The sequence below is a fragment of the Lachnospiraceae bacterium GAM79 genome, assembly GCA_020735665.1.
GTDB lineage: Bacteria > Bacillota > Clostridia > Lachnospirales > Lachnospiraceae > Coprococcus.
Window position 1 is genome coordinate 1,400,172 of record CP085928.1, and the last position, 57,671, is coordinate 1,457,842.

Genomic DNA, 57,671 nt, shown 5'->3' on the forward strand with positions numbered 1-57,671 from the left:
GGCTTTCCAGCGTTCCTTCAAGATCAGATCCGTTCCCATATTATATTCGATACGTTCCTGATTATTTTCATTGATCGTTCTTGCCATATTCGAATTGAACATACCCATAGCGATCGTCATTACAAGAAATACAGAGATAAAGCCCTGTTTCTTAACCGTTCTTGTAATCTGAAGGAAAGACGCATATACTGCCGGAGACCACTTCTTCTTACCTACGAAATAGATGAACTTAATCAGATATTTAATCAGACGAAGCACCAGAAGACCTACCGCGAAAATAAACAGTGAGGAATTCAGGAAGATCAATGGATCCGGCTTCTTACCGGCTAAAATATTAAGTGCAATATCACTTTTCTGTTTATTGTAGTTGTACAGCAGATATACCGATACCGCTACCAGGATCACATCGAGAAATGCTTTCTCCCAGAACGGTTTGGTACTGATCTTGCCCATTTTGCTCTTTTGTTCTACGATCGAGTTCTTTGCATATTTCAAAACCGGAAGTGTCACAAACAGAACTGCCACCAAAGCTGCAACGAAACTGTATAACAACATTCCCCATGTCAGTTTATAGAAATGAGTATCACCAAACGTAAATTTCAGGAAGGATGTTGCACTTGCACATAACTTACATAACAGATAACCGATCGGAATACCTATTACAATTGCGATTCCTGAAAGAATTGCCGATTGTCCGAAATATATTCCAAGGATCTGTCTGGTACTTGTACCTCTGCTCTTCAACATGGCGATCTCGCCATCTTCCATTTCAAGTATCTGACTGGATACCATATAGATAAATGCCAGCAATAATACAATGATCGGAAGCTCCAGTACCCATATGATGATCATTATAGAAGTTGCATCATCCTGATACTCTGCGAGGATACTGCTGAAATTCTGTGTAAAATTACCATCTGCCTTCGAAAAAGCACTCAGGTAATAACGAATATCCGCTGCATTTGAATGATCGATATATGCATAATCAAGCATATCCGAATTCGTATAATATACAGTAAGTATATTATATTTCCGGATCATCTCATCAAAGGATGCCTTATCGGTAAACATCATTTTGTCAAAATCTGCCGGAGTCTCTTTCCAGTAAATATCACTTTCATCCGATGGTTCAAAAATACCAACGATCGTACATTTCAAAGTATTACCATCCGAATCGGTAAGCTTGTCAATAGATACTACCTCACCAACGACCAGATTATATGTGTCCATATCCTGCTGTGTCATCAAAACCGGATAAGTTCCTTCTTCTACCTTTCCGTTTTCCAGATCATCTCCAAATGCTACATTGATATGTTCCTCCATATCAGGCATATAGTTAATACTGAAAAATCTTCTGGAACCGAGGCTGGTCGTTGCATATGTCCCTTCAATAAACATACGGATCTGTCTGCTTAAAACCGGTACATCGATATAACTGAGCCATTTTTTCTCATAAGCACTTACTCTTGCTTCTACTGCATCTGAGTCCGGATATTCCTTTGTATCACAGGATCCTCCTCTTCCGATCACCGCCGAATATACATTGTTATCTTCTATCGCAGCGTCAAATTTCGATGATAATGTCATATCCATAGCACCGTTTTTGAACATCGGATTACAGGATGCTACTGCAACCAGAAGTACAATACCAAGAAGAAGACATGCATTGAGCCATTTCTTGTTTAATAACTTATGTCCTAAAAATTTAAACATTCCTCTTCTCCTTTCTACTCCTCTGAATCATCCTTCGATTTCTTCGATGTATTCTTACCTTCGTCCTCTATCGCACTCTTGATAATAACATCGCCTTCCGAAAGTCCTGTCAGTATACATACTTCCGTCTGTGTCTCATCTCCGAGAGTAACATATTGTTTTACGATTTCATCGCCTTCAAGTTTCCATACATATTTGTATTGTTTTCCGGATGTCTTATTCTGCTCTTCATAGACCAGGTTTCGCGGAATCGTTACAATACTGTCGAGTGACAGCTGAGCATAATTTACAAAATAGCCTTTTGGTGAGTCATAGAATTTTTCATCATCCACCTTGATATAGTATCTTGTTTCATCTGATGAAGCACTGCTTGTTACATATACTTCACCATCAATTGTTGTTACATATGCTTTCTGTGAATCCGCTGTTGCTCCGATACATCTTCCTGTATACTTATCGCTGTCATCCTTCTGGTTAACCAAAGTTATTTCCTGATTGATCAAAAGCTTTGCATTTGCATCGCCTGATCCGCCATCGGAATCATCGCCGCCGCTGTTATTTCTTCTGCTGTTTCCGCTGTTATCCTTTAACGACAGAGACATCATTTTAGACTCATTACTTCCTATACTGACAACCTTGTCGCCCTCCTGCAGCTGGTAACCGGTACTTACATATACATTCTGAACAACACCATCACTATCTGCATATACACTGATATTGCCTTTTCCGTCATTATTCTCATTCAGCTTATCCCGTTTTGCAATCAACGGATTTACAGTTGCATTATAGTTGATCTTTGCAAGCTGTTCATTATATTTCGCTACTTCTATCTGACATGACAACTGTTCAACCATATAAAGGGTATTTTCACCATCTGCATCACCCGGGGTTGCTGCCTGCTGCTTTTTCTTACCTGATTTATATTCGTTGATCTGTTTTCTGAGATCTGAAATCTGTTCCTCATATCCTGATATATTAGAATCATATTCCGTCTTTGCATCCGTAATCTGACCATTCAGCTCTAAAAGCTCTGCGCTTCCTCCACCACTGTCAACTGTAAATAACAGATCACCTTTCTTGACCTCCTGTCCTTCTGCCAGATCAAATTTGGTAAAATAACCCTCTACCGGTGATGAATATGTTACCTGATTAGTGTCCACCATCTTATAGGATCTGCTGGTTCCTGTTTTTTTGAAATTATTTAATTTGATATCATACGTTGTGTAATCGCTTGGTATGGCCGAATCAGAATCGTAATAAACAAGCTCTCCCTCTGATAAGCCGCTTACTACTTCTGTATAATTATCATCTGATGCACCGATCTTAATATCACGTCTCTCTTTATCACTGCTTTCTGTCTTCACATATACGAAATTCTTATCTCCATCCTGATACAGGGAATCGTTTCCGACAACAAGAACCTGAGATGCATCCGAAGTACTGAAATAAAGAGGTGTAACAGTTCCGGTTTTCAGGATTTTCTTATTATCCGCACCTTTTAGTTTGAATCTGACGTATGGAAGCTTGGATGCACTCTGTGCTGCTGCAATCTCCTGGTTGGTATAACTGTATTCTTCCAGATCATATCGTTTACCGTCGATCATCGTATACATTGTATTATAAACTGCCGCATACCCGTCTTTTGTGATCTGTTCTCCGGTAATCTCAATATATGGATCATTATAATCTGAAATAATTACAACATTTTCACCGCCTGCAGCAGTTCCGCTGTTTTCATCTGATCCTGACAGATTCTTTGCATATGTAACATAACCGCTCTGGTTTGCCACTAATTTACTGTCAGTTGCAAGTGATTCTTTTTCCTTGATCTGCTGATTAAGTTTTTTTACCTGATATTTATACAGCAGATTATCATAGCGGTTATTTTCTGCATTTACAGCCTTTGCACTCTGATATTCTTTGGCTCCTGCCGTATCACCTGCCTCTTCACAGGCTTTTATCTTATAATCATTTTCTTTCTGTGTCTGCTCATATATCTTTTCATTAATAGTGTGTGTCTGCTCCTGTGTAGATAATGAAGCCTTTAAATCATCAATTCCTGATGTGGTCTCATCATCATCTGCTTCAGCAAGTACAGTTCCTTTTTCTACATAATCTCCGACATTCACATAGATCTTAGAAATTGTTACAGAGGACTTATAGAAATAGCAATAATCCGTTGGAACTACAGAACCATTCTTTATGATTTTCTTACCAACATCCCCTTTTGATACCGGACGATATGCTTCATTGGTTGATACCGGATCCAACAATTCAGGTGCTTTCTCCGGTTTCTTGCCACAGGAAGTCACACACAACATCAGTGCCATAGATAGCGCTACCAGTCGGGCTCCGTAAGATTTTCTTTTATAATTCATATTTATCTTTCTCAATTTATCGTCACCTGCTCTCCTGCTGTTAATCCTGATTTAATAATCGTAGATCCATCTACGGTCTCACCAACTGTTACATCTACTGCCAAACGATAACCATCATCATTAATTGTGTATACATAATACTGGCCTTCTGACTTTTCACATACTGCCTTTTCAGGAACATATACTACATTTTTAATTACCGGTTTATGAATAGTCATCGTCAGTTTATTATCTTCGGATATACCTGCCATATTGTCTACCGGCTCAAAAAGGATCGTCTGCATATCTTTTCCGGTTGCATCGTCTGTATATTTCTTAACATCAATAACTTTCATATTGTATTTTGCGACCTCATAATCTGCCTCGTATTCATCTCCAACCTTAAATTCATACGTATCATCTGTAGTTACTGTATAATTTGAGGATCCTGATGCCACCGTTATCAAATTGGACGCGGAATTTGCATATCCATATCCCAGACTGTCGTCAACATAGGTCACTGTTCCGTCTTTTTCAGCAATCAGACAGTAATCCTTCATCTTCTCATTCTGCTCTTTAATATATGTATCTGCAATTGTCAGGTCTTCTTTCAGGCTTTCAATATCATCTGAATAATCTTCCGATCCATCAATCTGCATCAATTTCTGATAATGCTCGATCAAAAGCTGTTTTTCTTCCTTTTCTTGTGTATATTCATCAATCGTCTTTTGAATCTCATCTGCCTTAAACTGTACCATGATATCACCGGCTTTTACACGATCACCTTTTGCCACATTTACTTTTTCAACTTTATAATCATCCTGTTGAACTTTATATGACTTTGTTTCATATTTATCCGGGGAAAGATCTAACTCCAGAACAGGAGCAATGTCACCCGACTGAACTGTAGCTGTATCATATCCTACCTTGGTATATTCATCAATATGGATCGATGGCTTACTGCTTTCCGTCTTCCTGCTGCTACATCCACTGAGAAGGGCTGCAACCATGCCGGCACATAATATATATGTCATACCCTTTTTTATATGTTTTCGCATTGTTTCCTCCTTATTACACATCATTATTATGTATCTGTTTATTTTAATTTAAGAAAAAACCATTGTAATTTTACTCTGTCTTCCTGCTTTATTCAAGCAATGTATCAGCATATTAAACAATCTTAAGGTTTTCTAGATAATATTGTCATTACTTAATATTACAGTCTTCTGCTTTGGTATTATAAAAAAGAAATGTATCATATTTGCATCTTATAATTTTCTTTTTGCACATGTTTATCGAAAGTAGTATAGCATATAAATATGTCCATTTTGTGGCGAAAAATTCTGTCATACTGCGTGTGTTTTATTTTTTTTTAAAAAAGTGAAAAAACTTGTTGACATTTATATAGCACAGTGGTATTATCTTACTTGCGTCGGCGGTAAGCCGTACGGAATAAGACATGCGGGAGTGCTGGAATTGGCAGACAGGCTAGACTAAGGATCTAGTGCTGGAAACGGCGTGTGGGTTCAAGTCCCATCTCCCGCATCTTTATTTTTTTAGAAAACCTTTGAGGTTTTCTTTTTTTATGTCCACAAAAGCCTGATGCCGGAAGTTTTGCTTCTAATGTCAAGATTTTGTCTGTAGATATATCTTTATGTAGCAGACCTTTTCTTACATCGGTCCTTAACGATCCACCATCAGGGGGGAGTTTAGTACCGTTATGTAAGAAACAGAGCGAAAGCGTTCCTGCGGAATAAAGGATATATCTACAGACAAAATCCCTGACGCGGATACAGCTTCCGACATCAGGGATTTTTTCCATCTCAAATTTTTATCATATTGGTAAGTTTCTTTTCTACGTCTTCTAACAGATGTGCCTTAAATGCACTGTAGTACTCATGTGTAAACTGTGTATAAAGGAATTTGTTCCACAGGTTACTGCAATATGTACTGTCAAAATCGTAGTAAGAGTCTGTGTACATCATTCCGTTGCTGTATCTGGTCACATCCAGATATGGCTCTTTTCCTGCATAATTCAATCTCATTACCAGATTCTTCTGTTCGCTGCAGCATGCGAATGTCTCTAAAAACATCTTCATCTGCTCTCTTGTTACTCGTTCTACAAACATAATATGTCACCCTCCATGTCCCATAAATTAGCTCAATATATAGTTCTATTATAGTATGAACAGGACAACTATGTAAAGGCAATTATGTCGATGTCCGCCTATTATTTATGATCTTTAAAATAACGGATCACTTGTCAGGGCAAACTTTCCGATAACGCAAAAACAGACCATAACCATCTTCTTCCGAAAATCATCATGATCTGTTTTTATCTGCTTATATTAAATTAAGCAAGCTTTTCCTTTGCAACAGCAACAAGCTTCGCAAATCCTTCAGGATCACTGATAGCCATCTCTGAAAGCATCTTTCTGTTGATGTCTACACCTGCAAGCTTTAAGCCGTGCATTAATTTGCTGTATGAAATATCATTCATTCTTGCAGCAGCATTGATACGAGCGATCCATAACTGTCTGAATTCTCTCTTTCTCTGCTTTCTGCCAGCATATGAACTTGTTAAAGCTCTCATAACTGACTGCTTTGCTACTCTATACTGCTTTGATCTGGCTCCTCTGTAACCTTTAGCCAGCTTAAGTGTTCTGTTATGTTTTTTCTTAGCGCCAACGCCGCCTTTTACTCTTGCCATTCTCTAGTTCCTCCTGATTTATTAGATATAAGGTAAAATCTTCTTCATTACCTTTTCATTTGTTGAATCTGTCATTGTTAATTTTCTAAGATTTCTCTTTCTCTTAGTTGTCTTCTTTGTTAAGATATGGCTCTTGTAAGCCTTGCTTCTCTTAAGACCGCCGTTAGCTGTTTTCTTGAAACGCTTAGCTGCTGCTCTTTTTGTCTTTAATTTAGCCATGTGTGTATTTCCTCCTTAATATATGTCATATTGTAAATTAACGTTTTTCAGTTAAAAACATTATCATACTTCTTCCTTCAAACTTGGCAGGCTTATCGATGACCGCGATGTCTGAAAGCTTCTCGGCAAATTCATCAAGAATGCCCTTTGTCTGTTCTACATGGGCAAGCTCTCTACCTCTGAAACGAAGTGTAACCTTTACTTTATCGCCATGTGTCAGGAACTTTCTTGCCTGATTTACTTTTGTATTCAAGTCGTTAGTATCAATGTTTGGAGATAAACGAACTTCCTTGATCTCCATTGTCTTCTGTTTCTTTCTGGCTTCTTTCTCCTTACGAGCAAGCTCATAACGGTACTTACCATAATCAATAATCTTGCATACAGGTGGTTTTGCCTGTGGAGCGATCTTAACCAGATCAAGCTCTGCTTCCTTTGCAAGCTTCAGTGCATCTCTGGAGGACATAATTCCGATCACCTGACCATCCTCGCCGATCACGCGCACTTCTCTGTCTCTAATCTGTTCGTTAATCATTAATTCGCTAATGACTTTTTACCTCCATTGCATAAAAAATAGTGGACAGCGCAAACCATCCACTATTATATATAAGTACATATTATAATCTACTTAGATATGAACCCGAGTCACTGTTCTTCGTGCTAAGGTGAGAGTGGATACTCTGCTTTCTTGTCTGTCTCTGCTAAACAGCTTCTACAGGTTAGCATATATATGTGCAAATGTCAAGAATTTTTTTACTGTATCCAGCAACTTTTTAATGCTCGCTCTCTTCCGCTTCGATCGGGATAAATACCCGGTCATGGGAGATTGCGGCATCTGCATCCTCCGGCTTTGCAGAACGCTTACGGGCTTCTTCTGCGAAATACATCTGGGAATCCAGCTTTACCTTGCCGCGAAGATCCTGCTTCTCGTAACTGCCATCCGGCTGCATGATGTGAGCCTTTAAAGTATCGGCAAGCTGGATCTTTAAGATGTCCTTGATCCGTTTCTTCAGATCAGGATCTTCTACCGGGAAGGTGATCTCGACACGCTTGTCAAGGTTTCTCGGCATCCAGTCCGCACTACCCATATAGATATCTTCAAATCCATCATTATAGAAATAGAAGATTCTGGAATGTTCCAGGAAATTACCAACGATCGAACGAACCGATATGTTCTCGCTGAGTCCCGGCACACCTGCTTTGATACAGCAGATACCGCGGACGATCAGATCGATCTTAACACCGGCAGCCGATGCATCATATAAGGCTTCCATCACCTTCGGATCACAAAGAGAATTCATCTTAGCAATGATCCGTGCCTTCTTACCCTGTCTGGCATTTTCCGCTTCACGGTTAATAAGCATCAGAAATTTATCCTTTAACCAGATAGGTGCAACTGCCAGTTTGTTCCATTTTCTTGGCTCTGAATATCCGGACAGCATATTAAATACTGCCGTTGCATCTTCGCCGATCGGGTCTGAACAGGTCAGGAGTCCCATATCTGTATATAACTTTGCTGTCTGATCGTTATAATTACCGGTACCAAGATGTACATAACGCTTGATACCATCTTCTTCTCTTCTGACAACCAGTGCGATCTTGGAATGAGTCTTAAGTCCGACCAGGCCATAGATAACATGGCAACCGGCTTTCTCAAGCTTTTTCGCCCATGCAATATTGTTTTCCTCATCGAATCTTGCCTTTAACTCAACCAGAACAGTTACCTGCTTGCCATTCTCCGCAGCCTGCTCTAACGCTGCTATGATCGGTGAATTGCCGCTGACACGATATAAGGTCTGCTTGATCGCAAGTACATTTGGATCGACTGCTGCCTGACGGATAAATTCAATAACCGGCGTGAACTCATAATATGGATGGAACAACAGACGGTCATGCTTCTTGATCTTATCAAATATATTGCTGTAGTCACCATTTGAAAATGCCGGCTGTGGAACATATTTCTCATATTTCAGATGATCAAAGCCCGGCAGGCCATTTACTTTCATAAGGAAGGTAAGGTCAAGCGGTCCGTTTATCTTATATACAACACGATCAACCACATCCAGATGCTTCTTTAATTCTTTTAACAGCTTCTTATCCATCGTATCTTCTACTTCCAGACGGATAACCTCACCCCACTGGCGCTGCTTTAACTGCTTCTCGATCTCCTTTAACAGATCGGCTGTCTCTTCCTCATCAATTGAGAAATCCGCATTACGCATAATACGATATGGATGTGCACATACGATATCATAGCTTAAGAACAGCTTATCCAGATTCTTCTCGATCACTTCTTCAAGCAAGATGATCTCTGTCATGCCCTGTCGCTCAGATGGCAGAATGATCACTCTTGGAAGTACAGATGGAACCTGAACGGTCGCAATATCTGTAACGTCTTTCTTCTTATCATAGATCAGCGCACCGATATTTAAAGATTTATTTCTTACAAGAGGAAACGGTCTGGAAGAATCCACTGCCATCGGTGTTAATACCGGATAGATATCCCGCTCGAATAATTTATCTACATATCTGGACTGTTCCGGTGTCAGATCTTCATAATGTCTGATGATCTTCAGTCCATTTGCCTCTAATAACGGAACCAGAGAACGATTATAGGTCTGATACTGATTCTTCATGAATTCCTTCGTTGCAGGAATCAGCTCATCAAGCTGTTCTTCCGGTGTCATTCCGGCGATATCCTTCTTCGTATATCCCGCATTCTTCATATCCTTTAAGGATGCGATACGCACCATAAAAAACTCATCCAGATTGGATGCTGTGATGCTTAGGAACTTGATCCGTTCAAATATCGGAATATTCTTATCCTTCGCTTCACTCAGGCATCTTTTATCAAATTCCAACCAGGACAGTTCCCTGTTGTAAAATAAATTCTTATCGCTCATTTATATGCCCCTCCTTTGTTTCAATACTACTTTTACACCATAGACCTTTTCAAATAAGATATTATTCGTTTTAAACATACCTGCTTCAAGTGTAATATCCTCCAGCGTATCTGTATAGATCACCAGTGTATTATCATGTAATGAAATCCTGAGATTCGTAATCTTCTGTTTATAGCTCTTATCAAGCACATCTGCCAGTCGAAGGATAGCGGTAAGCTTAGCCACCTTCATATAATCTGCCGATCCGATCCGCCCGGATGCCCTTAATTCCGACGGAAGGTAAAATCCATTATAATAAACCGCATTTGCGATCTCCTCTCTCTCTTTATGAGAAAGTCCAAGGATTTCCGTCGCCATCACGATATGATAAGAGATCAGGGATACATCCTTCATATTTACAAATTTACCACAGTTATGCAGGATCGCCGCGATCTGTAACTGCAACCGTTCCCGTTTACCAAGTCCGTGTAATTTTCGTATGCTGTCAAATATTGCAAGTGCATTATCCGATACATTCTGGACATGCGCACGATTTACTTTATATTTCTTTGCAATCGTATTCACAGATGCAAGAATATCCTGATCAAAATTCTTGTCCATCAGGAAGGTTCCCTGCTTATCCATATAGTCGGCAATAATACCATCACAGAAGATCACGTTCGGAGTCAGGATCTCCTCTGCCCTGGAATTATCCAGAAATGACTGATAAATAATCGCCATCGGAAGCATCAGGGTGGCACGCTCATATGGAATACCATATCGTTCCGCCAGATCTTCCGGTTTTATGTCAACTACCCGTTTATAGAGAATGCGGAATTGTTCTCTCGATATACTGTTCGCAATCGAAAGCTCCGGACCAACTTTTTTCAGGTTGTTGATACCATCACCGATTGCAATAATACTCTTAATATCTTTATCATTTAAAAACAGATTTCTGAATTCTATGATCGCATTTGATGCGTACTCTTCCATCAGTGTTTCAAGATCTACCGTATCGGAACCGAACCGGGTCAGATAATCACGGATTCGGACTGCACCGATCGGAAGATTCTGTGTCTGTACCAGATTTCTTCTGTCAAAGATCGAAATCTGTAAGCTTCCGGCTCCGATATCAAGCAATGCGTTATTCTTATGAGTTGCCACATCCACATCCATCCCGGTTGCCACGAATGCTTTATAATTCATAAAACGTTGTTCTGAATTACTGAGTATCTGCACATCAAAATCCGTACACATCTTAATTCTCTCAATGATCATAGAAGCATTCTCCGCTTCTCTGACCGCACTGGATGCATATGCCCTGTAATCAGATACATCGTATTCCTTCATCTTTCTCCGGAATTTAATCAACGTGTCACACAGCTTATTCAAATTATTTTCTTCGATATATCCTTTGTTATAGGTATCACTTCCAAGCTCAATGATCGTTTTTACGGTATCAAGCTCCCTCGCACCCTTTCTTGGTGTGATCTCGCAGATCTTCATTGATATCTCATTAGAACCTACATTGATCGCGGCAAATGTCTTTCCTGCCATACTTTCATACACCTCACTTCTTTTTTACACCCCTAATATGTACCGATCAGACGAAAATCCATCGCATCTTCACAGATTCCCTGTAATGCATGTCTTGTTCTTGAATCTAATAGACTGCCTTCCATTGTAACAAAAAAGGCATATTCCCATTTTCTACCGGTAAGCGGTCTTGATTCGATGCTTGTCATATTAATTCCGTTCAGATTTATATGGCTCAATATATTGTAAAGTGTACCACTTTCATCCGGCAAGGAAAAGCGGATACTTATATTTTCAGCCTTTTCCACAAAGATTTTCTGTTTTGACAGGATTATAAAACGTGTCGTATTGTTGTCATTGTTCACAATGTCCTTTGCAAGGATCTGAAGTCCATAAAGCTCTGCTGCAAGCTCACTTGCAATCGCTGCCTGTGTCTTATCTCCTTCTTCAATAACCTTGACCGCCGCTACTGCCGTATTTGCAACACTGCACTGCTTCCACGGCTTCCGGCTCAGATAATTCGCGCACTGAAGCAAACCCTGTGTGTGTGAATATACGGTTTTGATCCGGGAAAGGTCACTGCCCGGCACACCCATTAATGCATGTGCTACATGAACCTCTTCTTCGCCGACGATGGTCACATCATTATTTCCCACCATGTCATAGATTCCATTTACAAATCCGGCTGAAGAATTCTCGATCGGAAGTACACCATAGTCTGCCTTGCCGTTCTTCACCATCTCGATCACATCTCCGAAATCCGGCACATTGATATTCTGGATCTCTTTTCCGAAGAACCTGAACATTGCCTGTTGGCTGTATGCTCCCGGAACCCCCTGATAACAGACAACAGTGTCCTTATCTACTTCTAATTTCTTCACACAGGTAAAATCCTTCATTCCATCACAAACAACCTGAGAGCTGTCATTCGTCAGTTTCTTATTCTCATTTGCCATACCTGCCAGGATCTTATCTCTTGTCTTTACAAGAGAAGCAATCTGTGCTTCTACTGTCCGTAAATCTTCCATATTATATTTATCCATTGTTTTATCTGCTCCAAATACAGGACATTCCGCCTGCAGTCTTTCTATAATATTGATATTGTCTTCAAAATTATGCAATACCATTAAATGCACATGCTCATTCATTTTTCCCGGTTTATTCTTCGTTCCGTTCCAGCTCGTCAAGCAGCTCCCGGATTGTCCTGCCATTGACCGGATGTCTCTTATAGCCTGCTATATTGGACAACGGCTCTAATACAAATTCCCGCTTGCACATCTCTATATGTGGGATATGGAGATTCTCCTCATCACAGACAAGATCATCATACAAAAGAATATCGATATCCAGTGTTCGTGGTCCCCAGTGGATAAGGCGTTCTCTTCCGGCATCCTTCTCAATCGCATTGATCAGATGTAACAGTTCATCCGGTGAATGAAGTGTCTCCACCTCGATACAGCCATTTAAGAAATTATCCTGTTCCACGCCACCATATGGCTCTGTCTCGATGAAATCGGAAACCTTTGTCACCTTGGTATATTCATCTTTATTTAATTCATCAATCGCAAAATCGAGATAGGATTCCCGGTCGCCCATATTCGAACCAAGTCCCAGATAAGCAATGTGTCTCTTTCTTCGTATCTTTACTGACACTGTCTGAAGAGGCATCAATACCGGTGCCCATGGTTTCTCAACCTCTACTTCAACCTCTGACATCGTCGGATATGACAGAAGGATATTCGCCGCTACTTCTTCTGCGACTGCTTCGATCAGCTTATACGTATGCTCTTTCATCGTCTTTTCAACCAGATTACAGATAGCTCCATAATCAATAGACAGCTTCAGATCATCCCGGATCCCTGCCGCCCTTGTCGATGTATACATATCAATATTAATTACAAATTTCTGTCCAAGCACATTTTCTTCTTTAAAAACCCCGTGATTGGCAAATATTTCCAGTCCTTTTATGCTGATTCTATCCATCCGACGCCTCCTGTCTGTTCTCCCTTTTACCAGATCAAACTTCATCTTTTTTATTTATGATTCATTGAAATTTTTCTTCTGTTCATTGAATCATTAAGTACTGCTTCATTTTCTCTTATTGACTGTATTAACTATGCATGATCGCCCATGCCATCTGAAGTGCGCGCGCATTTCCTTTTACATTATGCACACGGAAGAACCGGCACCCCTTCATAAGCCCCATGACCGATGTCGCGATCGTTCCTTCTTCCCGCTCTGTAACCGGAAGATCAAGAGTCAGACCGATCATGGATTTTCTGGATGTGCCAAGAAGAACCGGCAGCTCCCATTTGTGCAAAAGCTCCAGATGATTCATCAAAGCAAGATTCTGTTCTAAGTTCTTTGCAAATCCGATTCCCGGATCTACCATGATCTTCTCCTTCTTCACACCTGCATTCAGTGCCATCTGAACAGATTCGTCCAGATCTTTAACAACGTCGTTTAAATAATCGGTATAATCCATTACCCTTCTGTTATGCATCAGACAACATGCCACATCATGTGAAGCAACGATATCTGCCATCCTTCCATCCCATTTGAAGCCCCAGATATCATTGATCAGATCTGCACCTGCCCGGATTCCGGCTTCCGCCACGCCAGCCTTATAGGTATCCAGTGAAATTACGGTATCAAATCGTTCCCGGATCGCCTCGATCACAGGAACAACACGACCAATCTCCTCATCATCTGAAATTAATGTATAACCGGGTCTGGTCGATTCTCCGCCTACATCTATAATATCTGCGCCATCCTTTATCATCTGCTCTGTGGCATACAATGCATCATCGAACTTATTATGTGTTCCTCCATCGGAGAAAGAATCCGGTGTCACATTCAAGATTCCCATTACGTATGGTTTTTCATTCAGTTTAAATTCTTTGTTCCCTATAATCATCAGTAGACCACTCCTTTGTTCTTTTCGTCTTCCTTCCAGTAACACTCGTCATAAACCTCACAGTCAAAACAACGTCTGGAAAGCTTGTCTGCCCTATATATCACATAGGAAAGCCCCTCTGCTTCCTTCCCTGTCGTATTATGTTTGCTGATTGCTTCTAGGATCAGCTCTGTTTCCTCACCGGAAAATCCGGTTGCCAGCAAAATACTCCGGCTGTTGCGGACACTTGCCAGATGATGTTCTTCGCTGGTCTGATAGCTGACCGCCCGTCCGATATCATGTAATAATGCTGCCGCATAGATAAGCTCCGGTTCCAGTCCCAGCTTCTCCTCCAGATTCATCAGCATTCCGATCCTTGCTACATCCAGACAATGATCAATCCCATGACAGCAGAATCTCCGCTCTTTCTCCGATCTCCTGATCTGCTCCATCCAGTCTTTATATTCTTCATTCGCTAATATTGCGTTGACTCTGTCCATCGTCATTTCTTCTCTGTAGTCCTCTCCTGGTTTATCGTACTACTTATCCGCGGTATCAGCGGTCCAATAAAAGATAATGAACCAAATACCACGATCACCGGCTCTGTCAATTCTTGTGCCAGTGTTTCCGCCTGTCTCTGCGCAGCAAACACATCCTCTGCCGTATCCACCGGCTTTCCGTATGAACGATAGCATTCTGCCAGAATCTCCTTATCAAGCGCCCGTGGATTATCCGGCGTTACCGTTATGATAAAACTTGCAAATGGTGCCATGATATCCACCATTTTCTCATACTCTTTATCTGCAAGAACACCACAGATATAGATCAACGGCCGCCCTGTAAAATATGCCCGGATATTCTCTCTGAGACTTCTCCATCCGCCTTCATTATGTGCTCCATCAATATAAGTCAAAGGCACATCCTTAATCTTCTGGAATCTGCCCTCCCACAACGTCTTTTTTAATCCGTTCTTTATACTCACATTTTTTAAATCAAACTGTTTTTTTATACAATTACAGACCTCAATTGCGGTTATACTGTTATAGATCTGATAGATTCCGGGAATCCCCAGCTCATACTCCTGTCCTTTATAACAAAACCTGCTTCCATGCAGATCTTCTGCTATGACCTGCAGTTGGTCGGTATCTGCCATGATCGGTTCTATCTGCATTTTATCACATTTTTTTAGCCATATCTGTCTCATCTCATCCTGCATCGGATATGCCACACACGGAACCTGTTCCCGAAGGATCCCCATCTTCTGTTCCAGAATCTCCTGCAATGTATCACCAAGAAACTGCATATGATCTCTGCTGATGCTTGCAAGCACGGTACAAAGCGGCTGTTTCACCACATTTGTCGCATCGTTCTTTCCTCCCATTCCGGTTTCCAGTAACACGATATCGACCTTTTTCTGCACAAAATACAGAAATGCTACCGCAGTCTCAAGCTCAAATGCGGTCGGAATCGGAAGCCCGGCTTCCTCCATATCCTCGCAAACCGGGATCACAGTCTCCATGATCCGTGCAAATTCCGATTCCTTCATATAATGTCCATTTATCTGAAATCGTTCCAGATATGTAAAGATCGTTGGGGATATATAGCGTCCGGCAACATACCCTGCATCCTCCAGAATATGCCCGACAAATGCGAATATAGAACCTTTTCCGTTTGTTCCGGCTATATGAACGACAGGAACCCGATCCTGTGGATTCCCCAGTCTTAAAAGTAGTTCTTTCACTGTCTCCGTTCCGTAGACACTGCCTCTTTTTCCCGCTTCTTTCATATATAGATATGCTTCTTCGTATGTCATTCTTTAGCCTCTTTACTTGATTATGTATAGATAAAATATAATGAACTATTTCTAATGTGTTCTATGTTGGATATGCGGTGTATCATCATCAATCGGAAGGATCTCATATCCATGTTCCTCTAATTGTTCAATCAGTGACGGCAGAGATTCCACTGTTTCATGACAGCAATCCAGATCATGCATCAATATGATCGTGTCATCATAATTTAATGCATCCTTCAATATATTCTTTACAAGCTGATCCGGTGTCTGTCCGGCAATCACCGCATCATTATTCAATGCATTCCAGTCAAAATACGTCAATCCTGCCGAGTCCAGATAGTCGATCAGGTCATTCACCGGTACCTGCGTAACACGGTTTGAACTTCCACCCGGGAACCTGTAATACCGGCAGTCCACTCCTGTAACATCATACAATAATTTTCTTAATTCCTCAACATCATTCACGAAATTGTCATAGCTTGCATAGATCGTACTATATTCATGGGAATATGAATGGATCGCCAGCGTATGCCCTTCCTCCACGATCCGTTTGTACATGGGATAGTATCGTTCATTTCTTCCTATTACAAAGAACGTAGCTTTAACGTTATGCTCTTTTAAAATATCAAGGATCTCTCCGGTCTGATCGGATGGGCCGTCGTCAAAGGTCAGATATGCCCGTTTTCGCGTCACTGCCTTTGATGACATGGCAGCCACGCTGTCTGAATCCGGAAATTTATCTTTCTGATCGATAATGAATTTTCCTGTAAACAATAAAAATACGATCAGTGCAGCAACCAGAATTATATTTTGCCAATAAGCTGCAAAAAATCGGTCACACTCTTTTAACGCTTCATTGGCTTTTATGTGGGATAAAACTGTTTTTATTATTTTCCTCATTTTTATAAGATCTTCCGTTTTTTATACATCTATACTCCTAATCTGATATTTTTATTCGAATAAAAAACAGGAAATGTCAGATACTATTTTTATCAAATGGAAAAGGAGAATAAAAAATGAAAAAATCATTTCTTTTATGCGCATGTCTGGTTGTCATGGCATTTACCCTGACTGCATGCGGCGAGAAAAATAACCCTGAAACAACCGGTACAACAACCGGGAGCAGTACAGAGGACAGCAGTTCCACAGAAAATGGAAATAATTCAAACGGTACAGGTTCTGTAGGTAAGGATCTCGGTAACATGATCGATGATGCCGGAGATATTGTAGATGATGCAGCAAAGGATGTATCCGATGCTCTGACCGGAAGCTATGATACTTATGACCATGCTTATAAGTATTTTATGGATCAGATTCCCGGTGACTCTAAAAACTATGAAGTCCGTAATAACGACAAGGATCTTACTGATTATAACTCCGGCAGCATGGGCTACCACTTTGAGCTTCATGACACCAGAAAATCTGACAACTCTAAGGTTGGTGACTTCTATGTAGATTCTACCTCCGGCAAGGTCTACAAGGCAGTCTCCGGCTCCGGCGTGTCCGAATTTGACTTCTCAACCTTGAAGTAGACCACCTTTAAAAAACGGAAGACAGGGTTACCTATTATTATGCAAGACGCTTTCGCTCTACCTTCAACGCAGTGGTACGTAAGGCTGCAAAGTACGCAGCCTAAGTACCAGCGCTCAGGCAGGCTTGCTTCATAACAGTAACCCTGTCTTCCATTTTTTTTACGGTATCAAAATTCAACAATCCTATTTTTTAAATATCTGTTGTTTTTATTTATATTTTTTTCGAGAATACAATGGTGGACTTGCTTTATCAGGACGATAAAAAGTAAGACGAACGAACCGGTCGATGGTTATACTATTATGTAGCAAGCCTATCCGAATGTCGGTCCTTGATGAGCTGTATAAACAGCGAATCTAGTACCGCTACATGAGGATAGAGTGCAAACGTCTTGCGTAATAATAGGTATAACCATCGACCAGTTCGTCCGTTTTAAGATTTATCGTCCTCTTTTTTGACAATTTCATGGGTGATGGGATTTACGACTACGCCCATCTCCTCTGCCATTTTGAGGTAGACATCCATCTCATGGTCTTTTCTCTGCTGTTCGCGTTTGCGGATAGCTTTTGACCGGATGATCTCCACGATACCGAATACGATCATACAGCATCCAAAGAAGATCATCACAGGGCTTAAGGTACCTATACACCCCTTTACCAGACAGATCGTTCCGATTCCGATCATGATGATTCCCATTACCAGATTAAACATTTAACTTTCCTTTCCTGTATAAAATGCATCTTTTCCTGCTTTTTCCATCATTTTGTCATACTGATCGTACATTCTCTGCACGCTGTTTTCGAGTAAATAATAATGCCGGATATATGGGATCAGTAAGACAAACAGTGCTGCCGCTAACAGTAAGATCTGTATTTTTTCCGTCACCACAAAGGTCACACAGCAGCCTACCGTAAGGATCGCAAATAAGATTGTTACAAGAAGATGGATCAAACGCTCATGCATGAAAAATTTGATCTGCACCAGATGTCTCCGCATCTCCTCATCAAAATCAACATCATCCCTTGCAAGCAGTTTATCTACATATACCAGATATTCTTTGATTCGTTTTGCCATATTCGATCACCTAACCCATGTTTGCCTTATTCAGGAAATGATTCCATCCGGCAATTACCTTATCATAATAAAAGCTTACTATATAAGAATCTTCGTCAACATCAACGATCATCTGATAACACTTCTTATCTGCTTCCGGCTTACCACCATAGAAGATATAGTTCTCTTTGAACTTTCCAAATATCTTTTCATACTCATCTTCCGCAAGTTTCTGATCCGGAACTTCTTCTACCAGATTATCATTTGCATCATAATACTTATGACCTTCTAACAACACCGCTTCGATGACCGGATTCTTAAACCGGATCTCCATCTGATCGGCATATTTGTCTGTATAGTATTCGTTCTGAGAATTGTTATCCTTTACAACTGCACCTTCTACATAGAGTTCCAGCCATCTTGCCCGAAGCCCTTTAAGGGAAGCTGCTTCGCCATCTGTTTCCACTTCTCCAGCTCCGACAAGCTTCATTTCTTTGATCTGTGCATCCCGTAACTGAATGGTTTCTATCTCATTTGTACTCTTAAATTTCATATTTTATACACCGTCCTGAACAATTTATAACTCCTATAACTATAAACTGTTTTTCATGGCTTGTAAATGGAATTTAAGACAGAAAAATAAGAGGAACCCGTCTTACAGGCTCCTCCTGTTTATCTAATTCAGCGCATCATAGCCGCTTTCCTTCGTACGGATCTTCATGGCGGTGCGGATCTCATAACTGAAGATCTTGCCGTCTCCGACTTCTCCGGTGTATGCTGCCTTCTGGATCGCATCGATCGTCTTCTTCTCCCATTCTTCCGAAGAAACTACGATCTCAAATTTAATCTTCGGCTGCATAACGACATCAACCTCTGTACCACGTACCAGCTTCTTATATCCTCGCTGTGCACCGCATCCCATTACCTGAGATACCGTAATACCATTTACATCGATCGCATTCAGTGCTTCCTTTACATCTTCAAATACTTCTTCTCGCACGATTGCTTCTATCTTGATCATCATATTATCATACTCCTTTCCGCAACTTCTATGAATCCAGTCCGTTAAATGTCGGATATGCACTTTCTCCCTGTTCTGCGATATCCAGACCGATCTTTTCTTCCTTATCTGATACACGAAGCGGTGTGATCAGTCTTACAAGTCCAAGACAGATAAACGTTCCGACCACTGCAACTGCTATTGTCACAACGATACCGATCAACTGTGCAACAAAAAGGTGATAGTCTCCGAAGAACAGTCCATCCCATCTGGCAACGCTGTTGATCGAACTCTTACCAAATAATCCGGTCGCGATACCACCCCAGACACCACCGATACCATGACATCCAAAAGCATCGAGTGCATCATCTATTTTCAATTTCTTCTTCAATAAAGTAATCATACCACAACAGATCGGACTTACAAGTGCACCGATGATAAATGCAGACCAGACCGGAACAAAGCCTGCTCCCGGTGTGATCGCAACCAGCCCGACAACAAGACCGGTCGAAGCACCAACCAAGGTTGGCTTTTCATCTTTTATCACATCGATCAGCATCCATGACATCATGGCACTCGCACTTGCGATCGCTGAGGTTAAGAATGCATGAGCTGCAAGGCCATTTGCTCCGAGGGCACTTCCTGCATTGAAGCCGAACCATCCGAACCAGAGGATAAATGCGCCAAGAGCAACGAATGGAATGTTATGAACACGATAAGCAGTATTCTCATAACCTTTTCGTCTGCCAAGGATAATCGCAAATATCAATGCACTTACACCGGAGCTGATATGTACGACATTTCCGCCTGCAAAATCGACGGAACCGATCTCTGCAAGGAAACCGCCCTGTCCCCATACCATATGTGCCATCGGGTAGTAAACCAGAATCGACCAGAACATGATAAAGAAGAATAAAGCCTTAAACTTTACACGTCCGACTAATGATCCTGTGATCAGTGCCGGCGTGATCATTGCAAACATCATCTGAAATGCAATATATACAAAATGCGGAATATTGTCTGCATATGGTCCGGCCTCATTCATGGATATGCTATTTAATGCAAACCATCTGAGATCACCAATGATTCCTCCGTGATTTCCCCCAAAAGAAAGAGAGTAACCAAATAATATCCACATTACAACTGAAAGTCCCATAATAAAAGTACATGCCATCATCGTATTAACGACATTTTTCCTTCGCACCATTCCACCATAAAAGAAAGCAAGTCCCGGTGTCATAAAAAATACCAACGCTGTACAGATCAGCATAAAACCAGTATCACCAGTATTCATAACTATTTCCTCCATTTTTTCTGAAATTCTTTTTGAAATCTCCGGCAGGTGCGCATCCCCCGACAGGTTTCGCTTCACTCTTTTACAAAATTCCATGGTACTTTTTTTGTAAAACAGAAAAGACGCCAATCGAACGTATCTCGTTCAACTGACGTCTTTGTCTGAAGACATATTAACAGACCTGATTTATTTTTTCAAGTATTTTTTACAAACTCTTTACCATTCTTTAGCCAGGACATCATTTTACCTGTTTTTCTAAAGCAGATCGTATTTGTTTGACTTTTTTCTCATATTACGCTATGATTTTTTAGTTATGTATTCTATTACGAAATTTAACGATTTTGTCCATGTTATGCATACGCAATAAAAAATTGGAGGATATTTAAATGTTTATGACAACTAACTTTTTCATCATGCTTGCAATCGTTGTCTACCTGGCGATCATGCTTGTGATCGGCTTTGTTTACAGCAAGCGTAACAACAGTACAGAAGATTTCTATCTTGGCGGCCGTAAGATGGGACCTCTCGTAACAGCCATGAGTGCTGAAGCAAGTGATATGTCAAGCTGGCTCCTGATGGGACTTCCGGGCGTTGCATATCTGTCCGGTATCTGTGATGCCGCATGGACTGCCATCGGTCTTGCCGTTGGTACATGGTTGAACTGGTTCTTCGTGTCCAGAAAACTCAGACGTTATTCAAATAATATCGGTGCGATCACTGTGCCTGATTTCTTTGCAAAACGATTCCATGATAAGAATAATGTTATCACAGCACTTTCCGCTCTTGTTATCATTATCTTCTTCATCCCTTACACAGCATCCGGTTTTGCTGCCTGTGGTAAGCTGTTCAACAGCTTATTCGGTATCAATTATCAGGTTGCCATGATGTTGTCCGCCCTGTTGATTGTTGGTTACACTATCACCGGTGGGTTCAATGCCGTATGTGTTACAGACCTTGTTCAGAGTATCGTTATGACCGGTGCACTTGCGATCGTTCTGATCTATGGAATCACAAGCGCAGGTGGTTGGACAGCCGTTATGGACAACGCAGCCGCCCTTCCGGGTTATCTGTCTCTGACATCTACCTTTGATGTTGTCTCCGGTTCTGAAGTCAAATATAACTTTTTGACAATTTTCTCAACCGCAGCATGGGGACTCGGTTACTTTGGTATGCCTCATATCCTTGTCCGTTTCATGGCAATCGAGGATGAGAAAAAACTGGTACTTTCCCGCCGTATTGCCTCTGTATGGGTCGTGATCGCTATGACCGCAGGTGTTCTGATCGGTATTGTCGGTCTTGGTATGACCAAAGCAGGCGCACTTGAAACTCTGACCGGTTCAAACAGTGAAACTATTATCGTTCGTATCGCAGGTATCATCAGCCAGCATAATGCATTAACTGCTCTTATCGCAGGTATCATCCTTGCCGGTATCCTTGCCGCTACGATGTCTACCGCAGACAGTCAGATGCTTGCTGCTGCATCCGGTGTTTCACAGAATATAGTACATGATTTCTTAAAGATCAAGATTTCCGAGAAGACAAATCTTCTGATCGCACGTTTAACAATCGTTGGTATTGCGATCGTAAGTATCTTCCTTGCAAGAAATCCTAACTCCAGTGTATTCAAGATCGTTTCCTTCGCATGGGCAGGCTTCGGCGGTGCATTTGGTGCTGTTGTGCTTTGTTCTTTATTCTGGAAACGTTGTAATCTTGCAGGTGCGATCGCCGGTATCATATCCGGTGGTGCTACCGTATTTATCTGGAAGTATCTGATTCGTCCACTTGGAGGAATTCTTGATATCTACGAACTGCTTCCTGCATTTATCGTATCCCTGATCTTCATCATTGTGGTCAGCCTGCTTACAAAGGCTCCTGATGAAGAAATCGTCCGGGAGTTTGAAGCAGCCAGCCAAAAGGCGTAGGCAAATCTCCCCCCTTACGAAAAAGGAAGCCGCTATACATATTATTGCGCAAGTCGTTTGCACTCTATTTCAACGCAACGGTGCTAAGCTCCTCGCCTATAAGGTGACTCACTAAGTACCGGCGTTGAAAAAGGCTTGCTTCATAATAGTATAGCGGTTTCCTTTTTCTTATGTATATTTTGAAATAACTTACATTTTCAAAATTACGGCTCTGTTATAGTTCACTATTATGAAGCAAGCCTGCCCGAATGTCGGTACTTAGTGAACTGCTGTAAGCAGTGAGCTTAGAACCGCTACATGAGGGTAGAGCGAGAGCGTCTTGCGCAATAATATGTGAACTATAACAGAGCCGTAATTGGATAAAGAAAATAAAGTTGATTTTATCTGCTTTTGTTATATAATCAGTGGAAATAACTATTTTCGACAGGATGATTTTTATATGACTGATTATATTACAACTTATACCGGGGATCATTTTGATCCGACTCTGCCGGAGGCAGAACATCTTCATATCGAGGACATCGCACACGCATTATCACTAATTTGTCGTGGAAACGGTCATGTAAAGACCTTCTTTTCCGTCGGCAGTCATTGTATCAACTGTGCAAAGGAAGCGGCTGCCCGTGGGTATTCCGACCGACTGGTGCTTGCCTGTCTGCTTCACGATGCAAGTGAAGCCTACCTGTCAGATGTTCCAAGACCTTTTAAGAAGCATCTTCCTGCATATAAAGATCTGGAACAGAATCTGTTAAATGTGATCTATACAAAATATCTAGGTTCTCCTCTGACAGAGGAAGAAGAACGCAGGATCAAATGCATCGACGACGACATGCTCTATTTCGATCTTCTCACTTTGCTAAATGAGCCATCGAACAGACCGGAGCCTGAGCTTCACATCAACCTTTCTTATGAGGTTCGTCCGTTTGAGAATGTCGAACAGGAATATCTTCAGTTGTTTCATATACTGTATAAATAGTATTTATTTTTCCTCTTTCGGCAAAATGATATTTAAAAGGATTGCTACCATTGCTGCCGGTACAATTCCCGATCCGCCAAACACCAACTGTACCACCTCCGGTGTATGTACCAGAATTCCGGGATTAGCTCCCATTCCATATCCAACGCCCAGTGCTACTGATACAATGGAAAGATTTCTGGCATTCAACGGATTCTTCGTGATCAACTGAATACCACTGATTACAATTGACGAAAACATCATGACTGCTGCGCCACCTAATACAGACTGTGGCATGATTGATACCAACGCAGCAAGCTTTGGACATAAGCCGCAAAGGACAAGGAAAATGGCTCCGGTTGCAAGAGCGAACCGGTTTACAACCTTTGTCATGGCTACCAATCCAACGTTCTGACTGAATGATGTATTTGGCAGGACACCAAATATCGCTGCAAATGAAGAACCCAGTCCGTCACACATAACACCGCCTGCAAGTTCTTTATCTGTTGCTTCTCTGTCCAATCCGCCTTCCATAACACCTGAAATATCTCCAACCGTCTCAACTGCAGTTACAATGAACATAATAAGAACCGGAAGAATCGCACGCAGATCGAAAACAGGTTTTACAGGCAAAAGCTTCGGAACCGCAAACCAGGAGGCTTCCGCAACTTTATCCCAGTTCAACACCCATGCCTTTGTATATTCTACACCATCTGCCGTCACTCCGGTTTTCGGCAAAACAAAGCCCATGATCATTGCTGCAATGTATCCGAAAATAATGCCAAATAAAATAGATGAAGAACTCAAAAAGCCTTTTGTCGCATGTTTGAAAAACAAGATCGCAATAAGTACAAACAACGCAAGTAACAGATTCTCAATGGAGCCAAAATCTTCTGCTTTATTTCCTCCACCAAAAGAATTGATACCTACCGAAATCAGACTTAATCCGATCGACATTACCACGGTACCGGTTACGACCGATGGAAAGAACTTACGAAGGGGCTTTAAGAAAAAGCCAAGCACTGTTTCAAAAAGACCACCTATAATAGATGCTCCCATGATCGCGCCATATGCCAGTATACCACCACCCATGGTTGCTGCTACACTGTTAAAGACACCTATAAATCCGGAAGATGTTCCCATTATGATCGGTACCCGGCCCCCTACCGGACCAATTCCGAACAACTGTACCAATGTCACAATTCCTGCGATCAGCATCGCATTCTGAAGCAAAGAAAGCTGTAGATCTGCGAACTCACCGCCTGCCAGGCCACATGCTCCTGTGATGATCAGAAGTGGAGTCAGGTTTCCTACAAACATTGCCAAAACATGCTGTAATCCTAACGGAATCGCCTGCGAAAGCGGCATCTTTCCATCCATCTGAAATGCTGTCTCAGACAGCTTAAATATTTTTTTCATTTGTGAATTCTCCTCATCTTTATTCTTTTTCATCCAACATGGACATCAGTATCTTTTCCGGAGTGATCGGAAGTTCTCTGTGCCATACGCCTGTTGCACGATAGATTGCATGTGCAATTGCAGGTGCAGGTGTATTGATCACTATCTCTCCTATAGACTTGGCTCCAAATGGGCCTGTCGGTTCATAACTGTGTTCAAATTCTACCTGAAGATGTCCCATATCAAGGCGGGTTGGAATCTTATACTGCATGAAACTGGATTCAATCGGACATCCTCTTTCATTGTAGGTGACATTCTCAAACAGTGTATGCCCGATTCCCTGTACGATGCCGCCTTCTGCCTGAATACGCGCCAACGCCGGATTGATAGGAATTCCACAGTCAACAACAGCTACATAATCCAGGATCTTTACCTCTCCTGTATATCGGTCTAACTCAATCTCAACCATACCGACCATATAAGGTGGAGGCGATACAGGTGAAGAATGGGAAACCGTTGCTACTGCTGCGATATCATTTGCAATCTGGTCTTTTACACTAATCTCGGCAAGTGACACACTTTGATCTGTATTGACCCGACATGCCCTTCCATTTTCAAAGATCATTTCCTCCGGACTGCAGGAAAGCATACCGGCTGCTATCGCACAAAGCTTTTTTTTCAGTTTCTCACAGGCAAGTTCTACGGCCTTACCCGTAACATATGTTGTAGATGATGCGTACGAACCGGAATCATATGGTGATGCATCCGTATCTGCCCCAAATACAGCTACATCATCCACGGAACAATCCATACATTCTGCCACCATCTGAGCTAGGATCGTGTCACATCCGGTTCCCATATCTGCCGCACCGATGATCAGATTAAATGTTCCGTCATCGGCCAGCTTTACCGTTGCCGATCCGACATCCAGATTGGAGATACAGGAGCCTTGCATCGCCATAGCTACTCCGGCTGTTCTTACCTTCCCATCTACTGTCTCACGAACAGGATATTTCTCGTCCCAATGAAATAATTCTTTGCATTTTGCCATACATTTATCAAGTGCACAGGCATTTGCTGTCTCTCCATAATATGCCGGCATCTTCATTCCTTCACGGATCATGTTGTTTTCACGGATTACAGTCGGATCAATTCCAAGTCTTTCTGCAAGTTCATTTACAGCACTTTCCAGTGCAAATATACCCTGTGTCGCACCATATCCCCTGTAAGCACCGGCTGCCATCGTATTGGTATATACTACATCATAATTAAACCGATATGCTTCAAGTCCACCTGTATAAAGGGGAATCGATTTATGTCCGCTCAGACCAACTGTTGTAGGTCCGTGTTCTCCATATGCTCCTGTATTTGAAAGTGTATACAGATCCAGTCCGCGGATATGTCCGTCCCGGTCTGCTCCCAGGCGTACACGAACTTCCATCTCATGCCGCGGAGAACCGGCAATCTGACTCTCTTCTCTTGTGAATATAAGTTTGGCGGGTTGTCCGGTCTTCAGTGTGACAAACGCCGGATATACTTCACTGACTGCTGTCTGTTTTGCTCCAAAACCCCCACCGATTCTTGGTTTCTCAACACGTATCCTGCTCTTTGGAATGCCCAGTGCTCTGGAAAGGATACGACGCACATGAAATACAATCTGTGTAGATGAGATCACATGAAGCCTTCCATATCGGTCAAAACAGGTATAGGTGCGGAAGGTTTCCATCATTGCCTGGTTAAACGCCCGCATATGATATGTGTGTTCGAACACCTCATCACAATCCGCTATTACAGCATCCACATCACCATCTCCGTTTTTTTCACTTGCAACCAGATTCCGTCCGGGATCTCCTCCAACTTCCATAGGTGGAAACCAGTCCTCCTCCGGGTGTACAAGGACAGCACTATCCTTTGCCTGATGAAAATCAAGAACCGGTTCGAGGATATCATATTTCACTTTTATCAGCTTCATTGCTTTTAAAGCAGCTTTCTCATCCGTAGCCGCAATAATAGCAACAACATCCCCTACAAAACGTACATGCCGGTCTATGATCAGCCGATCATAGGGAGATGGTTCTGGATATGTCTGTCCTGCAATCGCAAACCTCTGCTTTGGAACATCCTTCCATGTATAAACATCTACAACCCCCGGAACTTTTTTTGCTATTGCTACGTTGATATCTTCTACAATAGCATTGGCATATGGGCTTCTTAAAAGCTTTACCGTCAAAGCATCTGATGATGTAATATCATCAACATAAACCGGTTTTCCCAAAAGGAGCTGCATTGCATCTTTTTTACGAACCGAATGATTGACTGAATTATACTTCTTTTCTTCCATGAATGCCCTCCTTTGATCTCTTATGTTCCAGATAATTTCGAATTCCCCGCAACTGGCCTTCATATCCGGAACATCTGCAAAGATTTCCTGCCAGATAAGCACGGATCTCATCATCTGTAGGATCCGGATTCTCTCGCAATAATGCAATCGTGTTCATGACAAATCCGGGATTGCAAAATCCGCACTGATCAGCTCCCTGATCTGCAATAAATCCGACAAATTCAGAAGCTTCCTCCTGAAGTCCCTCTAATGTCTGTACCTCATGACCATCTGCCCTTGCCGCAGGCACGGAGCAGGAAAGCACAGGAATGCCGTCCAAAAAGACTGTACATAATCCGCAATTTGCAGTTTCACAGCCTCGCTTTACACTGTAGCAGCCATGCTTTCTCAAAAAATCGATCAGAAGCAGATCCGGTTCAATAGAATCCACCAGTTTTTTTCCATTTACAATTACTGTTATCTCCATTTCTGCTCCTCTCTCAATTTATTTAATAATCGCTGACTTAATACACGAACCAATCTGGAACGATACTTTGCTCCGGCTCGATGATTACTTCCTGTCGGAATATGTTTCTCTGCCCACATAGCAAAGTTCTCTATAGAGTCTTCTGTCAGTCCCTCTGACAGAAGTCCTTCTTCATCCAGAAGAAGCATCGCTCGTCCCGGTCTTGCTCCCACTGATAAACGATATTCCCCACCTACAACAGAAGCCGCACATGCGATCACCGGAAAATCAGTACTTTGATTTCTTACAGATGCATAAGAGAAGCATCCGGACGTCTTCTTTATGATCAGGCGAACCAGAATATCCTGATCCGGCTTCTGCCCCGCAAATTCTCTAAGTGGTATTCTCCCACCCTGATATAATTCCACATATGTATCCATGGCAAGAAATACCGTCAGCACATCAGAGAAACCAAAACGTCCCCAGATACTTCCACCTATCGTTGCCAAATTACGAAACTGTACACCGACAATATCTTTTACAGCGTCTCTGACAGAATTTTGTGTATAATTATTTAAGCCTCTATGCAATTCAAGCTGTCGTAGAGATACCATCGAACCGATAATGATCTCATTCTCTGTCTCCTCGATCTGATCCAGTTTCAAATCACACAGATCAATTGCTGTCAATATCGTCCGGTTCTGCATCTTTGTCCATAACATTCCACCGATTATACAGCTACCTTTTTTTTGATTTAACTGATAAGCCTCTTCCAGACTTTTAACACGTATATAATTCTGAATTGTTACCATAAAAAGCTCCTTTAAATGTTGCATTAGCCGCACTATATCAAGATATATTATAGTAAAAATACTTGTTTTTGAAAAGATGCTTTGCTACAATACCGTTGTATTATTTAAAATATAACGAAAAGGAGTTATTATGAAAAAAACATTAAAAAAATGCTTATCCTTATTTTTAATCTGTTCCCTGCTTTTATCTCTGGCAGGCTGTAATACTTCATCAAAGCCTGCAGGCACGGGGACAACCGCTTCATCAGAAGCGACCTCAGAATTATCATCAGAAACTTCTTCAGATGATGTGTCTACAGAAGCTGACGAAAAAGAAACCTCTTATCCGGTCACAGTTACGGATCAGGCAGACCGCACCGTTACCATTGAAAAAGAGCCAGCTAAGATTGTAAGCGGATACTACATTCCTTCCAGTCTTCTGATCGCACTTGGATTATCGGGCAAGGTGGTAGGTATTGAGGCAAAGGCAGACAAAAGACCGATCTACAAACTGGCTGCCCCGGAGCTTCAGGAACTTCCAAACGTCGGAACAGCAAAGGAATTCGATCTGGAAACCTGTGCTTCTCTTTCACCGGATCTTGTGATTTTGCCGTTAAAGCTAAAGGATGCCGCAAAGAGTCTGACAGAGCTTGGTATTCCTGTGCTACTGGTAAATCCAGAAAGTCCGGATCAGTTATCCGAAATGATCAGTCTTATTGCCACAGCTACAAATACCCAGGATAAAGCAGACCAACTGCTTGACTTCATTAATCAGGAAAAAGAAATGCTTACTACTTCTCTTGCAACCGCAGACGACACTCCGAATATTTACCTTGCAGGTAATTCTTCTCTCCTGTCAACTGCCGGTCCAGCTATGTACCAATCAGGTATTATCGAACTTGCAGGCGGTAAAAATGTAGCATCTGATATCTCTGATACCTATTGGGCCGAGATTAGCTATGAACAGCTTCTCTCCTGGGATCCTGATTATATTATTCTTGCTTCCGATGCAGAATATACAGTAGATGATGTATTAAGCGATCCGAACCTGAAAGACTGCACAGCAGTAAAAAATAACCACGTTTATGCTATTCCGGGGGATATCGAAGCACTGGACAGTCCTGTACCTGCTAGTATCCTGGCTTCCATCTGGCTTGCCGGAATCCTGCATCCTGATCAGGTTTCAACTGATACTTATACGAAAGAGATGAATTCTTTCTATGAAACATTCTATGGAATCAAAAAATAAAGCAAATTTATATCTTATTGCCGGAAGCGTAGGTCTGATTCTTCTGACAGCAGCTTCCCTGTTTATCGGAAAATACAGGATCACCCTAACCGGTCTGATAGCCGGAGACTCCATGCAATGGCGAGTATTTCTTACGCTCCGTGCCAGCCGCGCTGTTATCGGTGCTATCGGAGGATTTGTCCTTGGCATGGCAGGTTTTGTCTATCAGACCGTTTTTCGGAATCCTCTGGCCTCCCCTGATATCATTGGCGTATCTTCGGGAGCCAGTGCCGGTGCAGCATTTGGAATTCTGTTCTTATCCGGTTCTATGGCGATCACAGTCTCTGCTTTTGCAGGGGCTGTTTGTTCTGTTATCCTTGCACTGGTATTATCTTTCTTAACCGCAGACCGAAATGGTCACAGCATTGTACTTGCCGGAATTGCTGTTCACAGTCTCGCACAGACGGCACTGGTTTGTCTGAAATTAATCGCAGATCCGGAAAAACAACTGGCATCGATTGAATATTGGATCATGGGAAGCCTAAATGGAATCAGCATCTACTCCATAAAAGGAAATATTATCCTGTGTCTTTTCTGTTCAGTCATTCTATTCTTATTATATCGACAGATCATTCTTCTCTCTTTAGATGATAATGAGGGAAAAATGCTCGGTGTAAATGTACAGCAGATTCGTCTGATTGTTTTGTTGATTGCGACACTGGCTGTTTCCGGTGTGATCAGTATGACCGGACTGATCAGCTTCGTATCTCTTCTGGCACCACACGGAGCACGTTTATTACTAAAAAATAACCGGCTATCCACCATGCTGTTAAGCGGACTGATCGGTGGATGTCTGCTAACCATGGGAGATATATTTGCTCGTAGTATAGCATCCACAGAACTGCCTGTAAGTATCTTTACAAGTCTTTTAGGAGTCCCATTCTTAATCTATCTATGTATAAGGAGAAGTGATCGGATATGAAATTACTGACTGTAAACAATCTGTCTGCCGGATATAATGGAACAAACATTATCAAAAATATCAGTTTTTCCGTCGACTCCGGTCAGATTATTGGTATACTTGGGGCAAACGGTTGCGGAAAAACCACCTTGATCAAGTCCCTGGCAAATCTGCTTCCCCATACGGGGAACTGTCAGCTTGATACAATTACCGTAGAATCAATTTCCCCAAAGGAACTGGCAAGGCTTTGTGGATATATACCACAAAATAACAGTATCTCTTTAGATCTCACGCTTTTTGATGTAGTTATGATGGGGTTCAACCCTGAACTTAAACTGTTGCAGACTCCAACCCGGCAAATGAAGGAAACAGCTATACAGGCACTTATCGATGTTGGTCTTGGCAACCGGATGTATGATAATTTTCAAAGTCTGAGTGCCGGTCAGAAACAGTTATGTATATTAGCACGTACATTTGCAGGCAAACGAAAACTTCTTCTTTTGGATGAACCGGAAAGTGCCTTAGATTTTCGGCTACGTTATCAGGCAATGGAGCTTTTACAGGATTATATCCAACAAAATCATGCTTCTGCCCTGATCACACTACATGATTCAGCTCTGGCGCTAAATTATTGTGATTCACTTCTGATCCTGTCAGACGGCAGATTGATCGGTACGATCATTCCATCCGAAACATCAATTTCCGAGATGGAACAGCTTCTTTCCAAAATATATGGTACAATCAGTCTGTCAAAGCTTAACGATCGTCTTGGAAATAGCAGGCTTGTTATGATGAAGGAGGCTGAAACATCTTGAAAGCAATAACAAAAATTTATTTTGTAAATGATAATAACGAAAAATTTTTTGGGGCCGGGCCATGCCAACTGCTTCATATGATCGAAGAAACCGGCTCTCTCCGTTCTGCATCAATCTCTATGGGACTTGCCTATACAAAGGCACTCCGTATGATCAATAAGGCAGAAAAAGAACTAGGATTTTCTCTGACAAAACGTAGCACCGGTGGCAGATCCGGTGGTGGAAGTACTCTGACTCCAGAGGGAAAGGAATGGCTGAAAAAATATGAAACCTACCGGAATGCCTGTAACGAGGCCAACAGCAAACTCTATATGGAGATCTTTTCAGACTAGCGGAAAAAAACATCTGGTTCTGACAGGAGCATCCGGAAGTGGAAAAACAACACTTCTGGCATCTCTCTTTTCCTCCCCGATGCCCGGTGTTACCTCCTGGGTAGTACCGGAAAAAGGAGTCTACCTGAAAAACAACTGTTCAAAAGAAATAATCCAGATTGGACGTTATCATTCGGATCCAACCCATAAGAGAAATCAGATGCTTGCTATTCCCGAATGCTTTGATGAAAAAGGAACCGCATTCTTACATTCCTGTCTGCATACAACTTCCGAATGGATCACGATTGATGAAATCGGTTTTCTGGAAAGTAATTCCTGCAAATACCAGCAAGCTATACGAACCTTAATGAAGCACAAACAGCTTCTCATGGTCGTGCGAAAACAAAAGCTTCCATTCCTGGAGGAACTGCGTAACCATAAGGATGTTTTCCTTGTGGATCTCGATCAACCATATGGAAATGCAGGCTGTATCATCATGGCATCCGGTCAGGGTACCCGCTTTGGTGGAAATAAGCTGCTTGCTGATTTCAATGGACAACCATTGATCGATTTCTCTCTTAACATTATTAAGAATCTGTTTACAACATCTGTCGTGGTAACCATTCACAAGGAAATTCAGAGCCTATGTATAAAACAAAATATTCCGGTACTGCTTCATAACTTTCCGCATCGAAACGATATGATTCGCCTCGGTCTGGAAACCATTGGTGATCATATCGATCGCTGCGTCTTTCTCCCCGCCGACCAGCCTTTGCTTCAAAAAGAATCCATGATCTCGCTGCTTCTTTGTGCGGAAAATGACAGAAACTCAATCTGGCGAACCTGTTATGGAGATATAGTCGGTTCTCCTGTTATCTTCCCGGCTGAATTTTTTGAGGAACTTCAGAATCTTCCTTTAAGAAAAGGCGGCAGTCTGATAATAAATAATCATCCTGATCGTATCCGTACCATTTCTGTTTCAGATATAAACGAACTAAGAGATATTGATACACCTGATGATTTATCCCAATTACTCCATGGGAACCTTTAATCATTCTTGACATTTTATTTTATCGTTCTATAATTCATCATGTCATAAAAAAAGAAATGAGGACGAATAAAAATGAACAAGGATCTGACCGTAGGGAAACCGGAATCTGTGCTGTGGCGTTTCTGTCTGCCACTCTTTGGAAGTGTGATCTTCCAGCAGCTCTATAACATTGCCGACAGTCTGGTTGCCGGAAAATTTATCAATGAAAGTGCTCTTGCCGCTGTTGGCAACAGTTACGAGATCACATTGATCTTTATCGCATTTGCATTTGGATGCAATATGGGATGCTCGGTTATCGTATCCAGATTATTTGGAGCAAAAGAATATCGGAATATGAAGACGGCTGTATCGACCACCTTTATCTTTACGGCTGTTTTACTGGCTGTTATGGTGATCGCCGGTCTGCTCACCAGCCGGGAGCTGCTTGCTCTGATCCACACTCCGGGCGATATCATGGATGCTTCCCTGCTGTATCTGAACATCTATATCTATGGTCTTCCATTTATGTTCTTTTACAACATTGCAACCGGAATCTTCTCCGCTCTCGGTGATTCCAGAACTCCGTTCATCTTCCTTGCAATATCATCCGTTTCCAATATATTTGTCGATATCTTATTTGTAAAATCCTTTCAGATGGGAATCTCAGGTGTTGCCTGGGCGACCTTCCTCTGTCAGGGTGTCAGTGCTATTCTGGCTGTCGCTGTTGTGATACGCCGTCTTACCTGTATCAAGACAGATGGCCGTTTCCGGTTCTTTGATGGCAGCATCTTAAAACAAATCTTGGTCGTTGCTATCCCAAGCACCTTACAGCAGAGCTTTATATCCATCGGAAATATTATCATCCAGAGCGTTATCAACGACTTCGGAACCAGCGTTATCGCCGGATATTCTGCGGCTGTCAAGCTGAACAATCTGGTCATTACCTCTCTTACCACACTGGGAAACGGTATATCAAACTATACCGCCCAGAATATCGGTGCGGGTAAAATTGACCGTATCCGTTCCGGTTTCAAAGCTTCCTTAAAACTGGTCTGGCTGTTATGTATTCCGTTTGCGCTGTTGTACTTCACCTGCGGAAGATGGCTGTTACTGCTCTTTCTTGACAATCCGACTGCAACTGCGATCAAGACAGGTATCGTTTTCCTGTGTATCCTTGCACCATTTTATTTCATCGTTTCCATCAAATTAATGGCAGACGGAATCCTGCGTGGCGCAGGTATCATGAACAAATTCATGATCTCCACCTTTACCGATCTGATTCTTCGAGTAATCTTATCCATCATCTTTTCAAAGATGTTCGGTTCTGTCGGTATCTGGTGCTCCTGGCCGGTCGGCTGGTGCTGCGGAACTGCAGTCTCCGTCCTCTTTTACCGCGGTGAACAGAAACGGGATTTTAAAAATGCATTTGAAGCATAATAATGTTATGACTTCTTCCAAGGGCTTCAATCCGGTCAAGGTCAGCCCTTCTTCGACTGATATCGGCAAACCAGTTTCCACCATAAACATATAAAGCAAAAATCTCCTTCTGCCGGAAATAAATGCCATAAACAGCACATCCATTTCTAACATAAGGAGATTGAAGCTACATCGAGATCCAGCCAAGTGCATTTGCAACCGAACTTGCAAGAATGATCAGGGCGAAGACCGGACATATGTATTTGATCATCACAACAAAGATCTTCTTTCTGCGGAATGCGCCCTCGCCATGACGAATCTCTTCTTCTATCTTATCGATTCCAACAACTCTTGAAACCAGTAAGCAGGTCATAAGTGCTGCGATCGGCATCATAACCGAATTCGTCAGGAAATCAAACAGGTCTAAGAACTGCATACCGATAATCTTTACACAGGCGAGCGGTCCATATCCAAGTGATGACAGACTTCCAAGGATCAGCATGATCACACCTACGAAAACAGTTGCTTTCTTTCTGCTCCAACCGATCTCATCCTCAAATGTGGATACTGCACTCTCAGTCAGTGCGATTGAGCTGGTTACTGCTGCAAATAAAACCAACAGGAAGAACAGAATACCGACTATTGTTCCAAGTCCCATATTCTGAAATACCTTAGGGATCGTTATAAACATCAATGAAGGACCTGCCTGTAAAGTGTCAGGATTACCGCCTGAAAATGCGAATACCGCAGGAATGATCATAAGTCCTGCCATGATCGCAATCGCCGTATCAAACACCTCAACATTCCTTGTAGCATCCTCGATCGCCGTATCCTTTTTCATATAAGAACCAAATGTGATCAGAATACCCATTGCGATCGACAGGGAATAAAACATCTGCCCCATCGCCGCTACCACAGTCATCCATGAGAAATTATCAAAATTCGGAACAAGAAAATACTTCACGCCCTTTAATGCCCCCGGTCTTGTCACTGAATATACAGCAATAAGGATCGATAATACGATCAGTACCGGCATCATGATCTTTGATACACGTTCAATACCATTCTGAACACCTGCAAAGATGATCCCAAGCGTAAACAGACAGAATACGATGAAACAAAGCTCTGTCGAAATGCCATTCGAGATAAAGTCTGTAAAATATCCATCCTTTGCCAGATTCTTTCCATTTCCTTTGACATATTCCACCAGATATTTGATAACCCAGCCACCGATCACCGAATAATACGGTACGATCAGCACCGGTATGATCGCATTGATCCAGCCGCCAAAGGACAACCATTTCTTCTTACCAAATGACCGAAACGCTCCGACCGGACTCTTTCTTGTCATACGACCGATCGCAGACTCAGCAACGATCATCGTATATCCAAATGTAAGTGCCAGCAGAATATAGATCAGAAGAAAGATTCCTCCTCCGTACTTTGCTGCCAGATACGGAAACCGCCATATATTTCCAAGACCGACCGACGCTCCTGCCGCCGACAGCACATATCCTATCTTCCCCGAAAATGAACTTCTGTTGTTATTGTTTTGTATATCCATCGTACTCTAACTTCTGCTCCATGTACCCTGAAGCAAAATATCCCTTCTCTTTTTTCTTTTTACAGTGTACAGCTTCGATTCTAACATGAATGATCAATTAAGTCACTACTTTATCATATTTTCAATAAATACAGCATACCCTTCCGTCGGATCATCCACAAGCACATGTGTGACCGCACCGATCAGCTTGCCATTCTGTACGATTGGGCTTCCGCTCATGCCCTGACAGACGCCGCCGGTAAGTGCGATCAGATCCTCGTCCTCTACCTTAAATTCCATATTTTTATTGGCAGTATCGGTATGAACCGCCAGAATGTTGATCTTGTATTTTTTCAGATTCCCATCCAATCTGGAATAAATATATGCCTCTCCGGTCTGAACTTCACCAGGATCTGCGATATACATGGCTTCTGCAGCTTTGTAATGCTTCGCCACATATTCTTCATCGAGATATCCGCCGATTCCGTTATCATAATTACCTTCTACAATTCCGATCAGATCCTTCTTGTAAAGGATCGTTCCCTGAAGCTGCCCCGGCATCGACACAAAAGATCGGTTGATCTTCGTTATATGTGTAGTATAGATACCCCCACCGGTGCTGCTGATCTTAAGCCCGGTATCATTATCCGATACGCTGTGTCCAAGTGCCATAAACTGATTGCCACATAGGAAGGTCACTGTTCCGATACCCGATATGTCATCCTTCACCCACAGTCCTAACATATAAGCATTCTTATTTGTTTTCACAGGTGTAACCTCTGCTACCTGTGACTTTCCGTCCCGCACAAATGTAAGTCTCACAGTTCCGGTATTATTCCCGGATAAAGCCTGCATCAGTTCCTTTTTTGTTGATATGGCTGTTTCATTTACAGCTGTGATATAATCTCCTGTCTGAAGCAGGCTGTTACAGGGAGAGCAAATCTCTCCCTGTGCAGTTTCCACCTCGCCACAATCTACGACCATAACGCCATCTGTTTTCAGATAGATCCCGACCGGCTCGCCGGACGGTATTACTTTCTGTCCGGACAGATCATCGAATACAAGCTCCGCATCTTCATACTTGATCTCCTGATCTCCGATATCTCCATTCCAGAAATAAGCGATTGCCAACAGTGTAAATGCGATCAGATCCAAGATCAAAAATCCGACCAGCAGCGAACGGTAACGGTTCGACGTCTTTGTTCCTTCTTCCATCCCAATACTCCTTTCTGTAAATGCTGCATAGACCATAAGAAACATGCCTCCGGTTTCTTATGGTTATCGCGACAGTCGCCAAGGTCTTGTGCAAGCACAGACTTTGGCTCGTTGTCCGCGTAAAAAAAGAGCAGCAATTGTTTTATTGCTACTCTTAGTATTGGTTTTTTTGTTCTGTTTTTAATTAGTGTATTTTTGCTTTGTCTGCCAGTTCTTTCATATCCCTGGCATTTTCAACCGCGGCATTTGTGATCTCTGCACCGCCAAGCAGTCTGGCAATCTCAAGCACAGATTCTTCCCGGTCTAACTTGGAGATCTGCGTGATCGTCTTGCCATCCTTTACCACTTTTTCAATTCTGTAATGGCTGTCCGCCATTGCCGCGATCTGTGGCAGATGCGTAATACTGATCACCTGATGCGCTTTTGATATAACCGCAAGCTTTGCTGCCACACTTGATGCTGCTCTGCCGCTGATACCAACATCAATCTCATCAAATATCAGAGTATCAATGTTATCTTCCGATGCCATGCAGGATTTGATCGCAAGCATGATCCTCGAAAGCTCACCGCCGGATGCAACCTCATAAAGCGGACGTTCCTTTTCTCCGACATTTGTCGATACAACAAAGTAACAATCATCGATACCGGAGATGCCCGGATGCGCCAGACGGTCAAAATGCATATCGAACCGGATCTGATTAAAGCTCAGATCCTCCAGCGCCTCTGATACCCGCTTACATAATTCTTTTGCCTGAATCTTTCGTTCTGCACTTAAAGCTTCCGCTGCCTGATCCAGTTCTTTTTTTGCTGTTTCTACTTTCTGCTGCAATTCTTCTGCATATTCCTCATACTGCACAAGCTTTGCTTCATCCTGCTTCAACTGCTCCAGATAGGCAAGCACATCGTCTGTCGTTCTGCCGTATTTTCCTTTTAAATTATTAATGGTATTCAACCGGTCTTCAACCTCATGGAATTCAGACTCATCAAATTCCATACTCTGCATATAATCACTGACCGATACGTTAAAATCATTTAACAACGAATCAATATTGGTAAGCTCACTGAAGATGCTCTCCATCTCCTCGTCCAGACCTTTTACCGCTTTTAAGCTTGCAAGCGCACGTCCAATCTCATTTCCGGCAGATGCGTTCCGATTATACCCTGTGATCGAATAAACCTCAGAAACTGCTTCCACGATATCCTTGGCATTCACCATCTTACGATACTGTTTTTCCAGTTTTTCATCTTCTCCCGGAACCAGCCTGGCACCTTCAATCTCTCCTGCTTCAAACTGGATATATTCCAGCTTCCGTTTCCGCTCGCCCTCATCCATCTGTCCTTCTTCCAGTTCTTTTCGAAGATCTTCAAATGTTTTATAGCAGTCTTCATATTTCTGTTTTAATGATGCAAGCGGTCTTTTTGCAAATTTATCCAGAATATTCAAATGCTCTGCCTTCTTCAACAGGATCTGCTGCTCATGCTGTGCATGCATATCCACAAGAAGTGCCGAAACATCTTTTAACTTTGCTGCTGTTACTGTCCGGTCATTAATAGTATTCATGGTTCTGCCATTTACTATTCGTCTGGTTATGATGATCTCTCCATCCTCTGATGGTGTAACGTCAAGCTCCTGCAGCTGCTCAAACAATGATTCATCATCAATAAAAAATAATAACTGACAGAAGCCTTCTTTTTCCGGATCTCTCAGCATATCTTTTGGGAGCTTGCCTCCCATACCAATCTTTAAAGCTCCCATGATAATAGACTTACCTGCACCGGTCTCACCGGTTAAGATATTCAGTCCATCTGTAAAATTGATATTTGCATCTTCAATCAATGCGATATTTTTTATGTGTACATTTAAAAGCATATGTCCTCCTGTATATTCCATGCACAAAATAACAGAATTTACATCTTTTCAATCTGCGCCTTGATCGACATCGTCAGGCTCTTATCCTTCACAGCAAGGAAGATCGTATCATCTCCCGCGATACAGCCCATCAGCCCATCAATATCCATATGATCCAGCGCTGCCGCTACAGCCATGGCAACACCGGAGATTGTCTTGATCACGATCAGGTTCTCTGCCGCATCTACAGAAATAATTCCTGTGCTCAGAACCTTCTTATAGGAATCCAGTGTCTCATAACGATTGTTCTTCTCTACGGCATATTTCTGTCTGGCTCCCGGTACGGATACCTTTGTCAGATTCATTTCCCGAATATCTCTGGAAACGGTTGCCTGTGTTGCCTGAAATCCCTCTTCCTTCAGTTTCTCCAGAAGATCATCCTGTGTTTCAATATCATATTTTTCAACAAGCTCCAGTATCTTTGCCTGTCTTTGATATTTCATCTCAGTTTCCTCCTAATTTATTTCTAAGTATTTCATAAAAGTTCACATTACTTGCCTTGATCAGCCTGGTTATCTTCTCAGACTTGCGGATATCCACCCGGTCGCCAACGGATAAATCCACATCGTTACCGCCATCAAAGGAACAGATTGCCTCTGTATCCTGCGTCTTACGCTTCTTAGTGATCTCTATCGTGATCCTCTCTTTGCCGGATAATACGATACTCTTTGCAGTCAGCGAATGCGGTGATACCGGCGTGATCACTAATAACTCTGCATCCGGGCTGACGATCGGTCCTCCTGCCGACAGATTATAGCCGGTAGAGCCTGTCGGTGTCGATATCACAACACCATCTGCCTCATATGTATCAAGCACCTGTCCATCAACAGACACATTAAGTCCGATCAGTCTGGAAAATCCTGCCCGGCTGATCACGATATCATTTAAAGCACTCTTGCGATACGTTGTGCCATCCGCTTTTGTCACCGTACCTGTGACCATCATTCGTTCTTCGATCGTAAAATCATCTGTCAGCAGCCGATCCAGTATCTCTTCGATATTAGCAACTTCCCCTTCTGTCAGGAAGCCTACCGTACCCAGATTAATTCCAAATAACGGTATATCAATATCTTCCGTCTCACCTGCCATGCATAACAGTGTTCCATCACCACCGAGAACCAGTACACAGTCAAACTGCTCTTTCTTTAAAGTCTCCCAATCCGAAGGCTCAAGCCGGAATACATCCCGCACCATACAGACTGCTCCATGTGCTTCCAGGTAACTCTGTATTCTGTTTGTAACTGTCGAATCGGTGTCCTTATCGGGATTCACCACGATCATAAAACGATTCATCGGATTTATACTCCTCTTACAGGCTTCTGTGTGACTCTTCCACCATAGCCTTTATATCAAATTCTTTATTTTCCTTTGTCTGATCCTTTGTTATGTACAAAAGATACTCGATATTTCCTTCCGGTCCCTTGATCGGTGAATAGCTTAAGTCAAGTGTTTTAAATCCTATCTGTCGTGCAAAATCAACGATCATTTCAACCACTTCCACATGCACCTTCTGATCTCTGACAACGCCTTTTTTACCGACCTTTTCTCTGCCGGCTTCAAACTGCGGCTTGATCAGACACACGATCTCTCCGTCATCTGTCAACAGCTCTTTTACCGGAGGAAGTACCTTTGTCAAGGAGATAAAGGATACGTCGATCGATGCAAATTCAATCCTGTCTTCGATATCATCCGGTGTCACATAACGGATATTTGTTTTCTCCATACAGACAACCCGCTCATCGTTTCGAAGCTTCCATGCAAGCTGTCCGTGTCCGACATCCACCGAATACACCTTGACCGCACCATTTTGCAGCATACAATCTGTAAATCCACCGGTTGAAGACCCGACATCCATTGCCACTTTTCCCGCAAGACTTACTCCGAAGCAGTCCATTGCCTTTTCAAGCTTTAAACCACCGCGGCTCACATATTTTAATGTATTTCCTCTTACTTCTATCTGTGCTTTCTCATCAAATGTCGATCCGGCCTTGTCTTCCTTTATGTTATCCACATAGACAATGCCCGACATGATGATCGCCTTTGCTTTTTCTCTGGACTCTGCAAGCCCACGATTTACCATCATTACATCCAGTCGTTCTTTCATCTCTACTCCATCATATCCTGAATCCGGTCATATATGGATTCAGCATCTATCTTTAGCATCTTTCTCAGTTCTTCTATGCTTCCGTGACGGACAAAGGTATCTTCAATTGCGATCGGAAGAACCTTCACATCACTTGCCTTTGATTCCAGATATTCCTCAACCAGAGCACCATAACCGCCATGCAGGATACCTTCCTCGATCGTCACGATCAGCTTATGTGACTCTGCCAAATGATCGATCATTGCTTTGTCTAACGGCTTGATAAACCTTGCATTGACAAAGGTCACCTGTCTGCCTTCCTGTAAGAACCGATTATATAATTTCTCGGTTTCTTCCACCATATTTCCAACCGCTACTAACGCGATCTCACTTCCCTCACGAAGGATCTCACTCTTTCCGTATTCGACCGGCTCATTATAATCTTTTAAGCCGTAATATGCCTGTCCTCTGGCGTATTTGATCGCTACCGGTCCGTCATAGGCTACTGCCCATTCCATCGCTCTAGTGAGCTCATAGCGGTTCTTCGGAGCCATAATGACCAGATTCGGAATATGCGATAAAAATGCCGTATCAAAGATTCCCTGATGTGTCTCACCATCTGCCCCGACCAGTCCTGACCGGTCGATTGCAAATATCACATGCAGGTTCTGCATACAGACATCGTGCAGGATCTGATCATAAGCCCGCTGTAAGAAGGAAGAATACACTGCTACCACAGGGATCATACCTTCCACAGCAAGTCCTGCCGCAAATGTGACCGCATGTTCTTCTGCGATTCCCACATCAAAGGTTCGATCCGGGAATTTCTCTGCAAATTTATCGACTCCGGTTCCCTTGCTCATCGCCGCTGTGATTGCAACGACCCGGGTATTTTCCGTTCCGAGCTCTACTAACTTTCTTGCAAATACACCTGTATAGGATAAACCTTTTTCGACATTTTTAACTTTACCTGTTTCAATATCAAAGGAACCGATTCCATGGAAATAGCATGGATGCTTCTCCGCAAATTTATACCCTTTTCCCTTGATCGTTTTTATATGAACCAGAATCGGTTTATTTAACTTAAATGCACGTTTAAAGGTTTCTTCCATCAATCTTATATTGTGTCCATCGATCGGACCGATATAGGTAACACCCATTTCTTCAAAGAACATTCCCGGAACAAACATCTGCTTCAAAGAATCCTTCGACCGCTTCAGTCCTTTAGCAAGCTTCTCGCCTGCTACCGGTATATGCATCAGTGCTTTCTCGATTCCGTTTTTCAGATCATTATATGGCTGACCGACACGAAGCTTACTCAGATAGCTTGACATTCCTCCTACATTGTGGCCGATCGACATCTCATTGTCATTCAGCACGACCAGACATCCGGTCTTGACCTCTGCCATGTTATTTAGCGCTTCATAGACCATACCACCGGTGAAGGAACCGTCACCGACAACGGCTGCAATCTTCTCCTTCGTTCCTTTGATCCCTCTTGCGCATGCCATACCAAGTGCCGCCGACATCGCGGTCGAACTGTGTCCTGTATTAAAAGCATCACAATCACTCTCACTGGTCTTGGGAAATCCGCTTAAACCGCCAAACTTCCGTAATGTTGTCATCTGATCTTTTCGTCCGGTCAGGATCTTATGCACATAGGACTGATGTCCTACATCCCATACCAACTTATCAGCCGGGAAATCCATCGCACGATGAAGTGCGATCGTAAGTTCCACGCACCCAAGGTTTGACGCCAGATGCCCACCCGTCTCGCTGACATTTGCGATCAGAAACTCCCGGATATCCTGTGCCAGCTCCGGCAGATCTTTCTCATCTATTTTCTTTATGTCATTTGGTTCTTGTATTCGATCCAGTATACTCATATCTTTCATCTCTGTTATTTCTTTCTGTTGACCAGTTCCAGAATCAATTCATCCAGAAATTCATTCTTATACGGAAGCTGATCCAGTCTTGTAACCGCACGCCTGGATATCTCCGCGACATCCTTCTTGGACTCCTCAAGTCCGTGGATCGTGACATAGGTTACTTTACCATTTTCTTCATCTGAGCAGACAGGCTTTCCAAGCACTGCACTGTCACCCAGAATGTCCAGAAGATCGTCCTGGATCTGGAATGCCAGTCCGATATCCGATGCGATCATTTCGACCTGCTTCAATTCATCTTCCGTTGCTCCGGCAAGAACTGCACCGATCATCATAGATGCTTCGATCAACGCACCGGTCTTATTCTCATACACAAAATGAAGCTGATCACCACTCATCTGCTTCCCTGTCATCTCTACATCTACAACCTGACCACCGATCATTCCGTTTACACCTGCTTTTTTTGCAAGGATCGTGAATGCCCTGGCAACAGTCTGATTCCCCGGTTCCAGTTCAAATGCCTTACAGGCTGTCTCAAATGCATAATTTAAAAGCGCATCACCAGCAAGGATCGCCATTGCCTCACCAAATACCACATGTGAAGTCTTTCTTCCTCTGCGGTATTCATCATTATCCAATGCCGGCAGATCATCATGGATCAGGGAATAGGTATGTATCATCTCGATCGCTGCCATAAACGGCTCTACAACTTTTCCTGTTCCGCCAAATAAACGGTAGGTTTCCTGCATTAATAACGGACGTAGTCTCTTTCCCCCTGCCTGAAAGGAATAGTTCATTGCCGTAAATATAGTTTTCTGAAACCCTTCTTCTGCCGGTGCATATGTGTATATAATATTCTGTACTTCCTTTGTATGAAGTTCTAATTTATTCTTTTCCACTGTTCTCTCCACTTAATACGATCATTTCTTTTTCAACATCACACAGATCATCCTTACATGCCTGAACAAGCTGTACGCCCTCTGCGTAGGCTGCCAGACTATCCTTTAACGATGTCGCAGGATTCTCTAAGACAGCCGTGATTGCTTCTATTTTCTTCAGGGATTCCTCGATTGAGAAATCCTTCTTTTCCATCTTCTCTGCCATTTCTAATCTTCCTCTTTCACATCCGTTACTCTTGTCTCGATCAGACCATCATGAACACGGATGGTAATGCGGTCATCTTTTTCTATCTCTTTTATCGTCGTTACCGGCGTTCCGGTCTTTTCGATATACCCAAATCCATTTATAAGCTTCGCCGATGGAGACAGACCATGCAGACGTTCTGCAAGAAGCATCACCCGATGTTCGTATCTGTCGTATTTATTCTTCATAGCACGGTTTAAACGATCTGACAGATCATCCAGATAGATCTGCTGCTGTGCAAGCCTCTGCTTCGGATTCAGGATACGAAGATGTCTTTCCGCGGCCTGTAACTTCTCCTGATATGCTGCAAGTCTCCGTTTCATCAGATAATCCATCTGTCTGCCCTGATTTATGACCTGATGAACCGTGGACATCACATCCGGTATTGCCTGCTCACAGGCGGCTGATGGTGTCGGTGCGCGAAGATCTGCCGCATAATCTGCGATCGTATTATCAATCTCATGACCTGTACCGGAAATGATCGGCGTCTTTGCATGGTAGATCGCCCATGCAACGACCTCCTCATTAAACGCCCAGAGGTCTTCGATCGAGCCGCCGCCACGACCGATAATGATCGTATCTACGCCCATGTTATCCAACACTTCGATTCCATGCGCGATATCTTCTGCTGCCCCATCTCCCTGTACCTTTACCGGATACAGGATAAGCTGGACATATGGATTTCTTCTCTTTGCGATGTTTCTGATATCCTGGATCGCCGCACCTGTCTGTGCTGTCACGATGCCTACCCGCTTCGGATATGCCGGTATCGGCTTCTTGATATCGAATTCAAACAGTCCCTGTTCATACAACTTCTGTTTCAACTGTTCATACCGCTCATAGAGATTTCCAATCCCATCCAGCTTGATCTCTTTTACATATAACTGATATCTGCCATCCCGTTCGTAGATATTCACACTTCCGTGGCAGACTACCTGCTGCCCGTTTTCCAGTTTGAAATCAAGACCGGAATATGCATAACTTTTAAACATAACAGCCATGATCGAACCGGTCTCATCCTTCAATGAAAAATAGATATGCCCGGAACTGTGATATTTGCAGTTAGAGACTTCTCCCTTCACATAAATATCACCAAGCAGATAATCACTGCTGATCAGATTCTTGATATATCCATTTACCTGTCCGACGGTATAGCTTTTCTTTGCCATATTCTCACCTAATCTGCAAGCTTTGCAAGAAGTGCATTAATGAAGCTCTTTGCTTCTACATCGCAGTATGTCTTTGCAAGCTCTACTGCTTCATTGATCGCTACCTTTACAGGAATATCTTCATCAAACTTGATCTCATATACAGCCAGTCTTAAGATAGCAAGCTCGGCTTTTCCGATTCTTCCAAGCTTCCATCCCTGTGAGATACCACTGATGGTTTCATCGATCTCAGTAATATGGGAAACAACTGCCTCTACACGATCTATGATATATGCTTTTTCTTCCTCTGTCATGGCAACAGCATCCATCTTGTTATCGTCTTCATCATAAAGGCTGGCATGCTCCAATTCGAGCTCTGCTTCTTCTCTGATCTCTGAAACATCATTGAATTCCAGACTGAATAAAATTTTAAATACGGTTTCTCTTATCTCTCGTCTTGTCATATGTTCCTCTCTAGTTTGCGTCTGCCATGCGAACGCCGGCTACACGTATATTTACCTTGGTTACATTAAGACCTGTCATTGTCTCAATTGCCTGCTTTACTTTATCCTGAACCTGTGTTGTCACAGTCGGAATGCTATACTCATATAATACGTCAATCGCAAGATCTACTTTCACTTCACCCGGCAACAATTCTACCTTCACTCCCTTTGCCGGATTCTTCTTGCCCAAACGGCTTGCGAGTTCATTTGATAATGAGCCGGCAAGTCTTGATACGCCATCTACCTCAGTTGCAGCCAGACCTGCGATGATCGCGATTACTTCGCCCGCGATCTGTACATGTCCAATGGAATTTTCTTCTTCTATATTTTCATACGTGCTTGTATTCTCTTCACTCATTCTGTATACCTCCAGACTTCCTGTATTTGTACATATTGATTCAATATTATACCGCAATTATGAAAAACATTCAACACCCGGAATTGACGGGGAAAATTCAGAATTAGCTGCTGGTTTTGTGAATGATATGCAGCTATGGGCTGTCGGCTGGTACTTGTATCCTATAACAACACACTTCTCTTCCTATGAACTGCACATGTCTTATCCGCACATACTTCTGTGCAAACTCGCCTGCGGCTCAAACATGCACCCGTATGTGCTGACAATGTGCACTTCATAACGGAAGCTTCACTAATGTTGTTATAGGATACAAGTACCAGCCAGACAGATCATACCTGCATATCCATTCACTTTGTACAATAGCTAATTCCGAATTTATTCATATTCTTTGAACTATCTTATGACTTTATACTAATTTATAGTTTCCAACATAGTATCTGCATTGTTGGTGATGTTTATTTATATTTTGGCATAATATAATTAAAATGTATATCCGTTGCGATATCTTCATTTCTGACGATAATACATATTTTTACATAATAAAATACATCTTGTAACAGACACTCTTGCTGTTTAGTTGTACAAAACAGGCAGGATGTTATGCACCCTGCCTGAAAAGCTTTATAATAATATCAATATTTCACTTTTAAATAAATCATCTGTTCATTTAATCTTCATAGTCACTGTCATAAGTTAAATTGAATATTACATTTGCAACATTTCCACTTTCTTTTGATAACTTATAATAGTAAGTATGACCCGCATACATATATGCAGTAATTGACGCACTGGAACTTGAATCAAACCAGTCATATCTATCATTCGAACTATCCGGATCTGAGTATTCATATACATCTATACTCTTATCCAGTCCGCTTACACTTGGCACATAGAATTCATAATATCCGCTTGTTGTAGGTGTAAATTTAAGAATCGCAGGACTGACCGGAGATACTGTAATGCTCTGATTTGAACCCGTATTGACTGTGCTTATATTACTGGAAATAACAACATTTGCTGTTACCATAGTACTATTTCCTGCAACTGTTACATATGCTGTAGCCGTATAGTCATATATGGAGTTCTTCGTCTTGCTTGTTAATACATAATTTCCATTTTTCAGGTAAAGTGTATTTCCGAATCCACAGCTCTTACCGGTAGCATCATACCAGGTTTCGAATGAAGAATCTGATACAATTGAATTATTGGAATAAATCATAACCTTGTAAAGCGGAAGCTGGATATCATAACCTGACTGGGTAGCCTGAAGCGACTGGGAGTACAGATACTTCAATGTTCCTCTGTAAGAAGCTTCAATATCATATGTACCCTGCTCTAATGTAATAGAATATGCACCTTCACTATTTGCCGATGTGCCGATATCTGAACTATAACGGCTTGCTTTATTCTGATTTGTAAATGAAATATCTGCATATGGAACTGGATTTCCATTCATATCCTTTACAATACCTGCGATTGTAACGCCCTGCTTTACATGAGCTACAACCTGTGTAGAAGTCTGAAGAGCCGGATTATTTTTATCTGTTACAACAACAGTAAATACATAATCACCGGCCATTGGAAGGGTTCCATGTAATTCTCCGTCACTGTCAATCACACAATTATAGTTTGTGCCGGTTAACGCATAAGAATAACTGCCGCTTCCACCTGCAGCGGTTACATACCGACTGAAATCAACGCCCTGTGCAGAGCCATACACCAGATAAGACGGTGTTGCGGCAGCATAAAGACCGCTGTCATTATATACCAGCCATGTAACGGTCTCTGTCATACGATTACCTAATTCATCATCTGTTACGATCGTAACATTATAAACACCTGCCTGAACCGGTGAACCATAGAACTGAACATAAGAATAACTGTTTGAATAGACAACCTTATATCCTACACCGGCCGGTAAACCGGAAACTGTTGCAGTTGCAAATCCATAACCACCCAGAGCATATCTGTATCCACCTGAACTGGAATCCATCTTGGTACCTACAGCCACCTTGTAGATACTTTCATCTGTATACTGGAATGCGCCCTTTGTATAATAAACTTCCTTCTCCGTACCATACTTTGGAATTGCAACCTTTACATAATGATCCTCGTACAGACCTGTCTCATCATTCAGTGTTAAAATGTAATTTACACCATCTGAAGATGATATGCTGTCGATCACACACTGTTTTCTGTATACACCTGTTGCATACTCCTTTGTATATAATACGAAATCATTTACATTAAGTGATTTTGCAGGAGAAATAGATACCTGAACAGAATGATCGTTCAAAGCAGTAAGTCCTGTAATAACTGCAGGTACTTCCTGTTTCTTCTTTACTGTTACTTTACAGACTTTTTTCTTACCGGAACCATCCTTTGCAAGTGCTGTGATCTTTACTGTACCTGCTTTGATTCCCTTTACTACACCGTTTGCTGATACAGTAGCAATTTTCTTGTTTGATGTCTTCCATACAACTGACTTGCTGCTGGCTTTTTTAGGAGCAACTGTTGCCTTCAGCTTTAAGGTCTTGCCTACTGTCAGGCTTGCCTTTGTCTTACTTAACTTGATGCTTGTTACCGGCGTTCCTACCGTCACCTTGATCTTAACTGTTTTTTTCTTGTTTGCCTTAGAAATAACAGTTATCACTGCTTTTCCGTTTTTCTTAGCTGTGATCTTACCCTTTGCATTTACAGTTGCAACTTTCTTGTTACTGGTCTTATAGGTAACTGCTTTTGATACCTTTTTACCAGAAACGCTTACTTTCGTTTTCAGAGTAAATGACTTACCCTTTTTGAGTGTCAGCTGTTTTGCCGGCAGGTTTGTAACTGCTACAGATTTTACTTTACCGGTCGCCGCACTTACTTCCGCATCCGGAATTGTAAGCATGGAAACAGCTACCGCTACTGCAATTACAACTGCCAGAATACGTTTTAATACTGACATTTTTACTTGTTTTCTCATAAAAAATAGCCTCCCTTTATTGAATTCTTCTCCCAATTTCATCCGCTGAGAATGCAATATCACTCATATCATATGATAAACGTGATCATCAATTCTTCTATGTATGAATATGTACCCTCATTTACTGCTCCTTTTGTATACGAATAAAACTCGAAGAGCATATTCATTATATATCACATTGTTAATTCGTGCAAGAAATTTGCATACATCATGTGTATGTTGTATGTTGAGAATTCAGAATCAGCCGTTAGTTTTGTGAGGGATATGCAGCTATGGGCTGCCGGCTGGTGTTTGTATCCTATAACAACGCGTTTCTCTTCCTGTGAAGTGCACATGTCTTATCCGCACATACTCCTGTGCAAACTCGCCTGCGGCTCAGACATGCACCCGTATGTGCTGACAATGTGCACTTCATAACGGAAGCTTCGCTAATGTTGTTATAGGATACAAACACCAGCCAGACAGATCATACCTGCATATCCATTCACTTTTGTACAATAGCTAATTCTGAATATTAAGCTTATATTTTTATATAATAAAAACGAATACCCATTATAATGTGGCATGAGCATTAAGTCATTATAACAGGTATCCGTCTTATAATTGTAATCTTTTACGATTATCATTTTTTTTATTTCGCCACCACATGCGCGGTCACTGTCGCAGACCGTGTAGTATCCGTAACTGATATCTGAAGAGTTGCCTGATAGGTTACTCCATTTTTCTCTGCGCTACCGGTTAATGTATAATTGCCAACCGCCAGATAGAGGTATCTGCCTTTGCCCTGTACAACTCCATTCTCATCCTGCCACTCTCCCATTTCGCTAAGATCTGCAAAATCCGTATTATCCGATACGACAGTCTGCTGATATACAGGAAGAGCAAACGTAACTTCATTCGTAGCTGCAGCACTTACATAGTAATCACTTGCATAGACTCCTGCTCCGCCTCTTTCATCCTCAATCGAAATATCATAATATCCTTCCGGTACATAGCTGTACATTGCCATTCCATCGCTAATCTCCCCGACCTCTCGTGCATAGCTGATATCACTGTATGAATTATCCTTCCACTGGGATTCAAGTCTGCACAAATAAGTATCTATACCGGTATATTTGATCTTATTCCCATCCAGATCGGTAGCTGTAATCTGGAGCAGGACTCCCGGTTTTATAATAAAGGTCACTGTGCAGTATGTGAAAACATTGACATTCAGACTGTCAGTGATCTTTACCTTCATGGTATATTCACCAGCTTGATCTGTATCAATCGAACAATACTGTACTCCGGTTTTTGACATCACCAAATCCAGACAATCTGCTTTTGACACAACTTCATATTTGTAATTGCCACTTCCACCAATAGGACTTATCTGTGCTCCATACTTTACTGTATAAGTTCTATTTGGTTTGTTTGGAGTTGGAAAACTCAGGCATCCATATTTTGTAACATCCTGTGCTATGACTGCCCTTTCATCATATACTTTCCATACCTTGATATAATGAATCTTATTTCCCAATTCATCTACGACATCAACCTTTGTCTCCCAGATTCCTGTCTCTTTCAAGGTACCATAAAACTGCAGATAACCGGATTGGTCTGCGTCATCTACCACCTTATACGAAAGACCGGTTGGAAGATTGCTTACTGTATATACTGCATAGCCCTGTACATCCGGATCATAAACTCCTGAAGTATCTGAGGAACTGGTCCCTACCACTGTTCCTTTCTTACGTCGTACTTCCGATCTTATTGTTATCTCTGTCGGCTTTGTCCGATATGTCAGTTCTTTTGTACTGTTTAATGTCGGAACAGAAACCTGAACAATATCTCCATTATAAAAAATATCCTGTTTGTCCAGATAAAGCTTATATGTAATGTTATCTGTTGTTTCCAGATGATCGATCACACATTTTCTTACAAAGCTTCCGTATCCATATACCTTACTGGATACCGCGAAATCCGATGTCTGTAATACTTTTGCTTTATTTAATGTCACCTGAAGCACTGCTTTATTCACAATACTCACGTTCTGGATCACAACCGGTACTTCCGGAACAACCGGAGTCACCGCCGCTTTCTTCACAGTGATCCTACAGGCTGCTTTCTTACCGGAACCATCCTTTGCTGTCGCTGTGATCGTAACGGTTCCCGCTTTCTTTGCCTTTACGACACCTTTGCTTGTAACGGTTGCAACCTTGGTATTTGAACTTTTCCAAATGATTCCTTTATTGCTTGGTTTCTTTGGTGAAAGGGTTGTCTTTAAGGTCAGTGATTTACCAACATTTAAGTTTGCCTTTGTCTTATTTAACTTCACCTTGGTAACCGGGGTACCGACCGTAACCGTGATCGTACATTTTTTCTTCTTATCTGCTTTGGAAATAACATAGATCCTGGCGGTTCCTTTTTTCTTCGCTGTGATCTTCCCCTTGGTATTTACAGTCACGATCTTTTTATTGCTTGTTTTAAATGTGACTTTCTTTGATATCTTACCGGTCGTTGTTACCTTCGTCTTTAATGTAAAAGTTTTGCCCTTTTTCAATGTAAGCTGCTTTGCCGGCAGATTCGTAACCGCTACGGTTTTGATCTTACCACTGGCTGCATAGCTCTCTGTCTGTGGGACAGTAAGAATGGATACTGCAACTGCTATTGCTATCACCCATGCCAGAAATCTTCTCACAGACAAAATATTTCGTCTTTCTTTCATCTATACTCTCCTTCTGTTGATTCCCTTATCTGTTCTCATCCGAATCTTATTCCTTGACATATGCATATGCGGTCGTATTGCTTCCATTCACCGTCACATCCAGATAAAAATTATAAATTACACCACTTATACTCTTTCGACAGGTTAAATGATGAGTTCCATTTTCCAGATAAACGGTTTTGGTCGATCCATAATAACTTCCATCCGAAACATCCTGCCAATTGCCAAAACCGGTTATATTTTTCACTGCATCCGGCACATCCGGGTCCAGCTCTATAGTAACCTTATATACCGGGAGTGTGACATCAAATGACCAGACCGGATGCACATCATCTGTTCCATATGCCGCTTTCTGAGTCTTCAGATTATAAACAGTAGTACCTACTGTTCCACTATAACTGGATACCGCAACATCATAAGTACCAGCTTCCAGATCATCCATTAAAATGACTCCATCCTTACTAACACCATTCCATCTGCCGCTTACCTCATCCGTATACTCGGCATATTCATTTTGGTTCTTCATAGTGAATTGAAAACTGGTCAGTGGATCGCCATTTGCATCTTTTACTTTACCCTGTAAATAACCGCCTTCTATAATTTTTAGTGTAAGAGTTCCTGTGCTTGTCATAGAAGTGTCTGTCTTATCTGTTGCACGGATACGAAGCTTGTAGGTTCCGGTTGACAGTTTTGGGGATGATACCTGTATCCCAGCTCCACCGTTGATAAGTGAAGAAACTGCTAATGCAGCGCTGTCACTGCCTTCTTGTAGAAGCTCATATGTGTAATCACTTGTAGAAGTTCCGTTTCCGCCATATACCGCAAGCTGTGGAAGCGTAGTTCCCCACGCAGTTGTCAGAACCTTTTCTGCATCCTTTACAAGCAATTCCGTTCCATCATAAACCAGCCAGATGATAGTCATACTGAATTTGTTACCAAGTTCATCTTCATAGACTAATTTGCTTGTATATTTTCCTTTCTTTGTCACATTACCGTTAAATTTAAGTGTACATGTGGCAGCAGCTGTCTTGATCTGATATCTAACCCCTGCCGGCAGTCCGCTGACAGAGCAATTGGAATAGCCCTTTCCAAGTACCCGGCTCTCATCGACGGAAGCTCCGAGTTTGTATACATATGTTTCTGATTTTTCTATCGTATAAGTTTTCTCCCGATAGATACATTCTCTTGACAGATTTAATTTTGGAACTACTACTTTTATATAGGAGTTTTTCTGTAACACCGAATCTCCTGTAAGCTTAATCTTATAAGTAAGCGAATCCGTTGTTGTTATCTGTCCGATCGTATACTGTTTCAGATAGTCTGCACTTTCATATTTCTTTGCCCATACCTGAAAGTCCGAAGCCGTGAGTGCTGCCTGCTTTGTTAATGTAATGGTTAACATATCCGGCTGTGCTATATTCAGGCTCTTAACGATCAGTGGTTCTTCCGGTGTCGGGATTGGTATGATCGAAGCTGCTTTCTTCACTGTAATCTTACAGGTGGCTTTCTTACCGGAGCCGTCCTTTGCTGTTGCTGTGATCTTAACCGTTCCGGCTTTCTTTGCCTTTACAACACCTTTGCTCGTAATGGTTGCTATCTTGGTGTTTGAACTTTTCCAAATGATTCCCTTATTGCTTGGTTTCTTCGGTGAAAGGGTTGTCTTTAATGTCAATGATTTACCAACATTTAAATTCGCCTTTGTCTTATTCAGTTTCACCTTTGTAACAGGCGTTCCGACTGTTACCTTGATCTTACACGTCTTTTTCTTATCTGCTTTAGAGTAAATGGTGATCGTAGCGGTTCCTTTTTTCTTCGCCGTGATCTTACCCTTTGCATTAACAGTAGCAACTTTCTTGTTACTGGTCTTATAGGTAACTGCTTTTGATACCTTTTTACCGGAAACGCTTACTTTCGTTTTCAGAGTAAATGACTTACCCTTTTTGAGTGTAAGCTGTTTTGCCGGCAGGTTTGTGACTGCCACCGTTTTTACTTTGCCACCGGCTGCATACGATTCCTGTACCGGCACTGTCAGGATCGAGACAGCTACCGCAAATGCCAGAACCAAGGCAAAAAACCTTTTTATCATTGTTGTTCTTCCGTTTTTCATTCATACCTCCCTGTAAAAAAACTTGTTTTTTATGTAATTCTACGTCTTTTTCTGCTATATAGACATATAGCTTAATTATATCTGACGCCCTACATAAAAACAAGGTAACACATTCTATTTATACAAAATATCCAGTTGTTTTTGTGCAGTTTTTCCATTGTGCCTGTTGGTGGATAATACAAATCAAATCCCCTCTATAAATGATTTGTTGCGGTTCCGATTCGCTGCACATGCCCTATTCGTAAATACTCCTGTGCCAACTCGCCTACGGCTCAAACAGGCACCCGTATTTACTGGCAATGTGCACCTCATATCGAAATCCTCACAAGGATCATTCTATAGAGGGAATTTGTATTTGAATTATTTCTCCAACAGGCACTATAATCTTTTATATCTTCAGACAGGCACTATAACAAGAACCGGATACCCCTTGTAACATGACATCTGCGAGCATTTCGACAGGAGAAGTAAATTGCCAGTAAATACGGGTGCCTGTTTGAGCCGAAGGCGAGTTGCACAGGAGTATTTACGAATAGGGCATTTACTTCGAATCGAAAGCACAGCAAGTCATTTACAATGGGGTATCCGGTTCTTATTATAGTGTCGTCAGATGCGCTTTGATGCGAAAGCGCAGCAAGTCATTTATAGAGGGCATCATATTTATGTCATAAACCCAGCAGGTGTATTCCTACTTATCCTCGGCTATGGTAATCACCAACTGGGATACGTCATAGCCGGTTTTTCTGGTTACGATGTCTTCTACCTGTGCCCGTTCGGTATCGGACAGGTTTGCAACAGGAAGTGTAACATCGACGGTATCATCATTTACGGTTACGATGCAGTCAGTGTAGCCTTTGGCTGTCAGGACGGTTTCTGCATCTGTTTCTTTCTCGATCGTATCGGTAAGTTTTACATAGCTGTTTACTGCTTCATCTTTTGCTGCACTGTCCATCGTTTCATCGTTGATGATCGCAAGCAATGCTTCTTTGCTTCTTGCGCGGCTCTGCTCCCGGTTCAGTTTTGCAGTCGCAAGATTACTTTTCATAGTCTGAGCACTTGTAAGAACAGCTTCTCCGATATCCTCCTCATCACTGTTCAGTTCTACATTTTCTTCAAGAGCTGCCTGTTCCAGATATGTAGTATCGGTATTCTCCGATGCAGCTTCTCCCACTTCTGTATTGTCAGAAATGCCCATCGTTTCTTTGTCTGCCTGATCTGTAAGTCCATCTTCCGTAACATCCGCTTTATCGCTGTCATAGCTGATAACTTCGGCATCCGCATTTGTCTCCTTTGCCTTTTGGCGCAACAGGTCGTCTCTTTTCCCTGCATTGAAATTCAGATAACCTGCAACTCCGATCATAACCGACAGGGCAAGTATCACCAGACGGTTTTTCTTAAAGATCTTTTTCTTCATCCATATCCTCCATGCTTTATTCTTGTTCTAATACAACTATCTTATGCGCCGGAACATCAAATAATGCCTGAACCGCTTCGGTTATTTTTATCGCAATCGTCGGATCGGAAGCCCCCGTACAACTGACCAGAACTCCCTCAATCTCCGGTTCCAGTGTTTTGCTTACATAGGGATATTCGCCGCTGTCTGCATTTGTCATAACAGAAGTCTCACTCCTGCTCTTCTGACTGCTGCCATCTGACTCACTATCGGACTTCGTCACATCCTTCTCTATGATCTTCTCGCCTCCATCTTTTAATGTGATCATGACACTTACCGTTCCGACGCCTTTCACCTGAGACAGTATCCCTCGCAGCTTCTCCTCCTGAAATGCTATATAATCTTCATAGCCGCTGTTTGCCGATGATTCTTCTCCTGAAATTCCCTGTCCATTGTCTGAGGCATATTCTCCGTTCTGTTGTTTTCCGGTCACTCCACCGGACGTTTTGTCCTGTTTCGTTCCGGTTAAAGCATCAAGTCCGGAAAATCCGTTTTTCTTATCAGACGGCCAGAGAATGACCAGCAGACAAATACCTGCAAGCAAAATTCCCATGCACTTTCGAAGTGCCGCATTTTTATCTTTTTTCAGTTCCTGCAGCTTTTGTTTGATGTTATTCCATATTCCTTCCATGCTCTCTCACTCCATTATATGTAACATGTCCGCTTTTAGTACATGTTATTTTGTCTGATATCCATTTATAAATACTTTGATCCTGTCCTCACTGATCTTATACTCTTTTGCGATCTCCTGACGGAGTTTTGCTGCATCCACGATTGTATCTGCCGCAATTCCTGATACGCTCTCTTTTTCTGTTGTGTCTGCTGCACGATCGAATGATTCCTCTTTCTCTGCTGTTTTTTCACTTACAACATTGTCTTCAACGTCATTCTTTGTATCTAATTCTCCGACCGTAACATCAACCGCTGTGATCGTGTAATTCTCATCAAAGGTGATCGCCACCTTACTGTCCAGTTGGAATGTATCGCGCAAATGATCTTTGATCATCGTCTCCATGACATCTGTATAATATGTAACATCACCGTTTCCCGGTGCGCCTGCAACTGATTCATAGTAATAATCAAAGCTTAGAATATCATTTAAGCCACCCGCACTTAATACAGGTGTCAGGACAATGATCGCCAGTACAAAACCAACCGCCGTCTGCATGTATTTTCTGTATTTCTCATCGGGCAAAAGGAAAAACACCAGAGAAGAAAACAATATAAAAAGCACGATATTTTTTATCCAGGCTAACAACATCCAGCACTCCTTTCCACCAATTTCTGAAAAACGGTTATGCATGTACCCGGATGGACAACCAACTTTTCACCTCGCAAGCAACGTCATGAGTGTGAGGGAGATGATAAATAAAAAGGAAGCACACCAGATGCCACGCAGCATCAGTCCGATGGTCTGTGCCATAATGTTAATGCCGTCGGAAAACCGTTTATCTCCCAAAGGCTGCACAAATGCAGATACGATACGAAGAGTCAGATAGATCACTGCGATCTTGGTAACCGGCAGAAGCACCGCCAGCAATACGACGACTGCACCCGCAATCCCGATCGCATTTTTTAAAACCATCCCCGAACCGAGCAGGATATCCGAAACATTCTTAACTGTATTTCCACCCGGCAGCATACCGAAAGCTTTTAAGACGGCATTTCTCTCCAGCTTATCCACTGATGGAACCATCACTCCCTTTATCACATTCATTCCGGTTACGACTGCAAACATGGTTTTCAGGATCCATCCTGCAATATTCCTTAATAACGTAACCGTCCTTGAAAAATGATCCTCGGCATTTAACTTATTCACAAGTCCGACCACGCCACTGCATTTGGTAAGCGGAAATACAATCTGAACGATCACCTTCTCGCACAGAAAAATGATCAGCACCGTGATCTGATAGGTAAATTCCGCCGTGCCTGCACCATTTGTATAGGAGACAGCCAACGTATAAGCAGGTATAAAGGTGATCATCAGATCCGTAAGATCCGAGACTGCCGACACCGCTATATCGGAAACGACCGCAAACATTCCGAGCAGGAT

52 protein-coding genes, 1 tRNA gene and 1 other annotated feature (2 of these 54 cut by a window edge) are annotated in these 57,671 nt (G+C 42.2%); of the genes, 10 read left to right on the forward strand and 43 right to left on the reverse strand.

The genetic code is table 11. The features are described 5' to 3' along the window. The 3 genes in view from LK416_06250 to LK416_06260 are tightly spaced (at most 14 nt apart) and all read right to left on the reverse strand, a layout consistent with a single transcriptional unit that may run on beyond the window. A protein-coding gene (locus LK416_06250) for an ABC transporter permease (protein UEA75774.1) crosses the window boundary here: on the reverse strand, positions 1-1,713 show its 5' portion. Its footprint begins 1,107 nt before the window's first position; 1,713 of the gene's 2,820 nt are visible here — the first part of the coding sequence; its start codon is at positions 1,711-1,713; its stop codon lies off the left edge, out of view. 14 nt (positions 1,714-1,727) lie between these two features. Next, complete coding sequence (locus LK416_06255) at positions 1,728-4,106, reverse strand: efflux RND transporter periplasmic adaptor subunit (protein UEA75775.1); 2,379 nt, start codon at positions 4,104-4,106, stop codon at positions 1,728-1,730. After that, entirely contained in the window at positions 4,103-5,128 is a 1,026-nt protein-coding gene (locus LK416_06260; GenBank protein ID UEA75776.1) for a hypothetical protein, read from the reverse strand. The genes LK416_06255 and LK416_06260 overlap by 4 nt, the downstream gene beginning before the upstream one ends. Positions 5,129-5,531: 403 nt before the next feature. Between LK416_06260 and LK416_06265 the strand changes: the two genes are divergently transcribed. Beyond that, positions 5,532-5,615: transfer RNA gene (locus LK416_06265), tRNA-Leu, on the forward strand. Between the two features lie 278 nt (positions 5,616-5,893). Here the strand turns inward: LK416_06265 and LK416_06270 are convergent. The 12 genes from LK416_06270 to LK416_06325 form a co-directional block, all read right to left on the reverse strand. Continuing rightward, entirely contained in the window at positions 5,894-6,199 is a 306-nt protein-coding gene (locus LK416_06270; protein ID UEA75777.1) for a hypothetical protein, read from the reverse strand. A 224-nt stretch (positions 6,200-6,423) separates the two neighbouring features. Next, positions 6,424-6,780, reverse strand: a complete 357-nt coding sequence (gene rplT, locus LK416_06275) for a 50S ribosomal protein L20 (protein ID UEA75778.1) — start codon at positions 6,778-6,780, stop codon at positions 6,424-6,426. Positions 6,781-6,801: 21 nt separating this feature from the next. After that, positions 6,802-6,999 (reverse strand): 50S ribosomal protein L35, encoded by a 198-nt coding sequence (gene rpmI, locus LK416_06280; protein ID UEA75779.1) that lies wholly within the window; start codon positions 6,997-6,999, stop codon positions 6,802-6,804. A 37-nt stretch (positions 7,000-7,036) separates the two neighbouring features. Further along, positions 7,037-7,531 (reverse strand): translation initiation factor IF-3, encoded by a 495-nt coding sequence (gene infC, locus LK416_06285; GenBank protein ID UEA75780.1) that lies wholly within the window; start codon positions 7,529-7,531, stop codon positions 7,037-7,039. A 27-nt stretch (positions 7,532-7,558) separates the two neighbouring features. Beyond that, positions 7,559-7,688 (reverse strand) — a sequence feature (ribosomal protein L20 leader region). Between the two features lie 81 nt (positions 7,689-7,769). Further along, positions 7,770-9,899 (reverse strand): RNA degradosome polyphosphate kinase, encoded by a 2,130-nt coding sequence (locus LK416_06290; protein ID UEA75781.1) that lies wholly within the window; start codon positions 9,897-9,899, stop codon positions 7,770-7,772. After that, positions 9,900-11,435, reverse strand: a complete 1,536-nt coding sequence (locus LK416_06295) for an HD domain-containing protein (protein UEA75782.1) — start codon at positions 11,433-11,435, stop codon at positions 9,900-9,902. It lies immediately after the preceding gene. Positions 11,436-11,467: 32 nt separating this feature from the next. After that, entirely contained in the window at positions 11,468-12,625 is a 1,158-nt protein-coding gene (locus LK416_06300; GenBank protein ID UEA75783.1) for a prephenate dehydratase, read from the reverse strand. Next, positions 12,573-13,397, reverse strand: a complete 825-nt coding sequence (gene folK / locus LK416_06305; GenBank protein UEA75784.1) for a 2-amino-4-hydroxy-6-hydroxymethyldihydropteridine diphosphokinase — start codon at positions 13,395-13,397, stop codon at positions 12,573-12,575. The genes LK416_06300 and folK overlap by 53 nt, the downstream gene beginning before the upstream one ends. A 127-nt stretch (positions 13,398-13,524) precedes the next feature. Then, complete coding sequence (gene folP, locus LK416_06310; GenBank protein UEA75785.1) at positions 13,525-14,331, reverse strand: dihydropteroate synthase; 807 nt, start codon at positions 14,329-14,331, stop codon at positions 13,525-13,527. Next, positions 14,331-14,810: an HD domain-containing protein gene (locus LK416_06315; GenBank protein UEA75786.1), complete on the reverse strand. Its 480-nt coding sequence runs from the start codon at positions 14,808-14,810 to the stop codon at positions 14,331-14,333. Before LK416_06315 ends, folP begins: the two co-directional genes overlap by 1 nt. A gap of 2 nt (positions 14,811-14,812) precedes the next feature. Beyond that, positions 14,813-16,123: a bifunctional folylpolyglutamate synthase/dihydrofolate synthase gene (locus LK416_06320; protein ID UEA75787.1), complete on the reverse strand. Its 1,311-nt coding sequence runs from the start codon at positions 16,121-16,123 to the stop codon at positions 14,813-14,815. Positions 16,124-16,174: 51 nt separating this feature from the next. Next, the gene (locus tag LK416_06325; GenBank protein ID UEA75788.1) at positions 16,175-17,005 is read right to left on the reverse strand and encodes a polysaccharide deacetylase family protein; all 831 of its coding nucleotides are present in this window, start codon (positions 17,003-17,005) and stop codon (positions 16,175-16,177) included. A gap of 116 nt (positions 17,006-17,121) precedes the next feature. Here LK416_06325 and LK416_06330 point away from each other — a divergent pair, with 116 nt between their 5' ends. Next, positions 17,122-17,637 (forward strand): ubiquinone biosynthesis protein, encoded by a 516-nt coding sequence (locus LK416_06330; GenBank protein UEA75789.1) that lies wholly within the window; start codon positions 17,122-17,124, stop codon positions 17,635-17,637. Between the two features lie 430 nt (positions 17,638-18,067). Here the strand turns inward: LK416_06330 and LK416_06335 are convergent, their stop codons facing one another. The 5 genes from LK416_06335 to LK416_06355 all read right to left on the reverse strand — a co-directional run bounded on the left by LK416_06335 (position 18,068) and on the right by LK416_06355 (position 20,982). Further along, on the reverse strand, positions 18,068-18,346 hold the full coding sequence (locus LK416_06335) for a DUF308 domain-containing protein (GenBank protein UEA75790.1): 279 nt from the start codon (positions 18,344-18,346) through the stop codon (positions 18,068-18,070). Then, positions 18,347-18,709 carry a hypothetical protein gene (locus tag LK416_06340; protein ID UEA75791.1) on the reverse strand — a complete coding sequence of 121 codons (363 nt, stop codon included), beginning with the start codon at positions 18,707-18,709 and terminating at the stop codon, positions 18,347-18,349. A 10-nt stretch (positions 18,710-18,719) separates the two neighbouring features. Continuing rightward, the gene (locus tag LK416_06345; GenBank protein UEA75792.1) at positions 18,720-19,241 is read right to left on the reverse strand and encodes a hypothetical protein; all 522 of its coding nucleotides are present in this window, start codon (positions 19,239-19,241) and stop codon (positions 18,720-18,722) included. 123 nt (positions 19,242-19,364) lie between these two features. Continuing rightward, positions 19,365-19,712, reverse strand: a complete 348-nt coding sequence (locus LK416_06350) for a P-II family nitrogen regulator (protein ID UEA75793.1) — start codon at positions 19,710-19,712, stop codon at positions 19,365-19,367. Between the two features lie 25 nt (positions 19,713-19,737). Next, positions 19,738-20,982 carry an ammonium transporter gene (locus tag LK416_06355; protein UEA75794.1) on the reverse strand — a complete coding sequence of 415 codons (1,245 nt, stop codon included), beginning with the start codon at positions 20,980-20,982 and terminating at the stop codon, positions 19,738-19,740. 386 nt (positions 20,983-21,368) lie between these two features. Between LK416_06355 and LK416_06360 the strand changes: the two genes are divergently transcribed. Together LK416_06360 and LK416_06365 are read left to right on the forward strand one after the other, a co-directional pair. Continuing rightward, on the forward strand, positions 21,369-22,904 hold the full coding sequence (locus tag LK416_06360) for a sodium/proline symporter (GenBank protein ID UEA75795.1): 1,536 nt from the start codon (positions 21,369-21,371) through the stop codon (positions 22,902-22,904). Between the two features lie 439 nt (positions 22,905-23,343). Then, positions 23,344-23,880, forward strand: coding sequence for an HD domain-containing protein (locus LK416_06365; GenBank protein UEA75796.1), 537 nt, complete (start codon positions 23,344-23,346; stop codon positions 23,878-23,880). A gap of 3 nt (positions 23,881-23,883) precedes the next feature. Here LK416_06365 and LK416_06370 read toward each other — a convergent pair whose 3' ends face one another. From LK416_06370 to LK416_06385, 4 genes are read right to left on the reverse strand one after another with little or no spacing between them, the layout of a single operon-like run. Beyond that, positions 23,884-25,278 carry a purine permease gene (locus LK416_06370; protein ID UEA75797.1) on the reverse strand — a complete coding sequence of 465 codons (1,395 nt, stop codon included), beginning with the start codon at positions 25,276-25,278 and terminating at the stop codon, positions 23,884-23,886. A gap of 19 nt (positions 25,279-25,297) precedes the next feature. Continuing rightward, entirely contained in the window at positions 25,298-27,598 is a 2,301-nt protein-coding gene (locus LK416_06375) for a molybdopterin-dependent oxidoreductase (GenBank protein ID UEA75798.1), read from the reverse strand. Continuing rightward, entirely contained in the window at positions 27,579-28,064 is a 486-nt protein-coding gene (locus LK416_06380) for a (2Fe-2S)-binding protein (GenBank protein ID UEA75799.1), read from the reverse strand. Before LK416_06380 ends, LK416_06375 begins: the two co-directional genes overlap by 20 nt. Beyond that, on the reverse strand, positions 28,055-28,855 hold the full coding sequence (locus tag LK416_06385) for an FAD binding domain-containing protein (protein UEA75800.1): 801 nt from the start codon (positions 28,853-28,855) through the stop codon (positions 28,055-28,057). Before LK416_06385 ends, LK416_06380 begins: the two co-directional genes overlap by 10 nt. Positions 28,856-28,985: 130 nt before the next feature. On the opposite strand from LK416_06385, the gene LK416_06390 reads away from it, so the two are divergent. From LK416_06390 to LK416_06415, 6 genes are all read left to right on the forward strand, one after another. After that, the gene (locus tag LK416_06390) at positions 28,986-30,083 is read left to right on the forward strand and encodes an ABC transporter substrate-binding protein (GenBank protein ID UEA75801.1); all 1,098 of its coding nucleotides are present in this window, start codon (positions 28,986-28,988) and stop codon (positions 30,081-30,083) included. Continuing rightward, complete coding sequence (locus tag LK416_06395; GenBank protein ID UEA75802.1) at positions 30,067-31,044, forward strand: iron ABC transporter permease; 978 nt, start codon at positions 30,067-30,069, stop codon at positions 31,042-31,044. Before LK416_06390 ends, LK416_06395 begins: the two co-directional genes overlap by 17 nt. Further along, positions 31,041-31,838 carry an ABC transporter ATP-binding protein gene (locus tag LK416_06400; protein ID UEA75803.1) on the forward strand — a complete coding sequence of 266 codons (798 nt, stop codon included), beginning with the start codon at positions 31,041-31,043 and terminating at the stop codon, positions 31,836-31,838. Before LK416_06395 ends, LK416_06400 begins: the two co-directional genes overlap by 4 nt. Beyond that, positions 31,835-32,170 (forward strand): LysR family transcriptional regulator, encoded by a 336-nt coding sequence (locus tag LK416_06405; protein UEA75804.1) that lies wholly within the window; start codon positions 31,835-31,837, stop codon positions 32,168-32,170. The genes LK416_06400 and LK416_06405 overlap by 4 nt, the downstream gene beginning before the upstream one ends. After that, positions 32,103-33,200, forward strand: a complete 1,098-nt coding sequence (locus LK416_06410) for an NTP transferase domain-containing protein (GenBank protein ID UEA75805.1) — start codon at positions 32,103-32,105, stop codon at positions 33,198-33,200. The genes LK416_06405 and LK416_06410 overlap by 68 nt, the downstream gene beginning before the upstream one ends. Before the next feature lie 72 nt (positions 33,201-33,272). After that, on the forward strand, positions 33,273-34,616 hold the full coding sequence (locus LK416_06415) for an MATE family efflux transporter (GenBank protein UEA75806.1): 1,344 nt from the start codon (positions 33,273-33,275) through the stop codon (positions 34,614-34,616). Between the two features lie 166 nt (positions 34,617-34,782). Here LK416_06415 and LK416_06420 read toward each other — a convergent pair whose 3' ends face one another. The 19 genes from LK416_06420 to LK416_06510 all read right to left on the reverse strand — a co-directional run. Further along, a complete protein-coding gene (locus LK416_06420; GenBank protein UEA75807.1) occupies positions 34,783-36,159 on the reverse strand; it encodes a sodium-dependent transporter in 1,377 nt (458 codons plus the stop codon). A gap of 105 nt (positions 36,160-36,264) precedes the next feature. Continuing rightward, the gene (locus LK416_06425; protein UEA75808.1) at positions 36,265-37,353 is read right to left on the reverse strand and encodes a PDZ domain-containing protein; all 1,089 of its coding nucleotides are present in this window, start codon (positions 37,351-37,353) and stop codon (positions 36,265-36,267) included. A 184-nt stretch (positions 37,354-37,537) separates the two neighbouring features. Then, a complete protein-coding gene (recN, locus tag LK416_06430; protein UEA75809.1) occupies positions 37,538-39,223 on the reverse strand; it encodes a DNA repair protein RecN in 1,686 nt (561 codons plus the stop codon). 38 nt (positions 39,224-39,261) lie between these two features. After that, on the reverse strand, positions 39,262-39,705 hold the full coding sequence (gene argR / locus LK416_06435; protein UEA75810.1) for an arginine repressor: 444 nt from the start codon (positions 39,703-39,705) through the stop codon (positions 39,262-39,264). Between the two features lies 1 nt (position 39,706). Further along, on the reverse strand, positions 39,707-40,555 hold the full coding sequence (locus tag LK416_06440) for an NAD(+)/NADH kinase (GenBank protein UEA75811.1): 849 nt from the start codon (positions 40,553-40,555) through the stop codon (positions 39,707-39,709). A gap of 16 nt (positions 40,556-40,571) precedes the next feature. After that, complete coding sequence (locus LK416_06445) at positions 40,572-41,366, reverse strand: TlyA family RNA methyltransferase (GenBank protein UEA75812.1); 795 nt, start codon at positions 41,364-41,366, stop codon at positions 40,572-40,574. A gap of 2 nt (positions 41,367-41,368) precedes the next feature. Further along, positions 41,369-43,231: a 1-deoxy-D-xylulose-5-phosphate synthase gene (gene dxs, locus LK416_06450; GenBank protein ID UEA75813.1), complete on the reverse strand. Its 1,863-nt coding sequence runs from the start codon at positions 43,229-43,231 to the stop codon at positions 41,369-41,371. A 14-nt stretch (positions 43,232-43,245) separates the two neighbouring features. Then, positions 43,246-44,130 carry a polyprenyl synthetase family protein gene (locus tag LK416_06455; protein UEA75814.1) on the reverse strand — a complete coding sequence of 295 codons (885 nt, stop codon included), beginning with the start codon at positions 44,128-44,130 and terminating at the stop codon, positions 43,246-43,248. After that, positions 44,117-44,335: an exodeoxyribonuclease VII small subunit gene (gene xseB / locus LK416_06460; protein ID UEA75815.1), complete on the reverse strand. Its 219-nt coding sequence runs from the start codon at positions 44,333-44,335 to the stop codon at positions 44,117-44,119. Before xseB ends, LK416_06455 begins: the two co-directional genes overlap by 14 nt. A gap of 2 nt (positions 44,336-44,337) precedes the next feature. Continuing rightward, the gene (xseA, locus tag LK416_06465) at positions 44,338-45,543 is read right to left on the reverse strand and encodes an exodeoxyribonuclease VII large subunit (GenBank protein UEA75816.1); all 1,206 of its coding nucleotides are present in this window, start codon (positions 45,541-45,543) and stop codon (positions 44,338-44,340) included. Positions 45,544-45,551: 8 nt separating this feature from the next. Further along, positions 45,552-45,986 carry a transcription antitermination factor NusB gene (nusB, locus tag LK416_06470; GenBank protein ID UEA75817.1) on the reverse strand — a complete coding sequence of 145 codons (435 nt, stop codon included), beginning with the start codon at positions 45,984-45,986 and terminating at the stop codon, positions 45,552-45,554. 10 nt (positions 45,987-45,996) lie between these two features. Continuing rightward, positions 45,997-46,383: an Asp23/Gls24 family envelope stress response protein gene (locus LK416_06475; GenBank protein ID UEA75818.1), complete on the reverse strand. Its 387-nt coding sequence runs from the start codon at positions 46,381-46,383 to the stop codon at positions 45,997-45,999. Between the two features lie 667 nt (positions 46,384-47,050). Then, positions 47,051-49,351 carry an Ig-like domain-containing protein gene (locus tag LK416_06480; GenBank protein UEA75819.1) on the reverse strand — a complete coding sequence of 767 codons (2,301 nt, stop codon included), beginning with the start codon at positions 49,349-49,351 and terminating at the stop codon, positions 47,051-47,053. Between the two features lie 631 nt (positions 49,352-49,982). Beyond that, positions 49,983-52,058: an Ig-like domain-containing protein gene (locus LK416_06485; protein ID UEA75820.1), complete on the reverse strand. Its 2,076-nt coding sequence runs from the start codon at positions 52,056-52,058 to the stop codon at positions 49,983-49,985. A gap of 46 nt (positions 52,059-52,104) precedes the next feature. Continuing rightward, on the reverse strand, positions 52,105-54,165 hold the full coding sequence (locus LK416_06490) for an Ig-like domain-containing protein (GenBank protein UEA75821.1): 2,061 nt from the start codon (positions 54,163-54,165) through the stop codon (positions 52,105-52,107). Positions 54,166-54,853: 688 nt separating this feature from the next. Next, positions 54,854-55,579 carry a SpoIIIAH-like family protein gene (locus LK416_06495; protein UEA75822.1) on the reverse strand — a complete coding sequence of 242 codons (726 nt, stop codon included), beginning with the start codon at positions 55,577-55,579 and terminating at the stop codon, positions 54,854-54,856. 16 nt (positions 55,580-55,595) lie between these two features. Continuing rightward, on the reverse strand, positions 55,596-56,249 hold the full coding sequence (locus tag LK416_06500; protein UEA75823.1) for a hypothetical protein: 654 nt from the start codon (positions 56,247-56,249) through the stop codon (positions 55,596-55,598). A gap of 45 nt (positions 56,250-56,294) precedes the next feature. Further along, on the reverse strand, positions 56,295-56,879 hold the full coding sequence (locus LK416_06505) for a stage III sporulation protein AF (protein UEA75824.1): 585 nt from the start codon (positions 56,877-56,879) through the stop codon (positions 56,295-56,297). Positions 56,880-56,945: 66 nt separating this feature from the next. Further along, positions 56,946-57,671, reverse strand: the 3' portion of a protein-coding gene (locus LK416_06510; protein ID UEA75825.1) for a stage III sporulation protein AE. It continues 543 nt past the right edge of the window; 726 of the gene's 1,269 nt are visible here — the last part of the coding sequence; its start codon lies off the right edge, out of view; it ends in the stop codon at positions 56,946-56,948.

Excerpts from the sequence above, each read along its gene's own strand:
- LK416_06300 (UEA75783.1), bottom strand. The coding sequence starts at position 12,625 with ATGGCAGGACAATCCGGGAGCTGCTTGACGAGCTGGAACGGAACGAAG.
- rplT (UEA75778.1), bottom strand. The coding sequence starts at position 6,780 with ATGGCAAGAGTAAAAGGCGGCGTTGGCGCTAAGAAAAAACATAACAGA.
- argR (UEA75810.1), bottom strand. The coding sequence starts at position 39,705 with ATGAAATATCAAAGACAGGCAAAGATACTGGAGCTTGTTGAAAAATAT.
- LK416_06340 (UEA75791.1), bottom strand. The coding sequence starts at position 18,709 with ATGGCAAAACGAATCAAAGAATATCTGGTATATGTAGATAAACTGCTT.
- LK416_06345 (UEA75792.1), bottom strand. The coding sequence starts at position 19,241 with ATGAAATTTAAGAGTACAAATGAGATAGAAACCATTCAGTTACGGGAT.
- infC (UEA75780.1), bottom strand. The coding sequence starts at position 7,531 with ATGATTAACGAACAGATTAGAGACAGAGAAGTGCGCGTGATCGGCGAG.
- LK416_06505 (UEA75824.1), bottom strand. The coding sequence starts at position 56,879 with ATGTTGTTAGCCTGGATAAAAAATATCGTGCTTTTTATATTGTTTTCT.
- recN (UEA75809.1), bottom strand. The coding sequence starts at position 39,223 with ATGCTTTTAAATGTACACATAAAAAATATCGCATTGATTGAAGATGCA.
- LK416_06475 (UEA75818.1), bottom strand. The coding sequence starts at position 46,383 with ATGAGTGAAGAGAATACAAGCACGTATGAAAATATAGAAGAAGAAAAT.
- LK416_06330 (UEA75789.1), top strand. The coding sequence starts at position 17,122 with ATGAAAAAATCATTTCTTTTATGCGCATGTCTGGTTGTCATGGCATTT.
- LK416_06490 (UEA75821.1), bottom strand. The coding sequence starts at position 54,165 with ATGAAAAACGGAAGAACAACAATGATAAAAAGGTTTTTTGCCTTGGTT.
- LK416_06445 (UEA75812.1), bottom strand. The coding sequence starts at position 41,366 with ATGAAAGAACGACTGGATGTAATGATGGTAAATCGTGGGCTTGCAGAG.
- LK416_06270 (UEA75777.1), bottom strand. The coding sequence starts at position 6,199 with ATGTTTGTAGAACGAGTAACAAGAGAGCAGATGAAGATGTTTTTAGAG.
- LK416_06425 (UEA75808.1), bottom strand. The coding sequence starts at position 37,353 with ATGGAAGAAGGAACAAAGACGTCGAACCGTTACCGTTCGCTGCTGGTC.
- LK416_06370 (UEA75797.1), bottom strand. The coding sequence starts at position 25,278 with ATGAAAAAAATATTTAAGCTGTCTGAGACAGCATTTCAGATGGATGGA.
- LK416_06380 (UEA75799.1), bottom strand. The coding sequence starts at position 28,064 with ATGGAGATAACAGTAATTGTAAATGGAAAAAAACTGGTGGATTCTATT.
- LK416_06335 (UEA75790.1), bottom strand. The coding sequence starts at position 18,346 with ATGTTTAATCTGGTAATGGGAATCATCATGATCGGAATCGGAACGATC.
- dxs (UEA75813.1), bottom strand. The coding sequence starts at position 43,231 with ATGAGTATACTGGATCGAATACAAGAACCAAATGACATAAAGAAAATA.
- nusB (UEA75817.1), bottom strand. The coding sequence starts at position 45,986 with ATGACAAGACGAGAGATAAGAGAAACCGTATTTAAAATTTTATTCAGT.
- LK416_06295 (UEA75782.1), bottom strand. The coding sequence starts at position 11,435 with ATGGCAGGAAAGACATTTGCCGCGATCAATGTAGGTTCTAATGAGATA.
- LK416_06260 (UEA75776.1), bottom strand. The coding sequence starts at position 5,128 with ATGCGAAAACATATAAAAAAGGGTATGACATATATATTATGTGCCGGC.
- LK416_06385 (UEA75800.1), bottom strand. The coding sequence starts at position 28,855 with ATGGTAACAATTCAGAATTATATACGTGTTAAAAGTCTGGAAGAGGCT.
- LK416_06410 (UEA75805.1), top strand. The coding sequence starts at position 32,103 with ATGAAACCTACCGGAATGCCTGTAACGAGGCCAACAGCAAACTCTATA.
- LK416_06360 (UEA75795.1), top strand. The coding sequence starts at position 21,369 with ATGTTTATGACAACTAACTTTTTCATCATGCTTGCAATCGTTGTCTAC.
- LK416_06315 (UEA75786.1), bottom strand. The coding sequence starts at position 14,810 with ATGGACAGAGTCAACGCAATATTAGCGAATGAAGAATATAAAGACTGG.
- LK416_06355 (UEA75794.1), bottom strand. The coding sequence starts at position 20,982 with ATGAATACTGGTGATACTGGTTTTATGCTGATCTGTACAGCGTTGGTA.
- folK (UEA75784.1), bottom strand. The coding sequence starts at position 13,397 with ATGGATAGAATCAGCATAAAAGGACTGGAAATATTTGCCAATCACGGG.
- folP (UEA75785.1), bottom strand. The coding sequence starts at position 14,331 with ATGATTATAGGGAACAAAGAATTTAAACTGAATGAAAAACCATACGTA.
- LK416_06480 (UEA75819.1), bottom strand. The coding sequence starts at position 49,351 with ATGAGAAAACAAGTAAAAATGTCAGTATTAAAACGTATTCTGGCAGTT.
- LK416_06325 (UEA75788.1), bottom strand. The coding sequence starts at position 17,005 with ATGAGGAAAATAATAAAAACAGTTTTATCCCACATAAAAGCCAATGAA.
- LK416_06495 (UEA75822.1), bottom strand. The coding sequence starts at position 55,579 with ATGAAGAAAAAGATCTTTAAGAAAAACCGTCTGGTGATACTTGCCCTG.
- LK416_06350 (UEA75793.1), bottom strand. The coding sequence starts at position 19,712 with ATGATGATCAAGATAGAAGCAATCGTGCGAGAAGAAGTATTTGAAGAT.
- LK416_06375 (UEA75798.1), bottom strand. The coding sequence starts at position 27,598 with ATGGAAGAAAAGAAGTATAATTCAGTCAATCATTCGGTTCGTAAAAAA.
- LK416_06400 (UEA75803.1), top strand. The coding sequence starts at position 31,041 with ATGAAATTACTGACTGTAAACAATCTGTCTGCCGGATATAATGGAACA.
- LK416_06500 (UEA75823.1), bottom strand. The coding sequence starts at position 56,249 with ATGGAAGGAATATGGAATAACATCAAACAAAAGCTGCAGGAACTGAAA.
- LK416_06395 (UEA75802.1), top strand. The coding sequence starts at position 30,067 with ATGGAATCAAAAAATAAAGCAAATTTATATCTTATTGCCGGAAGCGTA.
- LK416_06365 (UEA75796.1), top strand. The coding sequence starts at position 23,344 with ATGACTGATTATATTACAACTTATACCGGGGATCATTTTGATCCGACT.
- LK416_06290 (UEA75781.1), bottom strand. The coding sequence starts at position 9,899 with ATGAGCGATAAGAATTTATTTTACAACAGGGAACTGTCCTGGTTGGAA.
- LK416_06485 (UEA75820.1), bottom strand. The coding sequence starts at position 52,058 with ATGAAAGAAAGACGAAATATTTTGTCTGTGAGAAGATTTCTGGCATGG.
- xseA (UEA75816.1), bottom strand. The coding sequence starts at position 45,543 with ATGGCAAAGAAAAGCTATACCGTCGGACAGGTAAATGGATATATCAAG.
- LK416_06420 (UEA75807.1), bottom strand. The coding sequence starts at position 36,159 with ATGGATATACAAAACAATAACAACAGAAGTTCATTTTCGGGGAAGATA.
- rpmI (UEA75779.1), bottom strand. The coding sequence starts at position 6,999 with ATGGCTAAATTAAAGACAAAAAGAGCAGCAGCTAAGCGTTTCAAGAAA.
- LK416_06415 (UEA75806.1), top strand. The coding sequence starts at position 33,273 with ATGAACAAGGATCTGACCGTAGGGAAACCGGAATCTGTGCTGTGGCGT.
- LK416_06440 (UEA75811.1), bottom strand. The coding sequence starts at position 40,555 with ATGAATCGTTTTATGATCGTGGTGAATCCCGATAAGGACACCGATTCG.
- xseB (UEA75815.1), bottom strand. The coding sequence starts at position 44,335 with ATGGCAGAGAAGATGGAAAAGAAGGATTTCTCAATCGAGGAATCCCTG.
- LK416_06390 (UEA75801.1), top strand. The coding sequence starts at position 28,986 with ATGAAAAAAACATTAAAAAAATGCTTATCCTTATTTTTAATCTGTTCC.
- LK416_06320 (UEA75787.1), bottom strand. The coding sequence starts at position 16,123 with ATGACATACGAAGAAGCATATCTATATATGAAAGAAGCGGGAAAAAGA.